At 45.5% G+C, this 56,570-nt stretch carries 57 protein-coding genes and 1 other RNA gene (2 of these 58 only partly in view); 32 read left to right on the forward strand and 26 right to left on the reverse strand.

The genetic code is table 11. The features are described 5' to 3' along the window. Positions 1-1,325: the 3' portion of a S8 family serine peptidase gene (locus J4N42_RS03235; protein ID WP_252029688.1), read on the forward strand. Its footprint begins 1,012 nt before the window's first position; the window shows 1,325 of its 2,337 coding nt (coding positions 1,013-2,337); the start codon falls outside the window, past its left edge; the stop codon is at positions 1,323-1,325. Positions 1,326-1,429: 104 nt separating this feature from the next. On the opposite strand, the gene J4N42_RS03240 is transcribed toward J4N42_RS03235, so the two are convergent. After that, a complete protein-coding gene (locus J4N42_RS03240; protein WP_252029689.1) occupies positions 1,430-2,188 on the reverse strand; it encodes a 1-acylglycerol-3-phosphate O-acyltransferase in 759 nt (252 codons plus the stop codon). 155 nt (positions 2,189-2,343) lie between these two features. Here J4N42_RS03240 and J4N42_RS03245 point away from each other — a divergent pair, with 155 nt between their 5' ends. After that, positions 2,344-3,054, forward strand: a complete 711-nt coding sequence (locus tag J4N42_RS03245) for a DUF429 domain-containing protein (RefSeq protein WP_252029690.1) — start codon at positions 2,344-2,346, stop codon at positions 3,052-3,054. A 92-nt stretch (positions 3,055-3,146) separates the two neighbouring features. After that, positions 3,147-3,956 carry a M15 family metallopeptidase gene (locus J4N42_RS03250; protein ID WP_252029691.1) on the forward strand — a complete coding sequence of 270 codons (810 nt, stop codon included), beginning with the start codon at positions 3,147-3,149 and terminating at the stop codon, positions 3,954-3,956. Positions 3,957-4,035: 79 nt separating this feature from the next. Here the strand turns inward: J4N42_RS03250 and J4N42_RS03255 are convergent, their stop codons facing one another. From J4N42_RS03255 to J4N42_RS03265, 3 genes are all read right to left on the reverse strand, one after another. Beyond that, a complete protein-coding gene (locus tag J4N42_RS03255; RefSeq protein WP_252029692.1) occupies positions 4,036-4,398 on the reverse strand; it encodes an antibiotic biosynthesis monooxygenase family protein in 363 nt (120 codons plus the stop codon). Between the two features lie 72 nt (positions 4,399-4,470). Further along, positions 4,471-5,133 carry a hypothetical protein gene (locus J4N42_RS03260; protein WP_252029693.1) on the reverse strand — a complete coding sequence of 221 codons (663 nt, stop codon included), beginning with the start codon at positions 5,131-5,133 and terminating at the stop codon, positions 4,471-4,473. A gap of 51 nt (positions 5,134-5,184) precedes the next feature. Further along, a complete protein-coding gene (locus J4N42_RS03265; RefSeq protein ID WP_252029694.1) occupies positions 5,185-5,616 on the reverse strand; it encodes a c-type cytochrome in 432 nt (143 codons plus the stop codon). Positions 5,617-5,762: 146 nt separating this feature from the next. Here J4N42_RS03265 and J4N42_RS03270 point away from each other — a divergent pair, with 146 nt between their 5' ends. Genes J4N42_RS03270 through J4N42_RS03280 form a run of 3 tightly spaced genes read left to right on the forward strand, consistent with a single transcriptional unit; the run spans position 5,763 to position 7,861 of the window. Then, a complete protein-coding gene (locus J4N42_RS03270) occupies positions 5,763-6,386 on the forward strand; it encodes a cytochrome b/b6 domain-containing protein (protein ID WP_252029695.1) in 624 nt (207 codons plus the stop codon). A 14-nt stretch (positions 6,387-6,400) separates the two neighbouring features. After that, on the forward strand, positions 6,401-6,829 hold the full coding sequence (locus J4N42_RS03275; RefSeq protein ID WP_252029696.1) for a MarR family winged helix-turn-helix transcriptional regulator: 429 nt from the start codon (positions 6,401-6,403) through the stop codon (positions 6,827-6,829). Between the two features lie 33 nt (positions 6,830-6,862). After that, positions 6,863-7,861 carry a succinylglutamate desuccinylase/aspartoacylase family protein gene (locus J4N42_RS03280; RefSeq protein ID WP_252029697.1) on the forward strand — a complete coding sequence of 333 codons (999 nt, stop codon included), beginning with the start codon at positions 6,863-6,865 and terminating at the stop codon, positions 7,859-7,861. 66 nt (positions 7,862-7,927) lie between these two features. Here the strand turns inward: J4N42_RS03280 and ssrA are convergent. After that, positions 7,928-8,294, reverse strand: a transfer-messenger RNA (tmRNA) gene (gene ssrA / locus J4N42_RS03285). Between the two features lie 67 nt (positions 8,295-8,361). Next, the gene (gene smpB, locus J4N42_RS03290) at positions 8,362-8,844 is read right to left on the reverse strand and encodes an SsrA-binding protein SmpB (protein ID WP_252029698.1); all 483 of its coding nucleotides are present in this window, start codon (positions 8,842-8,844) and stop codon (positions 8,362-8,364) included. Between the two features lie 118 nt (positions 8,845-8,962). On the opposite strand from smpB, the gene J4N42_RS03295 reads away from it, so the two are divergent. Both J4N42_RS03295 and J4N42_RS03300 read left to right on the forward strand, forming a co-directional pair. After that, entirely contained in the window at positions 8,963-9,406 is a 444-nt protein-coding gene (locus tag J4N42_RS03295) for an SRPBCC family protein (RefSeq protein WP_252029699.1), read from the forward strand. Then, a complete protein-coding gene (locus J4N42_RS03300) occupies positions 9,396-9,749 on the forward strand; it encodes an RnfH family protein (RefSeq protein WP_252029700.1) in 354 nt (117 codons plus the stop codon). The genes J4N42_RS03295 and J4N42_RS03300 overlap by 11 nt, the downstream gene beginning before the upstream one ends. A 56-nt stretch (positions 9,750-9,805) precedes the next feature. On the opposite strand, the gene J4N42_RS03305 is transcribed toward J4N42_RS03300, so the two are convergent. The 4 genes from J4N42_RS03305 to nadK all read right to left on the reverse strand — a co-directional run bounded on the left by J4N42_RS03305 (position 9,806) and on the right by nadK (position 14,584). Further along, a complete protein-coding gene (locus J4N42_RS03305) occupies positions 9,806-11,071 on the reverse strand; it encodes an erythromycin esterase family protein (protein WP_252029701.1) in 1,266 nt (421 codons plus the stop codon). A 194-nt stretch (positions 11,072-11,265) separates the two neighbouring features. Continuing rightward, complete coding sequence (gene bamE, locus J4N42_RS03310; protein WP_252029702.1) at positions 11,266-11,625, reverse strand: outer membrane protein assembly factor BamE; 360 nt, start codon at positions 11,623-11,625, stop codon at positions 11,266-11,268. Positions 11,626-11,806: 181 nt separating this feature from the next. After that, the gene (gene recN, locus J4N42_RS03315) at positions 11,807-13,471 is read right to left on the reverse strand and encodes a DNA repair protein RecN (RefSeq protein ID WP_252029703.1); all 1,665 of its coding nucleotides are present in this window, start codon (positions 13,469-13,471) and stop codon (positions 11,807-11,809) included. 228 nt (positions 13,472-13,699) lie between these two features. Then, positions 13,700-14,584 (reverse strand): NAD(+) kinase, encoded by an 885-nt coding sequence (gene nadK / locus J4N42_RS03320; protein WP_252029704.1) that lies wholly within the window; start codon positions 14,582-14,584, stop codon positions 13,700-13,702. 145 nt (positions 14,585-14,729) lie between these two features. Between nadK and grpE the strand changes: the two genes are divergently transcribed. From grpE to J4N42_RS03345, 5 genes are all read left to right on the forward strand, one after another. After that, positions 14,730-15,326, forward strand: coding sequence for a nucleotide exchange factor GrpE (gene grpE / locus J4N42_RS03325; RefSeq protein WP_252029705.1), 597 nt, complete (start codon positions 14,730-14,732; stop codon positions 15,324-15,326). Positions 15,327-15,639: 313 nt separating this feature from the next. Continuing rightward, a complete protein-coding gene (locus J4N42_RS03330) occupies positions 15,640-16,914 on the forward strand; it encodes a dicarboxylate/amino acid:cation symporter (RefSeq protein ID WP_252029706.1) in 1,275 nt (424 codons plus the stop codon). Between the two features lie 237 nt (positions 16,915-17,151). Continuing rightward, a complete protein-coding gene (gene dnaK / locus J4N42_RS03335) occupies positions 17,152-19,065 on the forward strand; it encodes a molecular chaperone DnaK (protein WP_252029707.1) in 1,914 nt (637 codons plus the stop codon). 507 nt (positions 19,066-19,572) lie between these two features. Next, complete coding sequence (dnaJ, locus tag J4N42_RS03340; protein ID WP_252029708.1) at positions 19,573-20,715, forward strand: molecular chaperone DnaJ; 1,143 nt, start codon at positions 19,573-19,575, stop codon at positions 20,713-20,715. Positions 20,716-20,918: 203 nt separating this feature from the next. Then, a complete protein-coding gene (locus J4N42_RS03345; RefSeq protein WP_252029709.1) occupies positions 20,919-21,305 on the forward strand; it encodes a hypothetical protein in 387 nt (128 codons plus the stop codon). A gap of 10 nt (positions 21,306-21,315) precedes the next feature. Here J4N42_RS03345 and J4N42_RS03350 read toward each other — a convergent pair whose 3' ends face one another. Continuing rightward, a complete protein-coding gene (locus tag J4N42_RS03350; protein ID WP_252029710.1) occupies positions 21,316-21,744 on the reverse strand; it encodes a type IV pilin protein in 429 nt (142 codons plus the stop codon). 78 nt (positions 21,745-21,822) lie between these two features. Here J4N42_RS03350 and J4N42_RS03355 point away from each other — a divergent pair, with 78 nt between their 5' ends. The 7 genes from J4N42_RS03355 (at position 21,823) to tadA (ending at position 29,147) form a co-directional block, all read left to right on the forward strand. Beyond that, positions 21,823-22,356, forward strand: coding sequence for a GspH/FimT family pseudopilin (locus J4N42_RS03355; RefSeq protein WP_252029711.1), 534 nt, complete (start codon positions 21,823-21,825; stop codon positions 22,354-22,356). Beyond that, complete coding sequence (locus J4N42_RS03360; RefSeq protein ID WP_252029712.1) at positions 22,334-22,975, forward strand: PilW family protein; 642 nt, start codon at positions 22,334-22,336, stop codon at positions 22,973-22,975. The genes J4N42_RS03355 and J4N42_RS03360 overlap by 23 nt, the downstream gene beginning before the upstream one ends. Further along, complete coding sequence (locus J4N42_RS03365) at positions 22,972-24,312, forward strand: hypothetical protein (protein ID WP_252029713.1); 1,341 nt, start codon at positions 22,972-22,974, stop codon at positions 24,310-24,312. Before J4N42_RS03360 ends, J4N42_RS03365 begins: the two co-directional genes overlap by 4 nt. After that, the gene (locus J4N42_RS03370; RefSeq protein WP_252029714.1) at positions 24,302-24,736 is read left to right on the forward strand and encodes a type IV pilus modification PilV family protein; all 435 of its coding nucleotides are present in this window, start codon (positions 24,302-24,304) and stop codon (positions 24,734-24,736) included. The genes J4N42_RS03365 and J4N42_RS03370 overlap by 11 nt, the downstream gene beginning before the upstream one ends. 281 nt (positions 24,737-25,017) lie before the next feature. After that, positions 25,018-26,577 (forward strand): AbgT family transporter, encoded by a 1,560-nt coding sequence (locus J4N42_RS03375; protein ID WP_252029715.1) that lies wholly within the window; start codon positions 25,018-25,020, stop codon positions 26,575-26,577. A gap of 333 nt (positions 26,578-26,910) precedes the next feature. Further along, complete coding sequence (locus J4N42_RS03380) at positions 26,911-28,467, forward strand: AbgT family transporter (RefSeq protein ID WP_252029716.1); 1,557 nt, start codon at positions 26,911-26,913, stop codon at positions 28,465-28,467. A gap of 164 nt (positions 28,468-28,631) precedes the next feature. Then, positions 28,632-29,147: a tRNA adenosine(34) deaminase TadA gene (gene tadA / locus J4N42_RS03385; protein WP_252030779.1), complete on the forward strand. Its 516-nt coding sequence runs from the start codon at positions 28,632-28,634 to the stop codon at positions 29,145-29,147. Between the two features lie 297 nt (positions 29,148-29,444). Here tadA and mltF read toward each other — a convergent pair whose 3' ends face one another. After that, a complete protein-coding gene (gene mltF, locus J4N42_RS03390; RefSeq protein ID WP_252029717.1) occupies positions 29,445-30,980 on the reverse strand; it encodes a membrane-bound lytic murein transglycosylase MltF in 1,536 nt (511 codons plus the stop codon). Between the two features lie 331 nt (positions 30,981-31,311). Between mltF and purL the strand changes: the two genes are divergently transcribed. Both purL and J4N42_RS03400 read left to right on the forward strand, forming a co-directional pair. Then, entirely contained in the window at positions 31,312-35,208 is a 3,897-nt protein-coding gene (purL, locus tag J4N42_RS03395; RefSeq protein ID WP_252029718.1) for a phosphoribosylformylglycinamidine synthase, read from the forward strand. A 165-nt stretch (positions 35,209-35,373) separates the two neighbouring features. Then, the gene (locus tag J4N42_RS03400; protein WP_252029719.1) at positions 35,374-35,721 is read left to right on the forward strand and encodes a DUF3622 domain-containing protein; all 348 of its coding nucleotides are present in this window, start codon (positions 35,374-35,376) and stop codon (positions 35,719-35,721) included. A gap of 110 nt (positions 35,722-35,831) precedes the next feature. Here the strand turns inward: J4N42_RS03400 and J4N42_RS03405 are convergent, their stop codons facing one another. The 5 genes from J4N42_RS03405 to tsaA all read right to left on the reverse strand — a co-directional run bounded on the left by J4N42_RS03405 (position 35,832) and on the right by tsaA (position 39,724). Continuing rightward, a complete protein-coding gene (locus J4N42_RS03405; RefSeq protein ID WP_252029720.1) occupies positions 35,832-36,023 on the reverse strand; it encodes a DUF4250 domain-containing protein in 192 nt (63 codons plus the stop codon). Further along, a complete protein-coding gene (locus tag J4N42_RS03410; RefSeq protein ID WP_039478024.1) occupies positions 36,023-36,229 on the reverse strand; it encodes a YaeP family protein in 207 nt (68 codons plus the stop codon). The genes J4N42_RS03405 and J4N42_RS03410 overlap by 1 nt, the downstream gene beginning before the upstream one ends. 105 nt (positions 36,230-36,334) lie before the next feature. Beyond that, positions 36,335-37,024, reverse strand: coding sequence for a tellurite resistance TerB family protein (locus tag J4N42_RS03415; protein WP_252029721.1), 690 nt, complete (start codon positions 37,022-37,024; stop codon positions 36,335-36,337). Positions 37,025-37,148: 124 nt separating this feature from the next. Next, positions 37,149-38,864, reverse strand: a complete 1,716-nt coding sequence (locus J4N42_RS03420; protein WP_252029722.1) for a proline--tRNA ligase — start codon at positions 38,862-38,864, stop codon at positions 37,149-37,151. Positions 38,865-39,016: 152 nt separating this feature from the next. Further along, positions 39,017-39,724: a tRNA (N6-threonylcarbamoyladenosine(37)-N6)-methyltransferase TrmO gene (tsaA, locus tag J4N42_RS03425; RefSeq protein WP_252029723.1), complete on the reverse strand. Its 708-nt coding sequence runs from the start codon at positions 39,722-39,724 to the stop codon at positions 39,017-39,019. Positions 39,725-39,842: 118 nt separating this feature from the next. Between tsaA and J4N42_RS03430 the strand changes: the two genes are divergently transcribed. From J4N42_RS03430 to J4N42_RS03440, 3 genes are all read left to right on the forward strand, one after another. Then, the gene (locus J4N42_RS03430) at positions 39,843-40,103 is read left to right on the forward strand and encodes a type B 50S ribosomal protein L31 (RefSeq protein WP_252029724.1); all 261 of its coding nucleotides are present in this window, start codon (positions 39,843-39,845) and stop codon (positions 40,101-40,103) included. Then, the gene (ykgO, locus tag J4N42_RS03435; protein ID WP_252029725.1) at positions 40,103-40,228 is read left to right on the forward strand and encodes a type B 50S ribosomal protein L36; all 126 of its coding nucleotides are present in this window, start codon (positions 40,103-40,105) and stop codon (positions 40,226-40,228) included. Before J4N42_RS03430 ends, ykgO begins: the two co-directional genes overlap by 1 nt. A 431-nt stretch (positions 40,229-40,659) precedes the next feature. Then, positions 40,660-42,246 carry an AbgT family transporter gene (locus J4N42_RS03440; RefSeq protein WP_252029726.1) on the forward strand — a complete coding sequence of 529 codons (1,587 nt, stop codon included), beginning with the start codon at positions 40,660-40,662 and terminating at the stop codon, positions 42,244-42,246. 80 nt (positions 42,247-42,326) lie between these two features. Here the strand turns inward: J4N42_RS03440 and J4N42_RS03445 are convergent, their stop codons facing one another. From J4N42_RS03445 to J4N42_RS03460, 4 genes are all read right to left on the reverse strand, one after another. Next, complete coding sequence (locus J4N42_RS03445) at positions 42,327-43,250, reverse strand: hypothetical protein (protein ID WP_252029727.1); 924 nt, start codon at positions 43,248-43,250, stop codon at positions 42,327-42,329. A gap of 9 nt (positions 43,251-43,259) precedes the next feature. Then, entirely contained in the window at positions 43,260-44,423 is a 1,164-nt protein-coding gene (locus tag J4N42_RS03450; RefSeq protein ID WP_252029728.1) for a BamA/TamA family outer membrane protein, read from the reverse strand. A gap of 168 nt (positions 44,424-44,591) precedes the next feature. Then, entirely contained in the window at positions 44,592-45,041 is a 450-nt protein-coding gene (locus J4N42_RS03455) for a YaiI/YqxD family protein (protein ID WP_252029729.1), read from the reverse strand. Beyond that, positions 45,041-45,334: a hypothetical protein gene (locus J4N42_RS03460; RefSeq protein WP_252029730.1), complete on the reverse strand. Its 294-nt coding sequence runs from the start codon at positions 45,332-45,334 to the stop codon at positions 45,041-45,043. The genes J4N42_RS03455 and J4N42_RS03460 overlap by 1 nt, the downstream gene beginning before the upstream one ends. A gap of 894 nt (positions 45,335-46,228) precedes the next feature. Here J4N42_RS03460 and J4N42_RS03465 point away from each other — a divergent pair. After that, complete coding sequence (locus J4N42_RS03465) at positions 46,229-46,714, forward strand: GNAT family N-acetyltransferase (protein WP_252030780.1); 486 nt, start codon at positions 46,229-46,231, stop codon at positions 46,712-46,714. Here J4N42_RS03465 and J4N42_RS03470 read toward each other — a convergent pair. Further along, positions 46,674-46,973 (reverse strand): DUF3301 domain-containing protein, encoded by a 300-nt coding sequence (locus tag J4N42_RS03470; protein ID WP_252029731.1) that lies wholly within the window; start codon positions 46,971-46,973, stop codon positions 46,674-46,676. The two genes, J4N42_RS03465 and J4N42_RS03470, sit on opposite strands and share 41 nt — an antisense overlap. An 11-nt stretch (positions 46,974-46,984) precedes the next feature. After that, positions 46,985-48,022, reverse strand: coding sequence for a DUF3549 family protein (locus J4N42_RS03475; RefSeq protein WP_252029732.1), 1,038 nt, complete (start codon positions 48,020-48,022; stop codon positions 46,985-46,987). A gap of 100 nt (positions 48,023-48,122) precedes the next feature. Between J4N42_RS03475 and J4N42_RS03480 the strand changes: the two genes are divergently transcribed. Then, complete coding sequence (locus J4N42_RS03480) at positions 48,123-48,437, forward strand: YqcC family protein (RefSeq protein WP_252029733.1); 315 nt, start codon at positions 48,123-48,125, stop codon at positions 48,435-48,437. After that, the gene (gene truC, locus J4N42_RS03485; protein WP_252029734.1) at positions 48,437-49,162 is read left to right on the forward strand and encodes a tRNA pseudouridine(65) synthase TruC; all 726 of its coding nucleotides are present in this window, start codon (positions 48,437-48,439) and stop codon (positions 49,160-49,162) included. The genes J4N42_RS03480 and truC overlap by 1 nt, the downstream gene beginning before the upstream one ends. A gap of 120 nt (positions 49,163-49,282) precedes the next feature. Here truC and dxs read toward each other — a convergent pair whose 3' ends face one another. The 3 genes from dxs to xseB are packed head-to-tail and all read right to left on the reverse strand — an operon-like array spanning position 49,283 to position 52,328. After that, on the reverse strand, positions 49,283-51,166 hold the full coding sequence (dxs, locus tag J4N42_RS03490) for a 1-deoxy-D-xylulose-5-phosphate synthase (RefSeq protein WP_252029735.1): 1,884 nt from the start codon (positions 51,164-51,166) through the stop codon (positions 49,283-49,285). Between the two features lie 21 nt (positions 51,167-51,187). Continuing rightward, the gene (gene ispA / locus J4N42_RS03495; RefSeq protein WP_252029736.1) at positions 51,188-52,072 is read right to left on the reverse strand and encodes a (2E,6E)-farnesyl diphosphate synthase; all 885 of its coding nucleotides are present in this window, start codon (positions 52,070-52,072) and stop codon (positions 51,188-51,190) included. A 13-nt stretch (positions 52,073-52,085) separates the two neighbouring features. After that, positions 52,086-52,328 (reverse strand): exodeoxyribonuclease VII small subunit, encoded by a 243-nt coding sequence (xseB, locus tag J4N42_RS03500; RefSeq protein WP_252029737.1) that lies wholly within the window; start codon positions 52,326-52,328, stop codon positions 52,086-52,088. Positions 52,329-52,727: 399 nt separating this feature from the next. Here xseB and pomA point away from each other — a divergent pair, with 399 nt between their 5' ends. From pomA to J4N42_RS03520, 4 genes are all read left to right on the forward strand, one after another. Next, positions 52,728-53,492 carry a flagellar motor protein PomA gene (gene pomA, locus J4N42_RS03505; RefSeq protein ID WP_252029738.1) on the forward strand — a complete coding sequence of 255 codons (765 nt, stop codon included), beginning with the start codon at positions 52,728-52,730 and terminating at the stop codon, positions 53,490-53,492. Positions 53,493-53,501: 9 nt separating this feature from the next. After that, a complete protein-coding gene (locus tag J4N42_RS03510) occupies positions 53,502-54,452 on the forward strand; it encodes a flagellar motor protein MotB (protein WP_252029739.1) in 951 nt (316 codons plus the stop codon). A gap of 173 nt (positions 54,453-54,625) precedes the next feature. Continuing rightward, positions 54,626-56,074, forward strand: a complete 1,449-nt coding sequence (gene thiI / locus J4N42_RS03515) for a tRNA uracil 4-sulfurtransferase ThiI (RefSeq protein ID WP_252029740.1) — start codon at positions 54,626-54,628, stop codon at positions 56,072-56,074. 442 nt (positions 56,075-56,516) lie between these two features. Continuing rightward, positions 56,517-56,570: the start of a transcriptional regulator GcvA gene (locus J4N42_RS03520; protein ID WP_252029741.1), read on the forward strand. It continues 855 nt past the right edge of the window; 54 of the gene's 909 nt are visible here — the first part of the coding sequence; the start codon lies at positions 56,517-56,519; the stop codon falls past the right edge of the window.

Genomic DNA, 56,570 nt, shown 5'->3' on the forward strand with positions numbered 1-56,570 from the left:
GTACCTCTTTTTCATCGCCACTGACTGCTGGTATTGCTGCGTTGATGGTCGCAGCGAATCCCAATTTAACGCCTAGCGATATTGAAAATGGTTTGTTTACTACTGCGGTTGATATTGGTGCTAGTGGAGACGACAACGTATTTGGCCATGGTTTAGCGGATGCCGCAGCGGCGGTTGCGTATGCCGTGAACGCTGGTGGTATGACACCGCCAAGTGCAGACATTGTAGTGAGTGCCAATTCGGTGCCATTTGGTACTCCGGTCGACTTTGATGGCAGCGGCTCTGTCGATACCGATGGCGGCAGCATCGTCTCTTATGATTGGGATCTCGGCGATGGCACGACGTCCAATCAAATCTCTATTGATGACTATGTTTATGGGCAAGCTGGTAGCTTTGAAGTCACTCTCACAGTGACTGATAACGATGGTCTTTCTGACAGCGCGTCCACTACCGTCCAAGTGACGACAGATATACCTAATGCAGTTATTGAAGTAGAGAACCCAGCAAGCAGTTATGGCGTCGGTGAAATGGTTTACTTCAATGGATTAGGCTCTAGTGACTCAGATGGTATTGCATCTTATGAGTGGGGTTTCGGTGATGGCTCTAGCAGTGCCGGAGTGAGCGCTTCCCATGCTTACTCTTCAGTAGGAGACTTTACTGTTGTACTTACAGTAACCGATAACGCCGGTGCTATGAACAGCAGCAATGTTCAAATTTCGGTCGTTGATCAATATGCATTGAATGCTCCAGTAGGGTTAAGTGCCTCGGTTGATGGGCTGAATGTCAGTTTATCTTGGCAAGATAATAATGCTAACGAGACACAGTATATGGTTGAGCGTGGTGTGAAATTCCGTGGCAGAGTGAACTTTGAGGTTATCGCCACACTACCTGCGAATTCAACATCATTCGAAGATTCTGTTCCTGACACAGGGGAATATCGCTATCGTGTGACTGCTAAAAATGCAGTGAATGAAGCGACTTCTGCTACTTTGAGAGTCAGTGTGACCACGGATTCTGGGGATCCAGATCCTGAACCTGGTTCATTAGCCGCACCAAGTAATTTAACCGCATCGAAAAGTGGTAATACAGTGACTCTAACTTGGTCGGATAACTCAGATAGTGAGAGTGGCTTTTACATTGAGCGTGGATTGAAGCGTAAAGGCAAAATCCAGTTTGCCTCTATTGGACAAGTTGGTATGAACGAAACAACGTTTGTGGACGATATGAGCGGCTTATCGAATGGTAACTATGGCTATCGTGTTCGTGCCTTTAATGACACTGAAACTTCGGGCTATAGCAATACGGTCGAGGTGCGTAAAAAGTAATGAAATATAACAATGGGGTAGCGCAAGGCTACCCCATTCTTTACTGTCGATTATCGTACAGTGATGCCATGTTTTCACTTTACTACGGTGTAAAGCTCGTGGCTTCAAGATCTTTGTACTTTGCGCTCTTGCCTTTTTGCTAGTTCTAACTCGGCCACCTCTTTGTCCAGTTGGGCAATTTTTTCTGCCATTAATGCATGGCAATGATCGGCAAGTTCACGTGCTTGGTTTAAGTTATAGCCAGAGACGTCAATAGGTTCGAGCATTTCTGTAATCACAATGCCATTGTCTTTGCGGCTTAAGTTGATCTTGTTGTGAGTTGTGCTCACGCACATTGGAGTAATAGGTACTCCTGCTGCAATGGCCATGCGAAAAGCGCCAGTTTTAAAGGGCAATAATCCTCTTCCTTTGCTACGAGTTCCTTCTGGGTAAGCCCAAATAGAAAGGTTACGCTGGTGAATGGCTTCAACCACTTGCTGGAGCGTATCGCGGGCTTTGGACTTGTCCTGTCTGTCGATAAGAATATTGCCCGTTATCCAGTAGAGTTGGCCAAAAAACGGCACCCACAAGAGCTCTTTTTTACCTAAAGATACCGTTCTTGGACGCAGCATTCCTGGTGACGTGACAAAGTCATACACGCTTTGGTGATTGGAAATGTAAACACTGTTTGCAGGAGTTGGTGCTTTGTCTAACCCCCGCTGAATAAGCTCAACGCCAATTAACTTGTGCAGCTGATTAAACCAACGGCAGAAAAAATAGACGTGTTTTGGATCTCTGGGGCTAAATAAGCAATATACCAGTGCAAACAGAGTGATGACGACCATGAACACAGCTGCGAGTAGCAACCTTATAACTTTAAGCACAATGTTCTCCTTTCCAACAGCATCAAGGCTTAGGGATATTCTCTGTAGATTCATAGTATTAGAGTTTTAGTTCTATTTAACTAAATTGCAACAAGAATTGGGAGGGAGGTAATATTCAGCTCGAGATTACGTTGAATGAAGTAGGTGAGATAAGAGTGAACGGTATAGGTATTGATGGATGTAAGGCGGGGTGGGTTGCCTGGTACGTCAAAGATGGTGTACCTAATTGCAAAATAGTTCCGTTCTTGAACGACGTATTGAATGTGTTGGAAAGTGGTACGGCTATGATTGATATCCCGATTGGTTTTAGTGACCCTAAAACGCCCGATAGGCTATGTGACAAGGCGGCTCGGAAATTCTTGTCACCCACACGTAGCGCTTCGGTTTTTCCAGTCCCTTGTCGTGAGGCTTGCTACGCTGAAACGTATGAACAAGCGTGTGAAATTAATTTTTCAGTATTGGGGAAAAAGATTTCAAAGCAGACTTGGTTTATTTTACCCAAAGTTCGAGAGGTGGAATCTGTACTTGCCTCAAACCCATCACTCACCATAAGAGAGTCTCATCCTGAAGTGGTGTTTGCTGCGCTTAATGGCGCCCCGTTAGAGTTTGGTAAGAAAACCAAAGAGGGACAAAGTGAGCGATTGGCTTTGATTCGGTTACTTGAGCCTAAATGGGGAGCTGTATTAGATAGTCAGCTTCAACAGACACCATCAAAACTGGCCAATAAAGACGATGTTATCGATGCGTTTGTGCTCATGTTAATCGCAGCTGAGGCTAGCGCTCTTTCTACTTTGCCATTATCACCAGATACCGACCCGAGCGGTCGCGTGCGAGAGATTGTCTATTTGGATAAGTGCTTGAGATAATAGAAGATAGTATTCTATACGAGTAGGTTAATTAGGCTGACTCGATATGGCACTCATTTACAGTTAGCTCAGACAACGTAAGGAAGTTTCACGTGAGAAAATGGTTACTAGGCTTAGCGGCTATTTCATTCGGTGCAGCCAGTTCTTCTCAAGTTGCACCGGTCTCTGAATGGCAGTGTGGCATGATGAAAAAGCAAGGTGTGTTGAATGAGGGGGCTCCCGTTGGTTGTGAGCGATTATCGAAAGTCGACTTCACGTTTGTTGATTTTAAGGGGGAAACAAAACAAGGCAGTATGATCGTCTTGGATTTGGTTGCTCCGTCAGTAGAGCGTATCTTCGCTGAATTGCACCAACGCAAGTTTCCTTTGCACTCCGCTCGATTAATGCGAGAGTTTAAAGGGGATGATAATGCTTCCATGGATGCCAATAACAGCAGTGCTTTCAATGCGCGGCCAATTACGGGCGGTTCGAGTTGGTCGAAACATGCTTATGGCGTGGCCGTAGACATTAACCCAGTTCAAAACCCTTTCTTGGAGTTTGATGACAACGGGAAAATTACGGTTAAGCCTGCTCAGTCAGCAACGAGTTACGTTAACCGCACGCGCTTTAGAGCGAGAAATGAAATAGAGCGTCAGGGAATGGCAGAAGATGTCGTAGAGATCTTTGCTCATCATGGCTTTCTAATTTGGGGCGGTGACTGGAATACCCCAATTGATACTCAGCACTTTGAAGTCGGCTCTAGAAAGTTCGTTAGTCAACTATTAGCACTCCCTAAGCCAGAAGCTGAAGCGGCATTTGAAAGTTACATTAAGAGCTACCGCAGTTGTTTTACTCAACGACAAAGCCAAGGCGGTGAAAAGGCGAGAGCATATTGCGCGTTTCAGACTGTTCACAGCATTTAGCGAAGAAATACAAAAAGCGGAGGGGGAAACCTCCGCTTGTTTATTACTTAGTTGCGGTAAAGCGAAACATACTTTTTATCTAGTCACGTATAACTTCATATAAATTAGGATCGGCTTCGACACCTTTAGGTTTTCCTATTCTTTTGGCTTTGAACTCCTTGCGCATTCCTCCTATCGCAGCTTGGAAGCTCTCGACACTTTCCCACTCAGCAACATTTATGAGCTGATAAGTCGCATCGGGTTTTAGAGAGCGATGTAGTTTAGTGGATACATAGCCAGGCTGTTCAATGAGAAAGTCTCTGGCCACTTCCCAGTAGGCAATCGTCTCTTCTACTTTGTTATTCGGCACACTAAAAGTATTGATTAAAATAACTTTTGCAGAAGCGAAGAAGCTAAAAAAACAAAGTGCTAGCGTAATCATGATGTTGGTTATTGCTTTCATTATTAATGTTCCCTAGTTGAATGGTATTGGCTTTACGAAATGGTATTTACTTCATCAGCAATATCAGCAGCATTATTGAATCTTTATCTTGTGGCCTAAGTGCTCGACTTGAATCGTGGCATAGCCAAGCATCACTGCTTCAAACTGTTTACTTAACTCTTGCGCGTGTTGAGCATCTTTGGCTAGGAAAGCGACAGAATAAATAGGGCGTACGATGCCATCTCTCAGTGACTGAGTATCAAGATATGAAGACGTCACTAAACCTGCTTGGTTTAAGCTGATAACACGTTGTAAGTCGATGCTAAGCACGCGATCCATTTCCAACGCTTCAATCCCTTCTTTCCACGTAATGGTGACACCATAGTTGTTATAGATAGGCGTGTTATCTAGCCATTTTGAGCCCATAGGTTGAATGTTCGCTATCTTGACGAGCTCTTTTTTATACAGCGGCAAGTTCTTCAATTTTTGTTCTACTTGTTCAGGGCTGTCTGCTTCGATTACAAAGCGCAGCATTTGTACAGATCGGTTATCGATCTGGCTGCGAGAGACAAACATGTCTTTGATCTCACCTTGTTCCACTAGTTTGCCAAAAGCGGCTTTTTGCTCTGGCATAGCGTCTAAGACTTCTTCTGCTTTGTCTGTGTTCCATTCGAGTAACACACCGTAGTCTGCAGCCAATGCAAAAGTTGAAGCAAAAAGTGACGTTATGAGTGCTGCGGTCGTTAAAGCTTTCATGTCGTATACCTCTATGTATTTTTAGATTAGTTAGTTGGCGTTTGTGAAGGGTTACCAGCGAGAGCGGTAGCTTCGGTGGCAGCTTTTACAGGTTTTTTGCGCGGAGTCTAAGCCAGACTCTGCAAGGGATGGGTTTTGTTGCTGACTAGCCTGATAAAGCTCTGCAAAACCTTGATCCATTTGCAGCAACAGTTGATTAAATTTCTCGGGTTTGCTCCACACGCTGTCTTTAGCCTTACTGCCTTGTTGGCTGCCAGCAGGAAAAAGGGTTAATAGGGCTTGGCTGTGATTGCTTAACTCTAAGCTTGTGGCTTGAAGCTTATCCCAATCGGTTTGTGACCCATCTAAGGTGCGATTCGCACTCTTAACTAATGTTTCTACTTGTTCAAAAGCATGCTGTCTTTGTTCAATTTGTTGCGAGTAGTCTTGCGCGTTCACCAGTAATGGGGTGGAGCACAGTAGGCTGATCATGACTTTGTTCATATTGGTCGTCTCTTTTTATTGTTTGATCGTTTTAGATCATTGCGTGTTGTTGGGTTTAATTTATACAGCAATAGTTGCAATTGCAACTATTGCTGTGTAAATTAATGCAAATGAAATGATCGAACAAATAAATCAAGAGGTATCAAATGAGAATATGGGATCTATCAACACGCCTATATCATTGGGTTCAAGCGGGACTTTTTGTGGCGCTAATGGCAAGTGGCTTTTCCGGTAATGGCCCGCACGTCCAGTTAGGGTTAGCTATTACAACCTTGATCATATGGCGGATAGTTTGGGGATTTGTGGGAAGCGAAACGAGCCGTTTTAGGCAGTTTTTACGCTCACCAAAGCGTGTATTCAACTACGTATTGGGTAGGGAGTCATCGCGGCCAGGCCATAACCCAGCGGGAGGATGGATGGTGCTAACCTTGCTCTGTGCATTACTTGTGCAATGTATTTCAGGTATGGCCTTAGCGGGGTTGATTGATAATTTACCGTATGCTGAAGTTTGGCTAACGGATTCAGTATTCTCTCTATTGGAAAGTGCGCACTTACTGTTGGCAAATCTTTTACCTGCGTTAGTGGCTCTACATGTTGGTGCAATTGTGTTCTACAAGTTGCGCTCCAAACCACTGACTTGGGCAATGGTAACCGGCAAACAAACCTTTCTGAATCAGGAAGGGAGTGTGTTGCTAGTCCCTCAATGGCGAGCTTTATTAGTGCTAGTTCTTGCAACATCAGTTACCATGGCAATAGTTGCATTCTCATAGTGAGTAAGTTGTAAATGAGTGAAAAGTTCGATAGACAACGTAGTTTTGGTTGGCTAATTAATGTTGTTGCCAACGATGCTGCCAAGAAGCTAGATACAGAACTAAAAAAACATGGCCTGACGATAGCTTTGTGGCCTCCCTTGATGTGCTTATGGGAAGAAGAGGGCGTAACTCAACGTGAGATTGCGCAGAAATCTAAGGTAGAAAACTCGACTACCACCCGAACACTCGACAAGCTCGAGAACCTTGGACTTGTTGAAAGACAAGCCGATCCTAATAGCCGCCGCTCTTTCCGTATCTACCTTACTGATGAAGGGCGTGCTCTGAGAGAGAAGCTCCTACCTATTCCTGTGGGAATCAATCAAGATATTCTTAGTACGCTAGAGGCAGAAGAGCGTGATGAGCTGATTCGTTTAATGCAAAAACTGGTCGCCCAAGTTTAACTCGTCAGAGGTTGTATCAGGATGGAGAGTAAAATGACCAAGTCACTCAACGAATGTATTGTGCCTATGTACCCAACTATTCAAGCGTTAGACGTCAATGCGCTTGAAGCGGGCGAACACAAATTTTGGTTTGCGGTGGCAACAGACGCGATTGGTCATCCACAAACATTACCCGTTAGAGTGTTTAAAGGAGCAAAGCCAGGAAAGCGTATTGTGATTACGGCTGGTGTACATGGCGATGAGCAAAATGGCATTTTAACAGCGCAAAAGCTTGCAAGAGAGCTAGAAGGCAAAACAATTTCCGGCTGCGTTACTATCGTTCCCGCAGTTAACCTATCGGGTATTGCCCGCCACAGTCGCGATTTTCATTCTGCTGCCCCAGACAGTTCTTCTGCGAACCTCAACCGAATTTTTCCAGGTAACCCAAGTGGCGATGATGCCAGTCGCTACGCATATAGCCTATGGGAGAATTTACTAAAGCCGAATGCTGATCTCGCAATTGATCTTCACTCTCAAACTAGCGGTAGCGCATACCCACTTTATGCGTTTGCTGATTATCGGCTTGATGATTCGATTCGGATGGCGAGGCTGATTAATCCAGATGTGATTCTTAACGACCCGGGCGATCCTGGAATTCTAGAAACGGTTTATAACCGTGCAGGCATTCCTTCCATCACTATTGAAGTGGGCGTTGGTCGTTACACCGATTTAGAGATGGTGGATAGAGCAACGCTGGGTGTTTTAAATGTACTGCGCTCTTACGAGATGCTTGAAGGAGAGGTACCGGCAACACAGGAGCAATGTGTTGAGGGAAAGACCATCACCAGCGTGAGGGCAGAACAAGGTGGCTTTGTGATTTGCCATGTTGAGTTATTGGATAGTGTCGAACAAGGCCAAAAACTTGCTACGCAATACAATAGCTTTGGTGATGAGATTCAAACCTACTACTCACCTTCAAGCGGGACGGTGATCAGCCATAATGTGGAATCGGTTCGAGCACCGGGCTCACTAGTGGTTCGATTGATAAAGTAAACCCGATTTATCAATATCATATTGAAATAAAAAAAGGCCACCCGAAGGTGGCCTTTTCCAAACGTTTGGTGGAGCTGGCGGGAGTTGAACCCGCGTCCAAAAACCATTCATCATTGGTACTACATGCTTAGTCGATCTTTAATTTCACCACCTACCTGCGAACCGACACGCTAGTAAATGGCTAACCTGAATTATAATTCGCCGTTCATCTCTCAGGTGGGAAAATCCGGGCTAGCGCGTTTGGGTTTGATCTCTCGTTGGTCCCCGTCTTACGTGCGGAAGCTAGGGCGAGAGAGCTCTGAGCAGGTTATTAAGCTGCTAGTGCGTAGTTTTCGTCGTTTGCGACTATTTTTTTGCGGCTTTTTACGTGGCCAACCGCCCCACGGCATGCACCTCAGACTGCAAAATTCCTGTCGAATCCTAAATCAGCCCCAAAGTGTTCTTCGCATAGTACCAGAAAAGCTTAACCTGTCTAGCGTTACGCGTTTAAGTGCTCACATTTAACGCAATGCGCTTTTCATTACGCGTGCTTTCTCGCGAGCCCAGTCTTTCTCTTTAAGATCAGTACGTTTGTCGTGAAGCTTTTTACCCTTCGCAACGCCAATCTTCATTTTTACCCAAGAACGAGACCAATACAGCGATAGCGCTGCAAGTGTCATCCCTTCGCGGTTGATTCGACCAAATAGGTTATCTAGCTCGCGGCGGCTCATTAAGAGCTTACGAACACGAGTAGGGTTAGCCACTACGTGTGTAGATGCTTGGTTCAAAGGAGTGATTGTCATGCCACTTACAAAGGCTTCACCATCACGCATGAAAACGTAGCTTTCTGCAATGTTAGCTTTACCTTGGCGAAGCGCCTTCACTTCCCAGCCTTGTAGCTCTAGCCCTGCTTCAATTTCATCGTCGATGAAATATTCGTGGCGAGCTTTTTTATTGAGCGCGATAGTATTGCTACCCGCTTTATTCTTTGATTTCTTTGCCATAGTCTCCGCATTATACGGCTTGGATTTCGGATAGGAAATGCTTTTATTTGCGCTATCAGAGAATAAAAGTAAAATTGCACCACGCTTAAGAACAAATTTTGGCGATAGAGGAATAACTATGAAGCAAGTCAGTCGCTCTGCGTTGGTCTCATTTAGTGCAGAGCAGATGTTCGATTTGGTTAATGATGTGGCTAAGTACCCAGAGTTTTTGCCGGGGTGCTCTGGCTCACGCGTGATTGAATCGTCGCAAGATGCCATGGTTGCTTCTGTTGATGTATCCAAAGCTGGGATCAGTAAAACCTTTACGACTTCAAATGAGTTAGTCGCAGGTTCAGCGATCATTATGAGTTTGGTCGATGGGCCATTTAAAACCTTAAAAGGGGGCTGGTACTTTACACCGCTTGATGACAAAGCATGTAAAGTAGAACTTAAACTGGAATTTGAGTTTTCTAGCAAAATGATCGAAATGGCTTTCGGTAAGATTTTTAATGAGCTAACTAGTAACATGGTCAATGCATTTACCAAACGCGCGAAACAGGTGTACGAGTGCTATGAGTATTGAGTCGGAAATGATTCATGTTGAGGTGGTGTATGCGTTGCCTCAAGAGCAGCGAGTATTTACGCTGGTAGTTAACAACTCTATGACGGTTGAAGAAATTATTCAGCAATCAGGTGTGATGAGTTTGTACCCGGAAATCGATCTGGCTAAGAATAAAGTCGGCGTGTTTAGTCGCAATGTGAAGCTTGATGCGACGGTGCGTGACAAAGATAGAATCGAAATCTATCGCCCGTTATTAGCCGACCCGAAAGAGATTCGGCGAAAACGTGCCGAACAGGCGAAAGCGGCAGGCAATGCGGATCCCGTAACTGGCGGGAAACCTAATACCTTACGTAAGACAAGCTAATGTATTTATACAAAAACACCTCCAATCGGAGGTGTTTTTGTTTGCGACTGTTGAGCTTATCTCGGTGAGTCTATGGTACTCGGTGTTTCTTCTTGGGTATAAATGAGTCCATCGGCAAGCTCTGTTGCCCGCAATAGTGATTGGCCTACAATACTATTTGGGCTGCTAAGAGACGCGAGGTTAGCCATCTCTATAAATGCGGTTTCTACGCCGTTTTGGGCGAGCAATTTCTCTACGCTATTAGGTACACTTGATGCGTAATAGGGAGTCGAGCGCAGCTCAAGCTCAGCGTACATTGGTGTAATGTAGCCGTGGTCAAATGAATGGAGCAAACTGTACACGTTGTCTTCACCTATCATCTCTTTTAAGTGAGCAAATGCACCGATCGAGTCATGCCAAGCTCCGATGTAGGAGCTGATGTGCACGTTGTGTCCCCAAGCAACGATATTCTTATTTGGGAACCATTCTGTTTTTAGCCAATACAAGTTATCTGCTTGCATGATTTCATCGTCATTGTATGAGTCAAACCAACGGCTGTTGATTTGTGCTTGCATGCTTTTGACTATTTGTAGCCAGAATGTCGCATAGTCGCGAAAACCTGAACGATCTTCGAGGGCAGGTAGGGCCTGCGACGCTTTCATCTGAGTGAGCGCTGAATTAAGGCTTTGCAATTGGGTTATGAGTAATTCTTTATTCGCTGTGTCTGGCTCTTCAAAGTACCAAGGGCACATCATGGCGTTCCCGTTAGCAATAAAGCTATCCCAATCTAACGAGACGAGCTGATTCGCTTCGGAAAAAGTTTTCATTTCAGGAAGCATAGTGTCGCATGCAGGATCGCTGCTGTGTCTACCGTCAAAAGCAACTAGGTACATTGGGTTGTCGGTAAAGGCTTGCTGCTCTACGTATTCGTATAAAGGGTAAATCTCTGGTGTTTCTGCATATAGGAACATAAAGGAGTAAAGTATTGCGTCACGTACATCGGTGACGTCTCCATCCATTAAGCGTTGCCACAAACGAAGCCCGTCGTACAGGCCGCTTTCCATCGCGAGAACCTGATAGCCTTCTTCTTGATGAAGGTACTTAGCGACCCTTGATTTTAACTTATAACCTTGAGCACCACCGTGTGTGGCTTCGCCTAAACCAATAATGCTTTTTCCCGAGACGGCAGTACCAATCGCTTCGAGATCGCTATTATCCGTTTCACCGAACTCCAAGCTGTTAATGTAAGAGGTGACAGAGACTTGCTCTGGTTCGTTGTCTCCGCCACAGCCGAATAGCAAAAGAGTACAAAGTAGGGTACTGGTTATAGATTGATTATTCATAAGCAACTTCCTTGATATGTATGTTGCTATGAAGATTAGGTTTATGGATGGGCCGTTCAAATAGGGGAAAAGCCTAATTGCGGTGGTGTTCAATGTGAGGGGGAGTACGAAGGGGAGTTTCTCGATTCACTGCGAATAAAAAAGCCTCCTAGGTGGAGGCTTTTTCATAAAAACTAGAGAGAACTCAAACTAACTTATTGAATTTGCTCAAAGAAGGTGTCGCTGGCTGGAAAGTCACCCGTAATATCTACGAGAGTGCCAGCTGCGTTGAAGTTCACAACGAGATTCTTTTGAATCGATGCTTTGTGGCCTTCAGTGTGGTGGTAGATGTAGTACCAAGTGTCAGGGTAGCCATTTTCAATCAGCATTGGAGAGCCCATTACATAACGCACTTGCTCTTTAGACATGCCGAACTTCAGCTTATCGACTGCTTCTTGTTCTACGTAGTTACCTTGATTGATGTCGATACGGTACACCAATTTTTCCAACAGGGAACAACCTGTCAGCATTGTCATTGCTAGTGGTACAGCGATTAGCCACTTTTTCAGTTGCATACTTAAAATTCTTAACTAATGGATCTCGAAACTGAGCTGATAATAAACAAGCTGGGAGCTAAAGTAAAAAGCTCCCTGCACTTTGAACTGTTTCAGACCATGAATTTTGAATTTGGTTGCAAACTCGACGCATTTTTTCGCCAAAAGGGAACTTATCCCTGCAAAAGCCTAAGCGGTAAGGCTAGGCGGCAATCAAAAGCTCTTTAGCGTTCGCTAGTGTGGAATCAGTGATTTGGCTACCACCGAGTAATCTTGCTAGCTCGGAAACGCGTTGCTGATCATCTAATTGGTGCATCTGAGTTTCTGTCTTTCCGGCTTTTGTCTGCTTGGCAACAAACAATTGCTGATGGCCGCAGCCTGCAACTTGCGGAAGGTGGGTAACACATAGAACTTGCGTTGACTCACCAAGTGTACGAAGCATTTTGCCTACCACTGCCGCTGTTGGACCACTGATACCCACATCCACCTCATCAAAGATCAGGCTTGGTGTATCCACTTTCTGTGCGGTAATGACTTGGATCGCTAAAGATATTCGAGATAGTTCACCACCAGAAGCCACTTTAGCAATTGGCTGCATTGGTTGACCTGGGTTGGTTGAGACTAAGAAAGTCACGCTGTCTAACCCTAGTGGTGATGGGTGAGTATTTTGATTGTCTACATCAATACAGAACTTGGCTTTTTCCATGCTCAGTTCGTGCATACTTTGGCTAATCAGTTTATTTAGCTCCTTGGCGTAGCGGCTACGAGACTTGTGCAGTTTCTCAGCGGTCACTAGGAAAGCTTGATACTTATCTTCGACTTCTTGTGCTAAGGCATCCAGTTTTTCATCTGAGCAGTCTAGTGCTTCGATCTGAGCTAACAAATCTTGGTGATGCTGATAGAGCTCCTCAGGCATGACATGATGCTTTCTCGCGATAGACATGACTTTGGAAAAGCGTTCTTCAACGAAGGCCATACGAGCGGGATCGACGTCTATGGCATCAAGGTAGTTACGTAGCTCACTATTGGTTTCTTCTATTTGGATAATTGCTTCCGCCAGCATATTCGGCAGTTCAGCGAGTTTCTCATCCAATTCAGCGAGTTGAATTAGGGAGTGATTGGCTGATTGCAAAATACCAAGTGCATTAACTTCTTCACCTTCGTAAATAAGCTCGATGGCTTGCTGGCAGGTAGAGGCAAGCTCTCCGCTATTCGACAATCGTTTGTGTTCTTGTTCGAGTTCTTCAAATTCATTCTCCCCAATCGACAGTTCGTTGAGTTCTTTGATTTGGTATTCCAGCAATTGTTTTTGTGCGAGGTTTTGTTGGCTGTTCTCTTTGAGTTGCTTGAGCGTGTTATCTGCTTGACGCCAAGCTTGATATGCATTTCGCGTATTTTTTAAAAGGTTGAGGTGGCCAGCATACTGGTCGAGCATTGCCATTTGGTGATCGCTTTTCATCAATTGATGATGGGCATGCTGACCATGAATGTTAATAAGCAGCTGACCAAGAGTTTTGAGCTGAGAAAGCGGAACGGGACTACCGTTTACGAATGCACGGGAGCGGCCTTCTTTTGTAATCGTACGTCTGAGAATACATTCGCTGCCGTCGAGTAAGTCGTTATCTTCTAACCAGCGAGTTGCATGGAGATTATTGTCCAACAGGAATGCAGCACTGACTTCGGTTTTTTCTTCACCTTGGCGTACCATGCCAGCTTCAGCTCTTCCGCCAAGGCAAAGCCCTAAGGCATCAATAGCAATAGATTTACCTGCACCGGTTTCACCGGTAATGGTCGTCATTCCTTTAGAAAGCTCTAACTGCAAAGACTTAACGATAGCAAAGTTATTAACACTTAAATGAGCCAGCATTTTGGTTACCTGTATAATTGAACAACACTGTATAAAGAAACAGTATATACTGTTTCTTTATACAGTAAAGTGAGCGGGTGATTTTTTTGTGAAGAGGATCAGAGCAGGGATTTACTGAGAGAGTGATAACGTCGCTGTGGTGGTGTTTTGTTTAACGTACTTTGAATTAATCCTATAAAAAGAAAGGGTTGACGTTTTTTGTCAACCCTTGCAAATGTATTTAATGGCTTAGAAAAGCTTACTCGACCATCCCAGTTTGTTTCGTAGCACATGGTAGTAGCTGTAGTCTTTTGGGTGGATGAGTTTTAAAACATTCGGACTTTGATAGATGAGGATTTCATCACCAGGTGAGACTGGCAGAGAAATTTGGCCATCACAACTCACTTCTTGAGTTCCTCGGTTATCTGGCGACACAACCAGTTTTATACGGCGTTTTCCGTCGACGACGAGTGGTCGGCTAGAAAGAGTATGTGGGAACATTGGTACTAAACTGATCGCGTTCAAACTAGGGGATAGGATAGGGCCACCACCGGATAATGAATAAGCGGTTGAGCCAGTTGGCGTCGAAACAATTAACCCGTCGGAACGTTGAGAGAACGCAAAGCTGTCGTCTATATAGACTTCGAATTCAATCATATGAGCCACTTGGCCCGGGTGAAGTACGGCTTCATTCAGGGCTGCATTGTGGCTTTTGATTTGGCCGTGGCGATGGATCTCGGCTTCGAGCAGAAAGCGTTCTTCCACCATGTATTCGCCATTGAGTACATCAAGTAATGCCGTTTGGAAGTTGTCTGGATTGAGGTCGGTTAAGAAGCCTAGGTTTCCTCGATTAACCCCAATTACGCAGATGTCGAAACGTGAGAGTACCCGTGCAGCACCTAGCATGTTTCCATCACCGCCGACAACAATGGCGAGATCAGCCTTTTTCCCTAACTCTATCAAGCTTGCAAAATGGTTCTCGGGTACGTCGTCGAGAATTTCACACAGTCTGTCATCGATATACACTTGGTAACCAAGAGATGTTAGCCAAAGATACAACTCTTTATGCGTTTGAATCGCTTGTTGATCTCGTGGTTTTCCGATAATCGCAATCACATCAAATGATTTTTTCATAGGTTTTCCAGGCGAATTAGGCTTGATTCAGGAATCTTCATCCCCATAATAAGGGCAAGTTACCCATTTATGCGAATTTTTGTGTATCTAATCCTTATAAACTTGAAGGAATTAGACACTGAGCAAGTTGAATTCAGGAGAAATCATGAGCAACGAAGAAAACAAAGTTACAGAAGAAGAACTTGATCAAATCATCGAAGAAGCAGAGAAAGTAGAAGCGGCTGCTCAAGAAGCAGAAGCAGAACTTGAAGAAGCTGGTGACGAGAAAGACGTTAAGATTGCTCAACTAGAAGCAGCACTATTGTCTAGCGAAGCGAAAGTTCAGGAGCAAAAAGATTCTGTATTACGTGCGAAAGCTGAAGTAGAAAACATGCGTCGTCGTACTGAAACTGAAATCGATAAAGCTCGTAAATATGCGTTGAACAAGTTTGCTGAAGAGCTTCTACCTGTTATCGACAACCTAGAGCGTGCAATTCAAGCTGCAGATGCTGAAAACGAAGTGGTTAAGCCTATTCTTGAAGGCGTTGAGCTAACGCACAAAACATTCGTTGATTCAGTGGCTAAGTTTGGCCTGAAAGAGATCAACCCTGAAGGTGAAGCGTTCAACCCTGAATTTCATCAGGCTATGTCGATCCAAGAAAGCCCAGATCACGAATCAAACACAGTTATGTTTGTGATGCAAAAAGGCTACGAATTGAATGGTCGTGTAATTCGCCCAGCAATGGTTATGGTTGCAAAATAACACACTGCAACAGAGTGAATTAAGAGAGGCTTTTGCCTCTCTTTTTTTTTGCTTTTTGTTTAAAACAATAGCAAATACAAAGGTAGGAGAGGGGGAGAGCAACTAAGTAATTGTTGTGATTGGTAAATGGTGTTTTATATCGTTAGATATATGATTGGCTAGAAATTGTTCTAACTTGTTTGGTGTGACATTTTTGTAAATAAAGACTTTTATTTGTAACTTTTGTGTGTATTATGCGCGGTTGTTAGCTGTTTAAAACAAATAAATAGCTTAATTATTACAAATATTCAACACAACAAACTGGAGACGAACGATGGATAAATCGCTCTCAAGTAAAATTTTTGTAGGCTTATTTGCTGGTCTGCTTATCGGTACTGCGATTCAGTACTTGTTTAATGGGGTAGCTATCTTTGATACGTACTTGCTAGGTGCAGCTGAAGGCGCTGGTGGTATGTTTGTTTCATTGATTAAACTTCTTGTTGTGCCACTTGTTTACGTATCTATCGTATGTGGCATCGTCGATCTAAAAGACATCACTGCTTTTGGTCGTTTAGGTGGTAAAACTTTTGCTCTATACATTATTAACACCATCATTGCGATCACTGCGGCATTGACTGTTGGCCTTATCTTCCAGCCAGGTGCAGATGCAAACCTAGCTGGCACTATTTCTGAAGCGGTTCAATTAACCACTACAGAAACACCAGATATTTTCTCTCTTGTTGTGAACATTGTACCTAGCAACCCTGTTCAGGCGTTTGCAAACGGTGACATGCTACAAATTATCTTCATGGCGATCCTGACTGGTCTTGCGATTCAAGCTTTGGATTCACGTGGTGGTCCGGCAATCCGCACGTTCAAAATGGCAAACGAGATTATGATGAAGCTTGTTGGCCTAGTAATGAGCCTTGCGCCATACGGTGTATTTGCTCTGATGATTCAACTAGGTGCAACACTAGACGCGAACACGCTAATGTCGGTTGCGGGCTATGTAGCACTCGTTGTTGCAATGCTGGTATTCTGGATTTTCTTCTTCTACCCAATGATGGTTGGTCTAACGACAGGTATTTCTCCAAAAACGTTCCTGCGTGCGACTCGTGAGCAAATCCTTTTCTCGCTATCAACAGCAAGCTCCAATGCAACAATTCCAGTAACAATGCGCACTCTAACTGAGAAGCTTAAAGTTTCTAAGTCAGTAGCAGGTTTTGGTGTACCACTAGGTGCAACCATGAACATGTCTGGTGTGTCTATCTACATTGCATTGGCAACTATTTTCGTAGCAAACGCATTTGGTCAACCAATCAACACGGCTGACGTATTCACGCTTGGTTTAACTATTCTTCTACTGTCTATCGGTGCTGGTGGTGTTCCAGGTGGTGGCGTGGTAATGGTTGGTGTTCTATTGCACCAACTAGGTCTTCCACCAGAAGGTCTTGCAATCATCGCAGCAGTAGACCGTATCAACGATATGTTCTGTACTTCTTCTAACGTAGTGGGCGATACCGCTGTAAACACTATCGTTGCGAAGTCAGAAGGCGAAGTGAACAAAGAGCAAGAAGTGGACGCTCAACCAGCGCAATCGAACGCTTAATTGTCAACTTATCGTATAAAAGCGAGGCCAAGTGCCTCGCTTTTTTATTTCTAGTCGCAATATTTTTCCATTTTTTTAGTTTTCTCCCTTGAAAAGCTGTTTGCCGCCCCTATCTATGGTGCATACAAGAAGCAAACATAATTATTTTTGTTTGTGTGAAAGGGTTGAAAGCCCACTATTCGTCCCCCACATAGGGGATATACAAAACGAAAATAGAATTTATTCGGAGATAGCCTGATGGGTAAAATCATTGGTATTGACTTAGGTACTACTAACTCTTGTGTTGCTGTTCTAGATGGCGACAAACCACGCGTAATCGAAAACGCGGAAGGTGAGCGTACAACAGCATCGGTAATTGCATACACAGATGGTGAGACGCTAGTTGGTCAACCAGCAAAACGTCAAGCAGTTACAAACCCAACTAACACGCTATTTGCTATTAAGCGTCTTATCGGTCGTCGTTTCGAAGACGAAGAAGTACAACGTGACATCGAAATCATGCCTTTCAACATCGTGAAAGCTGATAACGGTGATGCTTGGGTTGAAGCACAAGGCCAAAAAATGGCGGCTCCTCAGGTTTCTGCTGAAGTACTTAAGAAAATGAAGAAAACTGCAGAAGACTTCCTTGGTGAGGAAGTAACTGGCGCAGTTATCACTGTTCCTGCTTACTTTAACGATGCTCAGCGTCAAGCAACTAAAGATGCTGGCCGTATCGCAGGTCTAGAAGTTAAGCGTATCATCAACGAACCAACAGCGGCTGCTCTAGCTTACGGTCTAGACAAGCAAGGCGGCGATCGCACTATCGCGGTATACGACCTTGGTGGTGGTACATTCGATATCTCTATTATCGAAATCGATGAAGTTGAAGGTGAGAAGACGTTTGAAGTTCTAGCAACTAACGGTGACACTCACCTTGGTGGTGAAGACTTTGATAACCGCCTAATCAACTACTTAGTAGAAGAGTTTAAGAAAGAGCAAGGCATCGATCTTAAATCTGATCCACTAGCGATGCAGCGTGTTAAAGAAGCGGCTGAAAAAGCGAAGATTGAACTGTCTTCTGCACAGCAAACTGACGTAAACCTACCTTACGTAACGGCTGACGCAACTGGTCCTAAGCACATGAACGTTAAAGTAACTCGTGCGAAGCTAGAATCTCTAGTTGAAGACCTAGTTCAACGTTCTCTAGAGCCACTAAAAGTTGCTCTAGCTGATGCTGACCTATCTGTAAGCGACATCAACGACGTTATCCTAGTTGGTGGTCAGACTCGTATGCCAATGGTTCAAGCGAAAGTTGCTGAGTTCTTTGGTAAAGACGCTCGTAAAGACGTAAACCCTGACGAAGCAGTAGCAATGGGTGCTGCAGTTCAAGGTGGTGTACTTGCTGGTGATGTGAAAGACGTACTTCTACTAGACGTTACTCCTCTGTCTCTAGGTATCGAGACTATGGGCGGCGTAATGACTAAGCTAGTTGAGAAGAACACAACTATCCCAACGAAAGCGAACCAAGTATTCTCTACAGCTGAAGACAACCAAAACGCGGTAACAATCCACGTTCTTCAAGGTGAGCGTAAGCAAGCGACTTACAACAAGTCTCTTGGTCAGTTCAACCTAGAAGGTATTCAGCCTGCACCACGTGGTATGCCTCAAATCGAAGTAACTTTCGACCTTGATGCGGATGGTATCCTGCACGTATCTGCTAAAGACAAGCAGACAGGTAAAGAGCAGAAGATCACTATCCAAGCTTCAGGCGGTCTAAGCGACGATGAAATCGAGAAAATGGTACAAGAAGCAGAAGCTAACAAAGAAGCGGACAAGAAGTTCGAAGAGCTAGCTACTGCACGTAACCAAGCAGACCAAATGATCCACGGTACTCAGAAGCAAATCGAAGAAGCGGGTGACGCACTTCCAGCGGAAGAGAAAGAGAAGATCGAAGCAGCAATCAAAGAACTAGACGAAGCGAAGAAAGGCGACGACAAAGAAGCTATCGACGCGAAAGTTCAAGCTTTAATGGCTGCAGCTCAAAAGCTGATGGAAATCGCTCAACAACAAGCTCAAGCTCAGCAAGGTGCTGAAGCGGGTCAACAGCAAGCGCCAGAAGACGATGTTGTAGACGCTGAGTTTGAAGAAGTAAAAGAAGACGAGAAGAAGTAATTTCGTTTCAGGATAGCTAGGCTCCATTATCAGAAGTCTCGCTATCCGCTTAGAAATCTTTTGCAAGTTATAGTGCGGGCGTTTGAGGTGACTCTTACGCCCGCATGTTTGTAAACAATGTCTATCTAACTAAAAGTGTCTTTTTGGCGAGAAGTCATTAGGGCGTGTTGAACTTTCGAGCTGATTTTTGCAGCACTTTGTGGGAAATTTATACAAGGCAGAGGCTTTGATGTGTAGCTAGTTTACATGAGAAGCCGATAACGCAGTAGAAATGAACCACAAAGGCTGCCCGAAGGGTTCGGCTAAAATCGTTTTATGCTTTGTTGAAGACTATTTGCTTAGAATGACTAGGCTACACAATCTTCGCCACGCCTAAAATGATTTTATCTCGAACAAAATTTAACCACGAAAGATCAACACGCCCTATAATCCAGAGCCATTAGTTAGATCGATATAAACACCAAGCGACATTCGGTCGTTTGCAGTAAGAAATTGGTGACGAAAACAATGTCAAAACGTGATTTTTACGAAGTATTAGGCGTTAGCCGTGATGCATCTGAGCGCGATATTAAGAAAGCGTACAAACGCTTAGCGATGAAGTTTCACCCAGATCGTAATCAGGGTGATGAGTCTGCAGCGGAAAAGTTTAAAGAAGTAAAAGAAGCGTACGAAATTTTACTGGATCCTCAAAAGAAAGCGGCTTACGACCAATATGGTCATGCTGCTTTTGAACAAGGTGGCATGGGCGGCGGTGGCTTCGGCGGCGGTCAAGGCGACTTTGGTGATATCTTCGGTGATGTTTTCGGTGATATCTTTGGTGGTGGTCGCCGTGGTGGCGGTCAGGCGCGTGCACAACGCGGTGCCGATTTACGTTACAACATGGAACTGTCTCTAGAAGAAGCGGTTCGTGGAGTATCAAAAGAAATTGAAGTTCCTACGTTAGTTAACTGTGACGTGTGTGACGGTAGCGGAGCTAAGAAAGGCTCTTCTCCTGAAACCTGTGGTACTTGTCATGGCCACGGCCAAGTGCAAATGCGCCAAGGCTTCTTTGCTGTACAGCAAACCTGTCCTACCTGTCACGGTAAAGGCAAGATCATTAAAGACCCGTGTAACTCTTGTCATGGTCAAGGTCGTAAGCAGAAAACCAAGACACTTAACGTTAAGATCCCTGCTGGTGTGGATACTGGTGATCGTATTCGTCTATCTGGCGAAGGTGAAGCGGGAGAAATGGGCGCACCAGCGGGCGACCTATACGTACAAGTTCATGTGAAAGAGCACCACATCTTTGAACGTGATGGCAACAACTTATACTGTGAAGTTCCAGTAAGTTTCGCGATGGCTGCGCTTGGTGGCGAGGTTGAAGTACCGACCCTAGATGGTCGTGTTAGCCTTAAAGTTCCAACTGAAACCCAAACCGGCCGCATGTTCCGTATGCGCGGCAAAGGTGTGAAGGGCGTTCGTGGCGGTGGTGTTGGTGATTTGATCGTTAAACTTGTTGTAGAAACGCCAGTTAACTTAAGTTCGCGTCAGAAAGAACTTCTGAAAGAATTTGAAGAGTCTTGCGGTGGCGAAGCGGCAACTAAGCATAAGCCTAAATCAGAAGGTTTCTTCAATGGTGTGAAGAAATTCTTTGATGATTTAACTAGCTAGTATTTAGTCACGAAGAAATGAATTAAAAAAAGCCTGCAGCCGCAGGCTTTTTTACATTTCGTTACTGTAAGTAAGAGATACGTTAAGCCTGTCTACGCTTTACTCTTAAGCGTAAGAGTTATGCCAAATCATCTGCATGCTAACAGTCCCCTTAAACAATTGATTTAGCTTGCTTGTCTTTCAATAAATAATGAGGGAACAAGATGAAGAAATTAGCAGTGGCAGCAATTATCACCAGTGGCCTTTGGGCTGAGTCAATTAAAGCGGAAACCGGTGTAGGTGCTTTTGTAGGGAATCCATATTGGGGAGCAGAGCTTAAGCACAATGGATTGCGGATGAACGTCAGTTTGGATGAGCAATTTGGTTTGGCAATGAACAAAACATTCGCGGTAAACAACACACCATTGTATCTATTCATAGGCGGTCAATATGTTGATCGAGAGCGCCACTATATCGCGGTAACTCCGGGTATCGGCGCGGAATTTCGGGTAAAGCCAATGGGGTTCTATCTGGATCTAGCGCCTAGCGTGTATCTCGATGAACTTGAAGTTGAACTGGAGGCTAGAGCAGGATTACGAGTCTACTTTTGAGTTGTTGGCGTCACCAACATTCAGAGGGGAGCGCCTCACCGTCTGATGATAAAGACATTTGATGGTTGCTCGGTAGGCAGCTGTCGTTGGTTTGGCCTTTAGTGTTCTGTGCAGTCGCCACTATGGTGTAGGCGGCGGTGGCTGAGCTTGTTATTGAAAAGAGGTATCGCTCATTCGAACTTTCACAGACGGTGCAGCTACCACCACTTAACAGACTCCCCCAACTGTAACCAGTGCCATAGTTCTGCTCGAGCAGGAGCTGTAGTTTCACCATGTCAGCCTTGGCAAGGTTGCGATGAGCTTGCAAGCTGTGATTTTGGTAAGCCGGGTAAGCAATACTGGCTAAGATACCTATAATGACCACTGCCAGCATTACTTCGATCAGGGTCATACCTTTCGTATTACATCTCGCTGTTTTGCAAAGATCTTTTCGAATCATTTCCATTACTTCTGTGAATTCACCTCCGCTATTTTTAGTAGCTGTTAGCATTCGTGCAAGTTCATATTGGTCGACATCATGATTTACAGAAGAAATTGGGAAACGTCTCTCGGGTTTACGCTCTTAGAGCTTTTGATCACCATTGCTGTCATGGCGGCTATTTTATTGGCGGCTGCTCCTAGCTTTTCTAGCCTTACAACAGCGAGCCAAATGACCCGGCTAGCCGACGAGCTACTCGGTTTTATGAATCAGGCAAAATCCGAAGCGGTTTTCCGCAATCAAGACCTATGGGCTCATATCAATGTTGCAACCATTCCGGATGATTCAGGGACATGGTCGATAACTTTAACTGACTCCGATGCACCCGGATCGGGAACGGCATTACTGACTATGTCGGGAAAGCCCTTTACCAACATCGCTCTGGAGCCGGTTTATAGTTCAGAGCAAGTGAAGTTTGGTGGGGTGAGAGGCAAAGTAAAAGCGGGAAGCATGTACTTTTATCCCACCGAGCAAACAAGTAAAAAGCTTAAGCTGAGCACTTCTTATGGTGCATCTCGAATTCTAGTATGCGGTGTTGGAGGAGATGTCTATGGCTATCCAGAATGCGATTAGTCGCTCTTCAGGAGCATCGCTCATTGAGTTCATGGTGGCTTCATTGGTGGGTGTGATTGCAATTGGCTTAGTTGGCTCAGTATTTATTTCCGGCCAAAAAGCTGCACTGGAGCGGAGTAAGCATATTTTGTTACTGCAGAATATGAACGCGGCTATGCAGCAATTGAAAGAAGACGTGCAAAGGGCTGGCTACAATGGCAGTGAAAGTGGCGTCGCAATGTTATCTGGGGCTTCGCAAGTGGTTCATACCCAATCTTCCCCTGGAATGGTGGGGTATGTATATCGGGTGATAACGTCTGGAGCGGAGGACCTCAGACATGTTGTCTACCGTCACCAACCTGAGTCATCAGGGGCAGATCTACTTAGGTTATGTGAAAAACATCAGTCTGACGTACTGACTCCCGCTTCTGCTGCGGACTCGGGTTATGCGGGTGTCTGTTTTTCTATTTTTGATCCTAACCAAATCAACGTCGATGGTTTCTCTGTCGAGAATTCGTTGGTTGCCAGTGATTCTGCCAGTAGTGCATTTACGACAATTTCAATGAGCGCGTCCCTTATTGGCGATTCTTCTGTTTCTCACTCAATGGTGCTGAACGTACAGCAGAGGAATTGGCAATGAGAGCCCAAACCGGTATCGCCACTCTATTGGTGACCAGTGTGTTACTCACAGCGGCATTGCTGATTACGTTGGGTAGCTATAAGTCACTTTTTTATCAGATCAAGAGAGCACAAAACGAAGTCAAAGCTCGTCAACAACATTGGGTAGCGGAAGGTGCCTTAGAGTGCTTCTATACCAAAGCAATTCAAACTCAAACCATTCCACAGTCTTCGAACTTCTTTGAGTGCAATACCAATGGAACAGTAACGTTTGGTTTTCAAACGTTAACGGCAAATCAAACATTGGTCACCGCTTCTTATGGCTTTACCCAGATTCAGAAGATCCTAACTTACCCGGGTAAGGGCGCGTCCGGTGTTATGAAAGCAACCTCAAATCTCTATTTCGCAGGAGGGATGGCAATGCGGCCCGATCCGGGCACGAGCTTAGGCGACGATGAGTGGGGATGTACGATGTTACGTTATAGCAGCGACTTTAAAGTGTTTGGCACGATATCAAATCAAAACCTCAATGACGCACATCCACCCTATGCAGGCTTTCCATCGGGACAAAGTTGTCGTAATAGTAGCGGTGATAGCTACATCACTACGGCAATAGGAAACTACAATACGCCAGCCAATCTGCAGCAAGATTTCGTCAATGATACGAGTCAAAAACCGTTTGAAGATCTGTTTGCCACCCCTCGTGAGCAATGGTTTGAGGTGATGTCGTCAAAAGAGTTCATCAAGATATCTGACAGTATCCTAGTTAATGGGAGCGGTGAGTTGCTGTATGAGCAGTCCACATTGCCTGCGCCACAAATTGTTACTCACTGTGGGGATGAAATCGCGACTGCGATTGAATCTGGAGAGGATCTGATTTGGGTATATGGCAGCTGTCACCTTGATAGTGATGATCTTGCTAATATCGGTGAGGCTATTGACCCTGCGACAGGTATTTCCCCCATCGCTGGCGGAGTGATACTGGTCATCCACAATGGGCTGCTGTCTACGTCTGGAGCGCTCGATTTTAAAGGTATGCTGTATCACTTTGTGTCAGAGGATTCCGATGGTGAACCAGAGTTTGAGCCTACCGCATCTCTTTGGGAGTCTTTGGATGCCCCTCAAAAGCTTGTCCTTGATGGAGCTGTAGGACCGGTATCGGGTGTATCAGCCAGCAATACTGCGTATTTTCAGAGTGGCTCTTTTTATCCCATTGGTGGATATGTGATGGATGCTCCGGGGACGTATGCGGTTTACAACTCTTCAGTGAGCTTTAGTTACGACCAAGATGTTATTAATGTCCCTCTCTCTAAACTGAAAAAGCTCGAATGGAAGTCGGGAGGTTGGTATGTTCAATAAAGCATCACCAAGTGTTAAACAATGTGGCTATAGCTTGGTCGAAGTGATGATTGCATTTATCTTAATCGGTGTGGCATCACTGGCTTTATTAAAGCTGCAAGCGTATGTCGAACAAAAATCGGATTTTGCAACCCGCAGTATAGATGCTCTGAATATGGCTGAGCAAAAGTTGGAGTGGTTTCGTACTCGAGGTGCTTCATCAGCACTTTCTTCAATCGGTGTGGCGGACTATACAACTGACATTATAACCGGCAGTGATAATTTAGATCCTATCTACTCAGTGTCATGGACACTTGAAGAGGAAAGTTTGTCGGGGGCGTTGAAAACGGTCAGCGTGGAAGTCAGTTGGTCCGATAGAAAAGGGACTACGCAAAACATCCATTTAGACTCTATGATCTCTCTTTATAGCGAATTTAGCGACTAGATAGGCTTATAGTTGCTTATTTTTGATTATGTAATGGGTGAGAAGTGAGTGGCGCTGTATGTTTTACAGAGTGGTGTATTTATTGTTGAAAAAACGTATATCATCATGTCTTTTTTGTGTTGCACGTAGATTGCGTTTTTGCAAAATATGTCTCCATTTTTGAATTCTCCCTTAGAACCTTGTGCTTTTATTTGTGTCTTTTAATAGAATAAAGGTCGAAATATAGACCAGCATAATTATTCAAAAAGGTCTTGGGCACCAACATCAATTATGGAGTTACCATGAGTAACCAAGCTGCAAAACAAGCACCATCGCCGAAGCCGAGCGGTATGGATCGCTTTCTAAACTTTATTGAACGTGCAGGTAACAAAATTCCAGATCCTGCCATTCTATTTTTCTGGGCACTTGTCATTGTTTGGGTATCATCTGCACTTTTGTCGAACGTGACGTTCGATCTAATCAATCCTCGCACAGGTGATGCTCTAGAAGTAAACAACCTTTTAACTGGCGAAGCACTTGCTAGTTTCCTTGCAAACATGGTGACAACGTTCACTGGCTTTGCTCCATTAGGTATCGTATTGGTTGCGATGTTAGGTGTTGGTGTTGCGGACTCGTCTGGCTTCATCACTACAGGCCTTAAGAAGATGCTGAACTTCACACCAGCTAAGCTTCTAACGCCTATGCTAATCCTAGTGGCAATCGTATCGCACACTGCAGCGGACGCGGGCTACGTATTGGTTATTCCACTAGGTGGTATCATTTTCCACGCGGCGGGTCGTCACCCTCTAGCTGGTATCGCAGCGGCATTTGCTGGTGTATCTGGTGGTTTCTCTGCAAACTTCATCCCTTCAGGTATCGACCCTCTACTCGCTGGCTTCACGCAAACAGCGGCGCAAGTTCTTGATCCTGAGTACATCATTAACCCATTAGCAAACATCATGTTTACCGGCCTTTCTTCAGTAGTGGTTATTGCTATTGGTTGGTATGTGACAGAGAAAATCATCGAGCCTCGCCTAGCGAACACTCCAATTGATGACGATGCAGAAGAAGCACCAGACCTAGGTACGTTCACTGAAATCGAATCTAAAGCTTTCCGTTACGCGGGTTGGGCAATGGTAGTGGGTATTGCGGCTCTAGTATTTGCGGTAATGCCTGAAGATTCGGCGCTTCGTTCACCTGAAGGTGAAATCACGGCATTCTCTGCACCACTAATGCAGTCAATCGTACCGTTGATCTTTGTACTGTTTATCATCCCTGGTATCGTTTACGGCCGTGTTTCTGGCAAGTTCCAGAACAGCAACGACGTGATTAAATCGATGTCTGAGACGATGTCGACAATGGGCGCGTACATTGTAATGTCGTTCTTCTGTGCTCAGTTCCTAGCGGCATTTGGTCAGTCAAATATCGGTACTATGCTGGCGCTTTACGGTGCAGAAGGCCTGAAAGCGATGAACCTGCCTGGTCAAGCAACCATTGTGGGTATGATTTTACTTACTGCTAGCGTTAACTTACTGGTAGGCTCAGCATCAGCTAAGTGGGCTCTAATTGGCCCTATCCTAGTACCTATGCTAATGGCGGTAGGTATTTCTCCAGAGCTTTCGCAAGCTGCATACCGTGTAGGTGACTCTGTATCGAACATCATCTCACCACTAATGGTATTCTTCCCACTTGTGGTTGTTTACTGTCAGCGCTACGTTAAGTCGACAGGTATCGGTACGCTAGCGTCATTGATGATGCCATTCTCGATCGCAATGTTGATCGGTTGGACTGCGTTCCTACTCGCTTACTGGGCGCTAGGTATCCCACTAGGTATCCAAGCTCCGTACACTTACACAATGTAATTTGTCGTAACGTATCATTGATTAAAAAGCCTCGCTTATTAGCGAGGCTTTTTTATTGGTTGTGGAATATAAATCTGCTTAATGTGTTTATGGTGGATTAAATAATTATAAAAAATAAGTATCAATGGTTTTAAATTCTATTAATTGTTTTATATATAACATTACCCATGATTCGTCAGGGTGAGTATTGGAACTATCTATCGCTGAGCCTTTCTCTACTAGTGTTTAATGTTTATTTGGTACGTCGTTCTGGGTTTTACACCATATATTCTGTTTGCTAATGTGCCCGCCCATTCAATAAGTGTGACTTAGTTAAAGTTTAGGATGTAATTTATGAGTGACATTGCAGCGCCAGAGCCAAAAGCATCAGGTGTAATCGGGTTTATCGAACGAGCGGGTAAAAAGATCCCGGATCCGGTGATTATTTTCATGTTCTTGTTTGCTTTTTCATTAGTGCTAACCAGCCTGATGGATGGCGTGAGTTTCGAGACCATTGGAAAAGGTGGAGAGGCAGTTGAGTTCTCCGTAAAGAACATGCTTGCAACAGAAAACTTCCGCTGGATGTTTGAAAATGCATTGCTGCAGAACTGGCTAGCCTTTGGCCACGGCGTACTTGGTGTCATTCTGATTGTGATGCTCGGGGTTGGCATTGCTGAAAATTCTGGTTTATTGACCGCGGTGATCAAGAAAGTCGGCCTTAAAATCAGTGACCGCTTGCTTCCTCTTCTGGTGGTGTTCCTAGGTATTATGAGCTCAATTGCGGCAGATGCTGGTTACCTTGTACTCATCCCGTTAGCGGGTCTTTTATATGCTGGTTTAGGCAAGAATCCACTTATTGGTATGGCTGCTGCTTTTGCGGGCGTATCAGCAGGCTTTAGCGCCAACTTACTGCCTGCGACACCTGTCGATGTGGTACTGGGTGTAAATGCAAAGATCTTTGCTGAATCGCAGAATGTTCCTTTTGTTGGCCGAGATGGCGAAGCGCTAAACCCAGCGACGATGCATTACTTTTTTGTACTGGTTTCTACTTTCCTACTTGCTATCGTTGGTGCTTGGGTGACAACCCGCTTCATTACTCCTCGCTTAGAAAAAATGTCTTACCAGCTTCCAGAAGAAGTAAACTTTGATGAGTTTGAACTGAGCAAAGAGGAGCAGAAAGGCCTGCGCTGGGCTGGTGTTGGCCTGTTGGCATCACTAGCTGCCATTTACGGATTGGCAGTTGGTCCACTAGCAACCTATACAAATGATGCAGGTAAAGAGGTCACACCGTATCTGGATAATATTATTCTGCTGATTTCACTTATCTTTGCGGTTGTCGGTTTATGCTTTGGTGTGGCTACGGGTAAGTTCAAAAAGCTTCAAGATGTAGTGACAGCCATGGTTAAGCAGATGAACACGATGGGTTACGTGTTAGTGCTGACTTTCTTCTGTTACAACTTCCTTGCGCTTCTGAGTTACTCGGGGTTAGGCACATACGTAACTTACCTTGGTGCGACATTCCTACAATCTTTAGGTTTGCAGCAGTTCCCTGCACTGATGTTGCTCGGTTTCATTTTGACTACAGCAGTGATTAACTTGTTTGTCGGTGGTTTGACTTCGAAGTGGATGCTACTGGGTCCAATCTTCGTTCCTATGTTATATCAAGTAAACCCGAACATGACGCCGGATCTTGTTACTGCGGCTTATCGTGTTGCTGACTCATCGACCAATATCATTACTCCAATGATGAGCTATGCGGGTGTAGTACTGGCATTCATGCGTAAGTACAAACCAGAGCTGACTTTCGGCGATGTGATTGCGATTATGGTGCCTTACTCAGCGGCATTCTTGACCTTATGGTCGGCAGTGTTGATTGGTTTCTTCGCCTTTGGCTTACCGCTAGGTTTCTAACTAGAGACTGCTATGTACTAATAACGCCCAGCTTATGCTGGGCGTTTTGTTATCTCGGCTTGAAACGCTATAATTCTGTCTCTTTTACTTCTTCTGCGAGCTTTCCTGTGTCTACTGAATCTACCGAGTCTTCCACTCAGTTTACCGATCAAGATTACCACTTTATGCGAATGGCGATATCACTAGCCGAACGTGCAGAAGCTGAAGGGGAAGTGCCAGTAGGCGCTGTATTGGTTAAAGATGGAGAAGTGATAGCAGAAGGCTGGAACCAGTCTATTGGTCATCATGATGCGACGGCACATGCAGAAATGCAGGTGTTACGCCGTGCAGGGCAATCTCTAGAGAATTACCGTCTTTTGGATACCACGCTGTACGTGACATTAGAACCGTGTCCTATGTGCGCCGGAGCGCTTTTACATAGCCGGGTTAAGCGTGTGGTATTCGGAGCCCCAGATCTTAAAGCGGGAGCGGCGGGAACCGTTCTTAATCTGTTCGAACATCAAGCCGCTTATCACTATGCTGATGTGGAAAGTGGGCTACTAGAAGAAGAGTGCCGCACTCAGCTTCAGGCTTTCTTCAAGCGCCGCAGAAAAGAGATCAAGGCTCAGAAACAAGAACGTCGTATGAGTTTACAAGCAACGTCTGAAGATAAAGGGAAGTCGAGTAAGAAAGGTGGCTAAACCAGTTGCTGCATAAAAGCTCGGTTACGCCATATGACTTTCTTTTTGTTATTCGCCAACATTCGCTTGCGGCGATTAGCTGATACGGTTTGATTAATTCGTTTCGGTTGTCGGTTACGTTTTAGCATGGCTTGATGCCCTCAATGAAAGTGACAGCGAGTGTTTGTGTTTGCAAACCTCTATTCAGCCCTCTTTATAGAACGCAATTATTACCAATTTATGACGTTATGGCTGCGCGATGACAGACAAAAAAGCCGCACAAAGTCGTGCGGCTTGTAGGTTAACTCTTTAACGAAGCTATTGTTTTTCTTCTTCAGTTTGCTCTGTGGCCTCTGCACCAGAAACGGTATCATCGGTGCTATATAGGTCATTTTCAGGTACTTGAATCACGGTTAAATCATCAATACCACCCACTTCATTATCGCGATTTTGCTGCTCTACGTGACCGATAATGCTTTGGTAATAGCGTCTGATGTTCTCTACATAGTTTCGGGCTTCATCACCACGAGCAAATCCGTAACGAGTTTGGCTGTAGTATTTTTTCTGGCGTAGTAGTGGCAGACGATCTTTTACATCTGCCCACGCATCCGGATTACCACCTTGCCACTTGGTCAGTCGTCTGGCATCCATCATATGGCCATAGCCGACATTGTAGGAAGCAAGCGCAAACCAGATCTTCTCGTGTTCAGCAATGCTGTCAGGGACACGACCTACCATACGACGCAGGTATTCCACTCCGCCCCAAACAGACTGTTCAGGGTCAAGACGGTCGCTGACTCCTACACTCTTGGCTGTAGGTAGGGTAAGCATCATCATGCCTCGTACACCTGTTGGCGATTTTGCTTTCGGATTCCAGTGAGACTCCTGATAAGCCAATGCTGCCACTAAGCGCCAGTCAAATTCGTCTGAGTACTCTTGGAACAGCGGCGCCCATTTCGGCAACTTGCTATCTAGCGCGCGAATAAATGCTCGGGTATCCACATAATCAAAACTGTTTACATGGCCGATGTACTTTTCTTCCAACGCGGCAAGTTGATTCGACTGTTGTAGCCCACCAAAGAACTCAATCAACAGCGCATATAAACTCTCGTCATCAGAACGATTTAGGAACCAAGAGATTGGCTGATCTTCTGTTAGCTCGAATGCTAATGCGATGTCTGGGTAAATACGCTGCGAAAGTGAAATTTCGACAGAGTCGGCAACGGTAAATTGCAAATCGCCATTTGAGACTTGTTTTAAGAGTTCGTTAACGTCGGCATTGATATCAACTGAGTATTTGAATTCAGGGTGCTTTTGTTGGACTTCACTTAGGCTATTTTTGAAATGTGAGTCGTCTACGATAGTGAGCACTTTTTCTTGGCTGGATTCTTCAATCAGTGACGGTTGCCTTTCTAGTAGTTGCTCTAGATTACGAGGTCGCCATTGACCTTTCTTATAAACCACTTGTTGGCTGACATAGTAATAGACAGGTCCCGCACGGAAGTTCTTTAAGCGCTCTTCTGATTGGCTTAAACCCGCCGCGATAATATCAATCTCACCATTTTTAAGCGCAGGGTAAAGGCTAGACATGCGATAAGCAGGCTTCATTTCTAACTTCACGCCGAGCTCATTGGCAAACTCTCGTGCGAGCTCGTAGTCTAATCCCGCAGGACCATCTGGGCCGATGTAGTAAGAAAGCTGATTGTTGAGCGTACCAACGCGCAGTACACCGCGTTCACGAATTTGGTCTAGTTCGCTTTTCGGCTGCGATTCAATTTGGCAGCCAGCTAGCAGAGTCAGAGCTGTAAACAGTGTGGCTAAGCGTTTAAAAGATAACGGGTATTTGATTAACATTTAATTCTTCTCATACATCCAGTAAGGCTTTTATATCAAAGCGGGGCGAGCAGGCAAAGTGAGTAAACGAAAGAATTAGTGAACTGTGTACTATTTCATCAATTTGCCTGTATTTCAAAATTGACAAAAAAAATGACGCAAACGGTTGCGTTTGGTGTTACATCACAAAAACAATTGCTATATAATGCGCTCGCAAAGGAGAGGTGGAATCGGCATAGGTTCTTAAATCTTAGGGAATAGCTTCGAAGTAAAACAGTCTAACCCACTGAATTTATTCCAATATCACCTCAGGTCATGAGACCTTAACCAATTGCATAAGAGACCTAAGCACATGAGAATTTTTCGTGGCTCCCCAGCTCTATCTGAATTTCGTGTTAACAAGCTTCTAGAGCTTTGTCGTGAACTTGGCCTGCCTGTGACTGGCATTTACGCTGAGTTTGCTCACTTCGCTGAATTATCAGCAGACCTTGATGCGTCTGAAGTTGAGAAACTAGAAAAACTACTGACTTACGGTCCAACAATTGAAGAGCATAAGCCAGAAGGTCTACTTCTACTTGCGACTCCTCGCCCTGGTACCATTTCTCCTTGGTCTTCGAAATCGACCGACATCGCTAATAACTGTGGTTTAGGCAAAGTAGTTCGTCTAGAACGCGGCACGGCATACTACATCGAAACATCGGCAGAGCTTTCTGAGCTTCAACTGGTTGAGTTAAAGGCGATCCTTCACGATCGCATGATGGAAGTGGTTTTCACTGACTTCGAATCAGCAGCAGCACTTTTCCAAGTTGCAGAGCCAGCACCAGTCGCTGACGTTAACCTACTCAATGGCGGTCGTGCTGCGCTTGAAAACGCAAACGTTACCCTAGGCCTTGCGCTTGCCGATGACGAAATTGAGTACCTTTACGATGCGTTCGTAAACAAGCTAGATCGCAACCCAACTGACATCGAGCTAATGATGTTTGCACAGGCGAACTCTGAGCACTGTCGTCACAAGATCTTCAACGCAGACTGGACTATCGACGGCGTTAAGCAAGAGAAGTCTCTGTTCAAGATGATCAAGAACACATTCGAAACCACACCAGAAAACGTCCTGTCTGCATACAAAGATAACGCAGCAGTAATGGTGGGTTCGGATGTCGGTCGTTTCTTCCCGAACCCAGAGACTCGCCAGTACGGTTACAGCCAAGAGAAAGCGCACATCCTAATGAAGGTGGAAACGCACAACCACCCGACAGCTATCTCTCCATGGCCGGGCGCTTCTACTGGTTCTGGTGGTGAAATCCGTGATGAAGGCGCGACTGGTATCGGTGGTAAGCCAAAAGCAGGCCTTGTTGGTTTCACAACCTCTAACCTACGTATTCCTGGTTTTGAACAGCCATGGGAAACAGATTTCGGTAAGCCGGGTCGTATCGTTAACGCCCTAGACATCATGCTAGAAGGTCCACTAGGTGGCGCGGCGTTCAACAACGAATTTGGTCGTCCAAACCTACTTGGTTACTTCCGTACTTACGAAGAAAAAGTGAACTCTCACGCAGGTGAAGAAATTCGTGGTTACCACAAACCAATTATGATTGCTGGTGGTATGGGTAATATCCGTGACGAGCACGTGCAGAAGAAAGAAATTCCAGTAGGTGCAAGCCTAATCGTACTGGGTGGCCCTGCGATGAACATCGGTCTTGGTGGCGGTGCAGCTTCTTCAATGGCGTCTGGTCAATCAGCAGAAGACCTAGATTTTGCTTCAGTACAGCGTGAAAACCCAGAGATGGAACGTCGTTGTCAGGAAGTTATTGACCGTTGTTGGCAGCTTGGCGAAGAGAACCCAATCGCATTCATCCACGATGTGGGCGCGGGCGGTATCTCTAACGCACTTCCTGAGCTTGTAGACGATGGCGAGCGTGGCGGTATTTTCCAACTGCGTGACGTACCAAACGACGAACCAGGCATGAGCCCACTTGAGATCTGGTGTAACGAATCTCAAGAGCGTTACGTAATGGCAGTTGCTCCAGAGAACATGGAAGTATTCGACGCCATCTGTAAGCGTGAGCGTGCACCATACGCAGTAGTAGGTGTTGCAACAGAAGAGCGTGAATTGAAACTTGAAGATTCACACTTCGACAACACACCAATCGACATGCCTATGGATGTGCTTTTAGGTAAGACGCCTAAGATGCACCGTGACGCGAAGACACTGAAAGCGGACAACCCAGCTGTTAACCGTGATGGTATTGAACTAAATGAAGCGGCGGACCGCGTTCTACGTCTTCCAACCGTTGCAGAAAAAACATTCCTTATCACTATCGGTGACCGCACGGTGACTGGTCTTGTTGCGCGTGACCAAATGGTTGGCCCATGGCAGGTTCCAGTAGCAAACTGCGCAGTGACCGCAGCAAGCTACGACACTTACCACGGTGAAGCAATGTCGATGGGTGAGCGCACACCAGTTGCTCTACTGGACTTCGGTGCTTCAGCTCGTCTAGCGGTGGGTGAGGCAATCACTAACATCGCAGCGACAAACATCGGCGATATCAAACACATTAAACTGTCTGCAAACTGGATGTCTCCAGCCGGTCACCCAGGTGAAGATGCAGGTCTTTACGAAGCGGTGAAAGCGGTAGGTGAAGAGCTATGTCCAGCACTTGGCCTAACTATCCCAGTGGGTAAAGACTCAATGTCGATGAAGACCAAGTGGGAAGAGAACGGTGAGCAGAAAGAAGTTACTTCGCCACTATCTCTGATCATCACTGCGTTTGCTCGTGTTGAAGATGTACGTAAGACAATCACACCTCAGCTTCGTACCGACAAGGGTGACACGTCACTAGTTCTTATCGACCTAGGTAACGGTCAGAACCGTCTAGGTGCAACAGCACTAGCACAGGTTTACAAGCAGCTTGGTGATAAGCCAGCAGACGTAGACAACGCAGCGCAGCTAAAAGGTTTCTACGAAGGCGTTCAAGCACTTGTTGCGAACGACCAAGTAGTGGCTTACCACGATAAGGGTGACGGCGGTCTATTCGTTACTCTAGCTGAGATGGCATTTGCTGGTCACTGTGGTGTTAAAGCGGACATCGCTGACCTAGGTGACGACGCTCTAGCAGCACTATTTAACGAAGAGCTAGGTGCAGTACTTCAGGTTAAGAACGATGATCTAGATTCTGTACTTTCAACGCTAGCAGCAAACGGCCTTGAAGCATGTTCACATGTTATCGGTTCTGTTGAAGCGTCTGATGAGCTAGTGATTACTTCTGGTGAAACAGCAGTTCTTGAGCGTAACCGTACTGAATTACGCACTATCTGGGCTGAGACAACGCATAAGATGCAAGGTCTACGTGATAACCCAGCATGTGCTGACCAAGAGCACGAAGCGAAGAAAGACAACTCAGACCCAGGCCTGAACGTTAAGCTAAGCTTCGATGTGAACGAAGACATCGCAGCGCCATACATCGCGAAAGGTGTTAAGCCTAAGATGGCAATTCTACGTGAGCAGGGCGTTAACTCTCACGTTGAGATGGCAGCAGCGTTCGACCGTGCAGGCTTTGAAGCAACGGATATCCACATGAGCGACATCCTAACGGGTCAAGCAGTTCTTGAGGAATACAACGGCCTAGTGGCTTGTGGTGGCTTCTCTTACGGTGACGTTCTAGGTGCTGGTGAAGGTTGGGCGAAATCTATCCTGTTCAATGAGCAAGCTCGCAACCAGTTTGAAGGCTTCTTCCAGCGTGAAGATACGTTCTCTCTAGGTGTATGTAACGGCTGTCAGATGCTATCGAATCTGAAAGAGCTAATCCCAGGTGCAGACCTGTGGCCACGCTTCGTTCGCAACGAATCTGAGCGTTTTGAAGCTCGCTTCAGCCTAGTAGAAGTGCAGAAGTCTGACTCTGTATTCTTCGATGGTATGGAAGGTTCACGTATGCCAATCGCAGTATCACACGGTGAAGGCCGCGTAGAAGTACGTGATGCTGACCACCTAGCAGCGATTGAAGCATCAGGTACTGTTGCCGTTCGTTACGTGGATAACCACGGTAATGCGACTCAGCAATACCCGAACAACCCGAACGGTTCACCAAACGCAATCACAGGTCTTACGACTCAAGATGGCCGCGTAACTATCATGATGCCACACCCAGAGCGTGTATTCCGCACAGTCGCGAACTCATGGTCTCCAGAAGGTTGGGGTGAGAACGGCGCTTGGATGCGTATGTTCCAAAATGCACGTAAGAACGTAGGTTAATTTAACGACCTTAGTTTTCGCTTAGCAGCATAATAAAAGCGCAGATCGCAAGGTCTGCGCTTTTTATTTGTTGAAAAATCTATAGCCAACGGCTCTTTTTTACGCTCTAATACCGCGCTTGCCAAGGGATGGCTAAATCCCTCAACAATCCCTTAGGAAATGAATATGTCGAACAACAAAAAATTTGCTATTCGCGTTACTGAAAAACGTAACGGTTGGTGTGCAGAAATTACTCGCCAAGTAACCTCGCGTAAAACATCAGTATCGAAGCGTGAAACAGGCTTTGAAACTGAAGTTCAAGCTCAAGAGTGGGCAGAGAAAGAACTAGCTGGCTTCATTCAAAACCAAGCTGCGCGCAACGAACGTAAAGGCGAAGCTCGTAAAGTACGCGTTGAACGTGAAGAGCGTTTGGCGCAAGAAGCTGCTGAGAAAAAAGCACGTCGTGCTGAAGAAGCAAAGCTAGCCGCTGCGGCTGAATTCGCTGAAGAAGAAGACTCCGCGGACGAAGACTAACTCACTATTGAGTGTCATCTTCATGCCAAACAAAAAACCGCCTAATAAGGCGGTTTTTTACATCAGTTAAGCGACCAGAATGGGCTTCGCCCATCAGACTCCGTTGCTGATTAGCGAAACTGACCCGCTTCGGCCAAGAAGTCAAAACCAGCGGAAGCCAGTTTTGCTTCAAGCGCTGTTTTATCGATATCGAAATAAGCAACTAACTTATCGAGATCCCCTGCGAAATCATCACGCAATTTCATGTTGACGATGCTCATCAACATCACGGGATCCATGCTTTCAAATTTAGACAAATTCATTACTTATCCTCAAAGTCTGAAATCAGCAGATTCGCTGCCGCGAAAGCCGCTTTTTCACGGGCCTCTTTTGGTAGTGACTCATCTGCCGCAATGTCGTTGAGTGCTCTCACTGCACAACTGATTGCCTGTGGTACATAGGCTTGATCGCCACTGCCGATTTGAGCGTACAGTTCGCGGACTAGTTCACAACAGCCGTATACTTGCATGGTATTTCCCCTAAATGATAACTGATCTCAATATACACATTGAGCAAGAGAAAACAAAGTGAGAACCTTGTGCTAGCGCAAGAGCATGGTAGGTTTGGCGAGAAACTAACCTTGCACCTGTATTTCTAATTGCTGAACGACTTCTGGATTTAGGTTGAGCTGTTTACTCAGTTCCTGTAAGTAAGATTTTTCCATAAAGTTTTGTTCATCTGCGACCAACAGTGAAGCGAGGTAAACTTCGCTTGCTTGCTGTGGAGTGCGCGCTAATCGAGCGACATCAGCGGGGTCGAGAGGCTTGTTTAATTCTTGATGAATAAGCGCCTGCACGGAATCGTCCGCGCCCATTTCCGCAACCGCTTGGTCAATGCGCGCCATTTCTTGCTCATCGACGTGTCCATCGGCTTTGGCCGCTGCAATCATAGCTTTTAGAATCAATTGTTGGTGGTAATGATCACTTTCATCAAACTGGGCGTCAGAAGAAGCGGGTGGGGTACCGGGCTGCTTTGCTTGCCAATCGTTATAAACTTTATAGGCTAGCGCGCCTAGAGCCGCTGCACCGCCAACACCTGCGGCCGTCTTAGCGTACTTCTTGGTCTTTTTAGAGCCCATCAGCACGCCAATTAGTCCGCCTGCTGCAACGCCAGCTCCCAGTGTTTTTATGGTGCCTTTGTTGTCTTTAGAGGCGCTGCGCAAGCCTGAAGCATGCTGACTTAGCTTTTCAGAACCTTGTTTAACAATGTCAGACTTTAGAATATCGGATTTAAGTGCTTGGTTGAGCAAACTGCTTAAGTTCATATATACCTCCAATGAATTTAGTTCAGTGTAGGAGACGTTAGATGAACCCAAGATTAATGGCTGAAAACAAAAAGGGTTGGCAACGCCAACCCTTTATCTATTTTGCATCTGCTAAACGCTGTGATTAGCTTAGCTGTGCCTGGATGTGCTCAACGATTTCAGCCATCGCTACAGGTGTTTTCTCACCGCTGCGGCGGTTCTTGTACTCGAAGTTGCCTTCTTTCATCGAACGATCGCCAATCACGATAGTGTGAGGAACGCCGATAAGCTCCATGTCTGAGAACATAACACCTGGGCGTTCTTTACGGTCGTCGAATAGCACTTCGATACCCATTGCAGTCAGTTCAGCATACAGCTTCTCAGCTGCCTCCTTTACTTCTTCTGACTTATGCATGTTCATAGGAACGATAGCCACTTGGAAAGGTGCTAGAGCGTCTGGCCAGATGATGCCGTACTTGTCGTGGTTCTGCTCGATTGCAGAAGCAACCACACGTGATACACCGATACCGTAACAACCCATCTCTAGAATAACGTTCTTACCGTCTGGCCCAAGCACACCACAGTTCATTGCTTCAGAGTAAGCTTTACCTAGCTGGAAGATGTGACCAACTTCGATACCACGTTTAAGCTGAAGGGTACCTTTACCGCATGGGCTTAAGTCGCCTTCGATTACGTTACGTAGGTCTTCTACTTGAGCAAGCTCGACATCACGGCCCCAGTTGATACCAAAGTAGTGTTTACCGTCTACGTTTGCACCCGCGCCGAAGTCGCTCATTACCGCAACAGAGCGGTCAACGATGAACGGTAGTTCTAGGCCTACAGGGCCGAGTGAACCTGGACCTGCGCCGATCAGTGCGCGAATTTCTTCTTCGCTAGCCATCTCTAGTGGAGAAGCCACTTGTGGTAGGTTTTCAGCTTTAACTTCGTTCAGCTCATGATCACCACGGATGATCAATGCGACGATATCAGCTTCGATTTCTTCTGACGCTTTAACGAATAGAGTCTTAACGGTTTTCTCAATTGGTAGACCGTGTTGTTCGACTAACTCTGCGATGGTTTTCGCGTTTGGTGTATCAACAAGTTCCATCTCTTGAGTTGGTGCAGCCGCTTCTTTTGCAGGCGCTAGCGCTTCTGCTTTCTCGATGTTTGCTGCGTAATCTGATTCTGTTGAGAATGCGATTAGGTCTTCGCCGCTTTCAGCAAGCACGTGGAATTCTTGAGAACCACTACCACCGATAGCGCCAGAGTCAGCCAGCACAGGGCGGTATTCAAGACCCATGCGATCGAACGCTTTACAGTAAGCGTCGTGCATTGCGTCGTAAGACTTTTGTAGACCATCTTTATCGATGTCAAAGCTGTAAGCATCCATCATCGAGAATTCACGTGCGCGCATTACACCAAAGCGAGGGCGGCGTTCATCACGGAATTTAGTTTGGATTTGGTACAGGTTTAGCGGCAGCTGTTTGTAAGAGTTCACTTCGTTACGCACAAGGCTAGTGATCACTTCTTCAGCTGTTGGGCTAAGTACAAACGGACGTGTATGGCGATCAGTAAAGCGAAGTAGCTCAGGGCCCATTTTTTCGCTACGACCTGTCTCTTCCCATAGTTCAAACGGCTGAACAACGGGCATCAAAGTTTCGACTGCACCTGCATTGTCGATTTCTTGACGAACGATGTTTTCGACTTTACGCAGTACACGTAGACCGGTAGGTAGCCAGGTGTATAGACCTGAAGCCAGCTTACGGATCATACCTGCACGTAGCATGAGCTGGTGGCTCACTACTTCTGCGTCGTTTGGAGTCTCCTTCAGAGTAGAAAGAAGATAATTACTGGTACGCATTAAATTTATCCGTTTATTAAAGTTAGTTACTCAACCTTGATTTGGCAGAGTATAAAGGACCCGCGAGGGAATTTTATTAGCCGTATATAATAGCAGCCATTTTACTAAGTCAAAAGCATTGTGAAGCTGAGACCTATTGTTGAGTGCGCTTTTTACTCATCGTTGGTTAATTTGCATACATCAACCACGGTAACAAATGCGTTATTGGCTTTAAATTTCACGTCTAGATCAAACAGCCTAACTGAATAGAGCTTGTCGTCTTGGCTATTTTTGCGGTAAGCAGGCCTAGGATCTTGCGCCAACACTTCAGTGATCACTTTGTAAACTTGAGTTCTGTTTGGGTGACTATTGAGAATTTCTCTCGCACCGCAGTGAAAGGTCACACCTAACGTTTCTGGCGGGCTTTCAGCGTACCCACCACTGGAGTGTGGGAGTGAGTCGGTGTAAGGGATATAAGGTTTGATATCAACAATAGGCGTGCCATCGACGAGATCCACGCCACCAAGGTCAAGGTAAACCTGGTCACCTTTTTGTGTCACACCTTTTACTTCAACCGCTGACATGCCAATCCCATTTGGGCGAAAAGTAGCGCGTGATGCAAAAACACCAATACGTTGATTTCCTCCAAGCCTTGGTGGCCTGACGGTCGGTTTCCATCCTGCATTCAAATTTTGGTCGAATAAAAAGAGCAGCCATATGTGGTCGAACTGTTCAATACCGCGAACGGACTCTATACAGTTGGCAGTGCCTGTCAATCTTACTCGAGAGGTGGCAGACGGCACTAAGCTTGGTTGTCTAGGGACTGCAAACTTCTCTTTATAAGGAGATTCAATAAAGCCAATAGGGTCTATGGAATACATGGTAGTGACTCAACATTTCAAATTAGCTAGAAAATATCACAAAACTGCTTGCGTTTCTTTTTGAGAATGATTATTAATTGCAATGTTATATCATAACAAGTTAATTTGAGAGGAAAGAATGAAACAGGGAATTCATCCTGAATACCGCACCGTGGTTTTTCACGATACTAGCGTTGATGAGTACTTCTTAATTGGATCAACTCTACAGACTGAGCGCACGATTGAATGGAAGGATGGTAAAACTTACCCGTACTTTACGGTTGAAGTATCCTCACAATCACATCCGTTTTATACCGGTAAGCAACGTGTGATTCAGAAAGAAGGTCGAGTTGCTAATTTCAATCGCCGATTTGGTCAGTTTGAAGCTGGAGGCAAATAATGAAAGTCGTTAAATCTCTGCGTAGTGCAAAGGGTCGTCACCCGGATTGCCAAATCGTCAAACGCCGCGGAAGGCTCTACGTTATCTGTAAAACTAACCCTAGGTTCAAAGCCGTTCAGAAGTAATACGCGACATAAAAGATCTATGAAATATAAAAGCCAAGTTTATCGACTTGGCTTTTTTAATACGCAACCCAGAGAATACTTGGGTTTATGACCATTGCGTGACATCACAGTTTTAAAAATGACTAGGTCAAAAATTCTTAAGATCTATGAATTAAAACCGGTTCTATAGAAATAAGCGTTATATCAATAAAAATGGTTACAGGTGAGTCGCTTGAAAGTATTCATGGTGAGAATGTTTGGTGGTTTTTATGGCAAAAATTGTATTTTTTTAGTTATTAGTTCTTTTAAAGCTGTTAAATGGTGGTTAATTATTAGGTTTTATGACATTTTTTGTTACATGTTGGGCTTCTGTTTATGTTCTCAGTCAAGTAACCTGCGCTCGCTTCGCTATAGATGGCGACGGCATAGGAATAACTACAAGGAGGGAACTGATGAGTTCATCAGCTTCGATTAAAAACAATTCACCTAAGAAACCGATATTTACTCGTTTTCTAGATACAGTTGAATATTTGGGGAACCTTTTACCTCACCCAATCACTCTTTTTGCCATTTTCTGTCTTGCTATCCTCGTAATGTCTGGCGTTGCTGGCTATTTTGAGGTTGCGGTTGCAGATCCACGTCCAGAAGGCGCGGCGGGTCGTGCTGCGGACGGTATGATTCAAGTGGTAAGCCTGCTCAACGCCGATGGTTTAGAGCTTATTGTAACTAACCTAGTGACAAACTTTGTTGGCTTCGCACCGTTAGGTACCGTATTGGTTGCGATGCTTGGTGTTGCCATTGCAGAACATTCTGGACTACTTTCTGCTGCAATGCGTGGCCTAGTCATGGGCGCTTCTCAGCGCATGGTTACAGTGACTGTCGTATTCGCGGGTATCATTTCAAATACAGCATCTGAGCTTGGCTATGTGGTACTGATTCCACTGGCTGCGATGTTGTTCCACTCTTTAGGTCGCCACCCTCTTGCTGGTCTAGCGGCGGCATTTGCGGGTGTATCTGGTGGTTACTCTGCAAACCTTCTAATTGGTACGGTTGACCCACTGCTTTCAGGTATTACTGAAACTGCAGCTCAGATGATTGATCCAAACTACACTGTTGGCCCAGAAGTTAACTGGTACTTCATGTTTGTTTCAACCTTCTTCATTGCGATTACTGGTGCATTCGTTACCGAGAAAATCGTTGAGCCTAAACTGGGCAAATACAATGACGAAGAAGCAGCAGAAGACCTATCTCAAGACAAAATGGGCAGCCTAACTGTACAAGAGAAGAAAGGCCTTAAATTAGCGGGTATCGCGGTACTGGTTGTTTCAGCTCTTCTTGCTTGGACGGTTGTTCCAGCAGACGGCATCTTGCGTTCAGACGCAGGTACAGTTGCAGGCTCTCCATTCCTGAAAAGTATTGTAGCGTTTATCTTTGTGTTCTTCGCAGTACCAGGCTTCGTATACGGCCGTGTTGTAGGCACAATGAAAAACGATCGCGACGTGATTGATGCAATGTCGAAGTCGATGTCTTCAATGGGCATGTACATCGTATTAGTATTCTTTGCTGCTCAGTTCGTTGCTTTCTTCAAGTGGACTAACTTTGGTCAGGTATTCGCAGTTGCGGGTGCAGACTTCCTACAAAACATCGGTCTAACAGGCCCAATGTTGTTCTTCGCATTCATCCTAATGTGTGGCTTCATTAACCTAATGATAGGTTCTGCTTCAGCGCAGTGGGCGGTTACAGCGCCAATCTTCGTTCCAATGCTGATGCTTGTTGGTTACGCACCAGAAACGATTCAAGCGGCATACCGTATCGGTGATTCAACCACTAACATCATCACTCCAATGATGAGTTACTTCGGATTGATCCTTGCGGTAGCGACTCGTTACATGAAGAATCTAGGTATCGGTACGCTGATTGCGACCATGCTACCTTACTCAATCGTCTTCATTGTAGGCTGGAGCTTGTTGTTCTACCTATGGGTATTCGTATTCGGTCTACCAGTAGGCCCTGGTGCGGCAACGTACTACACGCCTTAATTGATTCGAACTCGAATCTAAAAAGCCTGCGCATTGCGCAGGCTTTTTTATTTCTTATCTACTTACTTGCTTCTCCTGGACTAATAGGAGTAGGTCATGATGATGTTGAAAATCTGCCTGCCTGGGCCACCCATGTATTCCAAGTTCAGCCCGTATGTTTTGGTGATATTCCAGTTCATACCAACTAAGGCTGAGTAATCTTCTGCACTTTCTTGTGACAATTGGTAAGAAAGTTCTTCAACGCCTAGCGCATTATCTTCTTTAGTTAAGCCTTCGCTGTGCATGTACGCACCACCGATATAGGGGAAAACGTTGCCCCAACTTTCAGTTTGGATCAGCTTACCCACTCGCGGGCTAAACAAAATGGTTTTGGTATTGGTACGTTCATCGTCGGTGCGAGATTGAGTCATGCTGGCGGGCAACACATATGTGAAGTCACCCAGTTGGCCAACGAAGTTCATCGAGAAGCCCCAGTTCGTACCTTCTACATCAGGGGTAAACTCTGGTGTGGTGATAAAGTCTTGTTGGCACAGCTTGGGCCTATTCTCACAAATATCGAATAGAGAAGTAGGGATGGTGGCGGTGAGTGCAGTGCCACCATCAAATCGCCCTACATGGACACCCATTTGTAAAAATGGAAACACCCATGCTGCAGCGCGGATTTGCATACTTTTACTTTCAATCTCAGGAGTACCAAACGACACTTGAGAAAGATCGAATCTGTCGCCTAAGTTTACATCTCCAACTTGGACGCCAAGGTCGTACATGTTGATGTCTTGCTTGGAGGAATTACCAATCAGGGAGATCGAAAACGGTAAGGGGAGTGAATAACCTAAATCGATGGCTTCTTGGGCGTGGAATGGCAGTGCGTGCTCCCACTTCTTATTGAGCTTTTCTTGGGTTTCGGCATCGGGGAAGTCGACGCGGGCACCTTCTTCTCCCCATGCAAATGTCGAGCTAGCAGCCAGTGCTGCGTATGCAGCAAGCTTAGTGAGTTTAGTCATCGTTACCCCCTAGAATGCTTCGTTGATCGACAAGTACAAGCCTTGAGCATCATTGGAACCAAAGCCAAGGTCGACGCGGACATTCATGCGGGGTTGGAGTTCGTAGCGGTAACCTACACCATAGCTGTAGATTTGCTCTTGATACAGCTCGCTGGTGTGCTCTGCTGTACTGGCAATTCCCGCCCATAAGGTAAAGCCGTGCTTGGTGTAATCACCATCACTTAAGAAAGATTGGCGGTACTCCATCGTGTGCTCAACACTGTGCATGTCGCGGTATCGCCCATAGTAGATCCCTCGCATCGAATCTTGACCACCAAATGTGGGCAGCTCGTAATACGGAACATCACCGGAGCTGAAGTTGGCTGTGTTGAGAAAAGCGAAGGTGGAGCCTTTCACCGGTGTCCAGTAGAAGCGATAGTCCGCTTCCATTTTTTCAAAATTGGAATCACTGCCAATGTTGTCTTGATAATTGGCATACTCAAGGCTAAAAAACTGGCCCTTTCGAGCATTGACAGCAACATCGCGAGTATCCCACTGCAACGCAATACCAAGCCCGAGAGCAAAAGGGTTCTCTTGGCCGTAAATGAAATCAGCATCCTGTGCGACAGTGCTAGACACCGACTCCTCGATTGCTTTTTTGTACTGCAATCGCAAGATAGGACCTAGGTAGATATTGTTGCCTAGGTGAGCACCAAGGTCGGCGTTATAGGTAATGAAGTCGTAGTCGACGAGATTCTGGTCATCTTTGCCGTTGTTTTTACCCGATTCATAGCCTGTGCCGAAGTAATACAGGCTCTGTTTGCCCATCGATAGCTGGCCGAAGTAGCGGAAACGATTTTGCTTGGAAAAGATTTTTTGTTTTGAGCGAATACCGAAACCAACACCACTGTCCATCTCGTTGGCAACCCCAACCAATGTAACCGATGAACGTTGAGTTGAATCTGGATCTTTTGGCGCAGCGTTGAAGGAATACAACCCACCAATGGCCAGCATAAAGCCAGTTTCAGGCATGTAAGCCGGACCACCCAGCAAGGAAAATAGACCATTGTCTTTTTCGGCCGGTGTGGTTGCCAGAACGGGATCTTCTTGAGCATGCGAGGCGGTAGAAAAACAGAAAAGCAGGGAGCATATCCATTGCAACGAGCCAAAAATCGTCGTTGTATTGCGTAGCATGGTGCACTCTTAGGTTCGCTAAAAGAGAGAAGTATCTATATCTGAGCTACGACTAGGTAATGAACTGTTTTTATATCTGGTATGCGTTAGGCGTATATTCTTTATCTAACAAAGGGTTAATCGCCATTATGAACATTGTTCAAAATGGCGAGAGTCGTAATAATTGGGTTATTTAGGTCTTTTCGCGAGGATTTTATCTAGGTGATTAGCAAACTCTCTACGCTCTGTTTGAGACAGTGCGCTAGGACCGCCAGTTTGAATACCACTTGATCGCATTGTATCCATAAAGTCGCGGATATTAAGTCGCGCTTTGATGGTGTCTTTCGTATAAAGCTCTCCGCGAGAGCTTAATGCCTGGCCCCCTTTGGTGATCACTTCATCGGCGAGCGGGATGTCAGAGGTAATCACTAGGTCGCCTGCTTCGGTGCGTTTTACGATCTCGTTATCAGCAATATCAAAGCCGCTCGGAACTTGCAGAGAATGGATATTGTCACGTTTGGGTACTGGGACTACATGGTTAGCAACAAAGGTACATTGTACGCCGGTACGTTCTGCTGCACGGACGATAGTTTCGCGGATCACTTTTGGACACGCGTCGGCATCTACCCATATTTTCATTAATCGTTTTTCTCTTCTAGTTGAGCTTCCAACGCAGCAACGCGCTGGGTGAGGGCGGCAATTTGCTGCTCGAGAGCGGCTATTTTGTCCTGGCCGTCATCAGTTTTCACTGCGACTTCGACTTTAGGTACACGGTTTGCTGCTTTCCAGCTCTTGATGGTAGTGATCAGTGCTGGCATAGGTACCGAGGTCGTTAAGCGAGATTTCACTAAGGCGACGGTGGGTTCTTTTCCTTGTGCGGCTAAACCTGCAAGGATGGTTTCTAGCTCTTTTGTTACGTCTTGAGTCAGCATGTTTAGCTCCTATATCTGCTTTAACGCTGATAATACGCGTTAAGGTCAAATTAAGCGAATATCAAAAGTGCCTTATAGGTGTGAGAGATCTCGCACAGCCGTTGTGCGACAAAAGCAGAATTTGCGCAAGAGATTAGTGTGGTGTTTGTCTAACTTTATGAAAAATAAGCATTAGATGAGTTGTTTATGAATTGTTAAGGGAAAAAATGTGATAGCACCGGATTGTTCTATTTCTGAAAAGGCGTAAATTAAACCCTGTCGGAAGGAACTGACACGGAACAGGAAAGGCCCAAGGATTTGGTCATCTTCAGGACGAAGATATGGTTGTTTAGGATAAATAGCCAAGTAAGGATGCCGGGACATTGTAAGGACGCAACAGTTAACAGGACGTTAGCTGCAAAGGAATGACAATGGACACCTCTAGGATGAGGAAGGACACCGCTTAAGGATAAGTGATGCGCGCTAACGGGGAATAGTTAGCTTTTAGGAAGAATAGGACACCGCTAGGACGGCGACGTACGGATAAAGCTGAAGGACTCAGCACTATTATGGATGATGCATGGAGCACACATTAGTAGCCGGACTGCTGCGAGTAAGACTATAGCCCCGATACGAAAGTGTCGGGGCTTTCTTTTTGGTGCATAGTCACTTCTCTAACTTTTTATAAAAACATCAATTACAACGACTAAAAAGTATCCTAGATCAATTACATACCAGTTGAGTTAGTTTAATTTTCGGCTTTCAATTATCAGCCTATGCCTATCAAAGAACGTATATGAAACGTCAGTAGGTGATACGGCTGTGATGCGGTTTCTTTGCGCGGATATTTTCGCGTGAAGAAGCATGTCTATGTGCTGCTATCAAGGATTGAGTGTGACTATAGTGACAAGAAGAATGCTTCTTCTTCCATACAATGAGTCGTTACAGTCAGAGTTTCTGATGTTGAACTGCTGCGCCAAAAATAGGGCCGAAATGAATGGTCCGCACTCTGTATCGTCCGCCAAACAACTATTTGATAAAGTCCTTAATGACCCTAATACCTACAGTATGGCTGTGCTAGATAGCCATACTCGAGAGTACATGGGGCATGTTTTTGTTTGCCAATTGGACACGGCGCCTGAATTAGGCTTTATCTTTGATAAGGCGTATTGGGGGCAAGGGTTTGCTTATGAAGCGCTGAAAGCATTCTTTCCGAAAGCGTGCCGAGAATTAAAGTTAAATAGGGTGATAGCTACTGCCAATACTCATCACGAAGCTTCGATTAAGTTATTAAGTAAACTTGGATTTAAGCATTCAGGCCAGCAAAAAGATTTGTACGGGCCTTATTATGAATTTGTATTTACATCCGATGTGGCGGTAGATGAAAGTTCATTGGCCTAAAGCCTACCATGATCAACTCACCTTGGTAGCAATCGTCTCCTAAGGCGGAAAATTCAAACTGATATGTTGTATGCCAACGCCAGCTTCCTGCTGGCGTTTTTAGTTTATGCTGCCCGAAAGCCACACTGATAAGTTGAAGATCAAGCTGATCGCATTTACGGCTGATTGCGGCTTTAGCCAGTTCCGATTGGCGGCGTTGTTGCCAGAAAAGAAAGCAGACAAAGCTGAGTCCCAGTATCGCCAGAAGATCTCCAAACATATGTGCTCCTGTTAGCCCTTAGCGGCTTGCTGAAGGTTAACCAAGGCTTTTGCCAGCTCTGGAGATGGATTTGAGTGCAGCAGTGGTAGCAGTACCATGCGCAGCTCAGGTAGCATAACCAAATCCGCAAATAGCTGATTGAAAAGCGATTGATTGCCCGTTTGAGCCAAACGCAGCAAGAATTGTTCTGCGGTATTTTCAAGCGCTAGCAAGTGCCAAGCTCGGCCTGCAATTCCGATCAATACTTCTTGATGGCTCAAGCGTGGGCTAGAAAGAATTTGCTGCACCAGTGGAAGCGAGAGTTTGTCTTCCGCACCCGCTAGAGCTCGAGCTAAAGCGGATAACAAGAACAGATCTGGCTCGTCAGACTGAATCTGTGACTCGGCGAGTTCGGCAATTCTGCCAGCAAGTTTTGCTGGTAAGTCAGTATGTTCTAATGCACCTAACAGGGCGTAAAGAGGTTCACTAGGAAGGTGTTTCAGCGCTTTACGTACATTTACACCATTTTGCTCGATGCTTAATCGAGCACACAGGTCAGTAATTCCTTGTAGGCCAACGGTTTGCCAGTTATCCCACCCTAGATCACCAGTGAAGTAATGCTGCGCATGCTCGTAATATTGGCTGGTCGGCAAGTCTAGTTGTGCACGGACTTGGCTGTGAAAAACCGCCATTTTGTCGTCTTTTGGTTTAAACGTATACGGGTTGTTAGACAGTTTTTCTTGTTGCTCTTCACTCATCTCTTTATTTAGCCTAGTGCCCATGGCTTCAATGACGTATTTGAGGAAGTTACCAATATCGGCTTGCTTGAGTAAGCCACGCTCGTCTAAGTCAAACTTGAGAAACCAGATCCAAGGCTGGTTGTCTTCGTTCCAATAAGCGATAGCTAAATGCGCTTTTCTTTGCAGTGGAAAAGGGTATGGATGTTGGCCTTTTTCAACATTCTCAAATAACGGGTTGTCGATGGTTTTAATGCGGCGGCCCAAATCGAAGATTTTGTACTGGCAGCCACTGTTTTGAAGAAGTTGAGTGAGAGTATGAATGGTATCCATGGAAAATTGTGTCCTAACTGCATTTGTCTAATAGATGGTATCCTATGGCCCAATTTCAAGGTCCTGCACCCAAATAACTTCAAGATACTTTGAGCAATTGATGACACAGACTGAATCAATATTAGCGTTACTCGACGCACTTCAAACTGAGTTGAGCCAACAAAATCTTTGGCAAACCGTTCCCCCAACTGATGAGGCGTTAGCCAGCGAACAGCCTTTCGCGATTGATACGCTCGCTCCGCACGAGTGGCTACAGTGGATTTTTATCGCCAAACTGCATTGGATGCATTCGCAGAATATGCCGTTGCCCAAAGGGTTTGAAGTCACACCTTACTTTGAACAAGTTTGGCAAGAGAAGCCTGAGTATCGTCAACTGTTGGTGATACTGAACAAGATTGATGAGGCGTGTGCCTGATGTTAGAGATAGTGTTTCAAGACGAGTACCTTGTCGCGGTCAATAAGCCCGCTGGAATGTTGGTGCACCGTAGCTGGTTAGATAAACACGAAACCCAGTTTGTGATGCAAACTTTGCGTGATCAAATTGGACAGCACGTTTTTCCGCTGCATCGATTGGATAGGCCTACATCCGGGGTGTTGGTGTTTGCTTTATCGAGTGAGATAGCCTCTAAAGTCATGCCTATGTTCGCCAATCATGAGATGGAGAAAACTTACCATGCAGTGGTTCGAGGCTGGATTGAGCAGGGTGATATTCTTGATTACCCATTGAAAGTGGAGCTCGATAAAATCGCTGATAAGTTTGCGAAAGAAGACAAAGAAGCTCAAGAGGCGATTACCGAGTATCAACCTTTAGCGAAAGTTGAAGTGCCTTATTCCACAGGACGGTTCCCAACCAGCCGCTACAGCTTGATTGAAATGAAACCGAAAACAGGGCGTAAACATCAACTTCGTCGCCATATGCATCACTTGAGCCACCCTATTATCGGTGACACCACCCACGGCGATGGTAAACACAATCGTCTGTTTCGAGAGCACTATGATGCGCATCGATTGATGTTACATGCCTCAGAACTTCGCTTTGCTCATCCATTCACTGGTGAAGCTTTGGTGCTAACCGCGAGTATGGATGAAGTGTGGCAGAATCTGTTTACCCAGTTTGGCTGGTCACTACCAAACACGTAGGTACCGTTTACGGCTACAAGAAACGAATAAAAAAACAAAAGCCCTCGAAAGAGGGCTTTTTAGATCGGGTTATGATTATCGCCAAATTTGCTTTGGAGGCTTATTTCGCCAGCCAGCGTCTTATTTCACGAGATAGTCACGAATCGATTGTTCAATTCCTTTGGAGTCTAAGCCAAGCTCTTCGTGCAGTTCTTGCTGAGAGCCTTGGGCTACAAAACGATCAGGTAAGCCAAGGTTCAGTACTGGCTTGAGGATCTTCTCGCTCATCATAAACTCGACAACCCCTGCGCCAGCGCCACCTGCAATGGCGTTTTCTTCCAAGGTAACAATCACATCATGACTTGCCGCTAGTTCTTTAATCAGTGATTCATCCAGAGGTTTGACAAAGCGCATATCGGCAACAGTAGCATTAAGCGCTTCGGCCGCTTCGAGTGCACTTGGCATAAAGGTACCAAAGTTAAGAATTGCGACTTTTTCACCTTCACCAGCAGTTTCACAGCTACGAACAATGCGGCCTTTACCAATTTCTAGTTCGGTAAATTGCTGTTCGATTTCTGTCCCCATACCATTACCACGTGGATAACGGACGGCACTTGGACCATTGTGTTTGTGGCCGGTGTACAGCATTTGACGACACTCATTCTCATCGCTCGGCGCCATAATGACCATATTTGGGATGCAACGCATGAAGCTTAGATCAAAAGCACCTTGGTGAGTTTGTCCATCTGCACCAACAAGCCCTGCACGGTCGATGGCAAACATAACCGGAAGGTTCATGATTGCTACGTCGTGAATCAGTTGGTCGTAACCACGCTGTAAGAAGGTTGAGTAGATCGCAACGATAGGGTTATTGCCCGCAATCGCCATACCTGTTGCTAGAGTCACAGCATGCTGCTCTGCAATCGCGACATCGAAGTACTGTTCTGGGAACTCTTTTGAGAAACGCACCATGCCAGATCCTTCACGCATCGCTGGCGTAATCGCCATCAGCTTAGGATCTTTCGCAGCCATGTCACATAGGAAGTCGCCAAAAATTTTCGAGAATGTCGGCTTGCCATTGCTGCTTTTCGGCAGTTTATTGTGGCTTGGGTCGAACTTCGGTACACCGTGGTAGCCGATAGGATCTTTCTCGGCAGGCTCATAACCTTTGCCTTTTTTGGTCATGATGTGCAGGAACTGAGGACCTTTTAAGCCGCGCATGTTCTTCAACGTTTTGATTAGCTCACTGACATCGTGTCCATCGATAGGGCCAATGTAGTTAAAGCCGAGCTCTTCGAATAGAGTGCCTGGAACGACCATGCCTTTTAGGTGTTCTTCAGTACGACGAACCAACTCTTTAATAGGTGGTACACCGGATAATACTTTCTTCCCACCTTCACGAATTGAGGTGTAGAGATTACCTGAAAGCACTTGAGCAAGGTGGTTGTTCAGCGCGCCAACATTTTCTGAAATGGACATTTCGTTATCGTTCAGAATGACCAACATGTCTGAGTGAACATCACCCGCGTGGTTCATTGCTTCAAATGCCATACCAGCGGTGATGGCACCATCACCAATTACGCTGACGACTTTACGGTCTTTACCTTCTTTTTCAGCGCTGATGGCCATGCCGAGCGCAGCACTGATCGACGTAGATGAATGGCCGACAGATAGCGTGTCGTATTCACTTTCTTCACGCCATGGGAAAGGGTGTAATCCATCTTTCTGGCGGATAGTCGGCATTTGGTCACGGCGGCCGGTAAGGATCTTGTGTGGGTAGGCTTGATGGCCCACATCCCAGATCAGTTGGTCAAACGGAGTGTTGTAGACGTAATGTAGCGCAACAGTCAGTTCAACGGTGCCAAGGCCAGAAGCCAAGTGGCCGCTTGACTGACTTACTGAGTTTAATAAATAGGTGCGTAATTCATCGCACAGCTTTGGTAGCGTTTCTTTTGGTAGGCTACGCAATTCGTCCGGCGTGTTTGCCAGAGCCAGTGTAGGATATTTTGAAATATCAAGAGTCATATAAATGCGCGCTTATAAATGTTAGTTCTTGCGCTCGATGACATATCGGGCGAACTCTTCGAGTAACTCTGTATTGTATGGGATAGATTCCAAAGCGTGTAGTGCTTCATTTAACAGAGTGTGAGCTTTGTTTATAGCACCCTCTAAGCCTAATAGGGCAGGGTAAGTGCTTTTATTGAGTTGTTGATCAGAACCTTGAGGCTTACCAAGCGTTTCGGTATCGCTAATAATGTCCAAAATATCGTCTTGAACCTGGAAAGCTAAACCGATGGCATCGGCGTATTTATCGAGCTGCGGCAGGACGTCGATACCTTTTTGTCCAGCAGCCAGTGCACCCAAACGAATCGCACATTTCATCAATGCGCCGGTTTTGTTGCGGTGAATTTCTTCTAGCTCAGCCAGCGAGACTTGACGGTTCTCAGCTTCTAAATCGAGAGATTGGCCCATGCACATGCCTTGAGCTCCAGAAGCGGCTGCAAGTGCTTGTACCATTTTGATTCGGTTGCTTTCAGCATCGGTGCTTAATTCGCCTTCAGCCAGAATAGTGAAGGCCAGCGTTTGCAATGCATCGCCGGTTAAAATGGCAGTGGCTTCATCAAACTCAACATGACAGGTAGGCTTGCCACGGCGTAGCTCATCGTCATCCATTGCTGGAAGATCATCATGAATTAACGAGTAGGCGTGAATGCACTCAACAGCGGATGCTGGAGTGTCTAGTTGCTCTGGTTTACAGCCGAGCATTTCACCTGTGATATAAACAAGAAATGGGCGAGCTCGCTTGCCACCTAGCAATAAGCCGTAACGCATCGCCTTAATCAGAGTTTGGTTCTGATGAGGGAGCTGGTTAAGCCAAGCATCAAGTTGCGAGTTGTTTCTTTGCTGATAAGAGGTTAGCGCCTCAATCATACGGATTCTTCACTTATTCTGGCTGAGGATTGAAATCACTAAGAGGAGCATTGTCGTCGTTTTGTAGCAAAATACTGACACGCTGTTCCGCGTCGTTAAGCTTGTTTTGACCACTACGAGCAAGGGCAATACCGCGCTCAAATTTTTTCAATGCATCATCTAAGGCAAGATCGCCGTTTTCCAGTTGGTCAACCAGAGTATCAAGTTCTTCAATTGTCGCTTCGAACGACATATTTTCAGGTTTCTTGCTCGCCATAATTTATCTACATTTAAAAGGATGGACGAAAGTTACCTTAGGGCGTGGAGATGGTCAAATTTAACCAAGTAAATTTGTCAGAAAAGTGCAGTTTAGCGGGTCCTTATGTTACTAAGCGTAAAGCTCGGCTGAGTGAAAGCCAAAATATTTGCTACCATGCGCCCGGAAATCAGTTTCTTATGCCGATTTAGGCCCATAATTGTATTGAATAGTTGATCTGTGTGGCGGAAAGTTTGGAAACTGATATCAATTAAATAGTTAAAGATCTTATGATCATGCCGATAACTACTTTATACCAATCTGGATTTTTGCTGCATCAGCAAGTTTTTATCTCATAGTTTCTAGGTCTAGATTGGTATAAATCACATAAACGCTGAGAAATAGCATGAGGAGTGCTTTGTGGATTTAGCAACGCTATTAGGCCTGATAGGCGGATTTGCCTTCGTTATCATGGCAATGGTTTTGGGTGGAAGCATCATGATGTTTATCGATGTGGTATCGATACTCATCGTGGTCGGTGGCTCAACCTTTGTCGTGTTAATGAAATTTACCATGGGACAATTCTTCGCGTCGTTTAAGATTGCAGCTAAGGCGTTTATGTTCAAAACCGAAGAGCCTGAAGACTTGATCGCCAAAGTGGTGGAAATGGCTGACGCTGCACGTAAAGGTGGTTTCCTAGCACTAGAAGAGATGGAGATAACCAATAGCTTCATGCAAAAAGGCATCGATTTGTTGGTCGATGGCCATGACGCTGACGTAGTACGTGCGGCAATGCAAAAAGATATCGCCTTGACTGATGAACGACATGAGTTTGGTACTGCAGTATTTCGCGCGTTTGGTGACGTAGCACCAGCAATGGGTATGATCGGTACCTTGGTTGGTCTGGTTGCGATGCTTTCTAACATGGATGACCCTAAAGCCATCGGTCCAGCGATGGCGGTTGCACTTCTTACCACACTGTATGGCGCTATCTTAGCAAACATGTTGTTCTTCCCAATCGCCGATAAGCTATCTTTGCGCCGTGAGCAAGAAACGCTGAATCGCCGTTTGGTTATGGATGGTGTTCTCGCCATTCAAGATGGTCAAAACCCACGAGTTATCGATAGCTACCTTAAAAACTACCTTAACGAAGGTAAGCGCGCTCTCGATATTGATAACGAGTAAGGCTGAGCTATGGAAGAAGAGAATTGTAAATGTCCACCTCCCGGCCTTCCGGCTTGGATGGGTACCTTTGCCGATTTGATGGCACTTTTGATGTGCTTCTTCGTTCTGCTGCTATCGTTCTCGGAAATGGATGTACTGAAATTTAAGCAGATTGCTGGCTCGATGAAATTCGCCTTTGGTGTACAAAACCGTTTAGAAGTGAAAGACATTCCTAAAGGGACTAGTATCATTGCTCAGGAGTTCCGTCCTGGTAGGCCAGAACCGACACCTATCGATGTCATCATGCAGCAAACTATTGATATTACGCAGCAAACCCTTGAGTTTCATGAGGGGGAGTCGGATCGAGCAGGTGGTACTCAGCGTGATAAAGGTAAGCAGACCGGTGGTAAGTCTCCAGAGTCGTCGACTAAGGACAATCAAAATAACGAATCAGAACAGCAGCAACAACAGCAATCGGAATCTACCTCTCAAGAGCTCGAGGTCGTCGAAGAAGCGGTGAAGAAAGCGCTGGAACGAGAGATTGCAGAAGGGGCGATTGAGGTTGAAAACTTAGGTCAGCAAATCGTTATCCGAATTCGAGAGAAAGGTGCATTCCCAGAAGGTTCGGCATTCTTACAGCCTAAGTTTAGGCCTTTAGTAAGGCAGATTGCGGAGTTGGTAAAAGACGTTCCTGGTATTGTACGTATCTCGGGGCATACTGATAATCAACGGCTAGATTCTGAGCTGTATCGTTCTAACTGGGACCTGTCGTCGCAACGTGCAGTTTCAGTCGCGCAAGAGATGGAAAAAGTTCGTGGTTTCTCTCATCAGCGTTTACGAGTTCGAGGTATGGCAGATACTGCGCCATTGGGTCCAAATGATACTGAGGCTCAACGTTCGCGCAACCGCCGAGTAGAGATCAGTATTATGCAAGGTGAGCCTTTGTATAGCGATGAAGTTCCGTCTATACCGCAGCAATAGCCCAGCAAGAAACTTATATTAGGCGAGCAGAAATGCTCGCCTTTTTTATAACTGTGACCTCGTGTATAATCTTGCGCCCTTAGCGCGCGTTATCCTTTAGTGGCAATACACATACTCTTAGCGACGACCCGCATAGTCTTAATGACAAAGCTTGTAACCTTGTGAAGTGAACTATGAAATTTATTGTTAAGCCCCATCCAGAAATTTTTGTAAAAAGTGAATCGGTGCGTAAGCGCTTCACAAGGATTTTAGAATGTAATATTCGAATCATTATTCAGCGTCGAACTGAATCGGTAGCGGTTTTCAACCGCCGTGACCACATCGAAGTGACTGCTGAAAGTGATCAGTACTATAACGAAGTACTTGAAATCCTAACCGAGACTCCGGGGATTCATCATGTGCTAGAAGTTCAGCAATCTGACTTCAAAGATATGCATGATATCTACGAGCAGGTACTGGACCTTAATCGTAGCAAGATCGAAAACAAAACCTTTGTGGTACGCGCCAAGCGCCGTGGCAAACATGAGTTTACTTCGATTGAACTAGAGCGCTACGTGGGTGGTGGTTTGAACCAAGCAGTTGAAAGCGCTCGCGTTAAACTAAGTAAGCCAGACGTAACAGTGAACATTGAAATTGCCAATGAAAAGCTGAATCAAGTCATTGCTCGCCATAAAGGTTTAGGCGGCTTCCCTCTAGGTACACAAGAAGATGTATTGAGCCTGATCTCCGGCGGTTTCGATTCTGGTGTATCAAGCTATCTACACATTAAGCGTGGTTCTAAAACCCATTACTGCTTCTTCAATCTAGGCGGTCCTGCACATGAGATTGGCGTAAAGCAAGTCTCGCACTACTTGTGGAACAAGTTTGGTTCATCCGCGAAAGTGAAATTCTTAGCTGTAGACTTTGAACCGGTTGTGGCAGAGATCCTAGAGAAAGTCGACGATGGTCAAATGGGCGTTATCCTCAAGCGTATGTTCATGCGTGCTGGTGGAATGCTGGCAGAGAAGTACGGCATTCAAGCGCTAGTAACGGGTGAAGCGTTAGGTCAGGTATCGAGCCAGACACTCACTAACCTACGCCATATTGACGGTGTAACGGACACTCTGATTCTTCGTCCTCTCATCAATTGGGACAAAGAAGATATCATTGACCTCGCTCGCGATATTGGTACAGAAGACTTTGCTAAAACTATGCCTGAATACTGTGGTGTCATCTCTAAGAAGCCAACAGTAAAAGCGGTGAAAGAAAAACTGGAAGCGGAAGAAGCGAAATTCGATTTCTCGATTCTGGAGCAAGTGGTTCGTGATGCGCGCATGATTGATATTCGTGATATCGAAAAAGAGAGCCAAGAAGCTGCACCAGAAGTTGAGCAGGTTAAAGCAGTAGAAGAGCATGCGATCGTACTTGATATCCGTAGTCCTGAAGAAGAAGACGATAACCCACTCGAAATAGAGGGTGTGGAAGTTAAACACCTTCCATTCTTCCGCCTTGGTACTCAGTTTGGTGACTTAGACCAGTCTAAAACCTACCTACTGTATTGTGACCGTGGTGTGATGAGCCGTTTGCAAGCGCTGTATCTGCAAGAGCAGGGCTTTAGCAATGTTAAGGTATACCGTCCTTAGTCAGTGTCCGTTTACAGCTTAGCTGTAACATATTACTGAAAATTAAAGCGCAACTCGTTGATTCGATTTGCGCTTTTTTAGTATTTAACGAAAGCGGCTGATTTTAAAAGTGGAGGGGTTACGTTTAGGCTAAAAAAAGCTTGAGGCATAAAAAAACACCGCCTAATAGGCGGTGCTAAAAAATTTGACAGACAGGTCAAAAATACAGGAAGTATTCGTTTTGTCTTTGGGATAACAGAGACAAAACTGGTAGAAATCTACCTAACTCGAAGTACGAGTTTGCAAACACAACATCGCAACCACTGAGCCAATTGATTCAACTGAATCAAGCCGTTCAGGCCAGCGTTGCGGGATGAAATATAGAATTTCTCTAGCCGCTAGGCAACGGACAATTTATAATGTTTCAGATTAAAAAAACTAATCCAATTTTTTGAGTGTGTCTATGTCTAGAAGATTGCCACCGTTGAATTCACTTAAAGTGTTCGAAGCTGCTGCT

The sequence above is a fragment of the Vibrio sp. SCSIO 43135 genome, assembly GCF_023716665.1.
In the GTDB taxonomy this organism is placed as follows: domain Bacteria; phylum Pseudomonadota; class Gammaproteobacteria; order Enterobacterales; family Vibrionaceae; genus Vibrio; species Vibrio paucivorans.

Excerpts from the sequence above, each read along its gene's own strand:
- J4N42_RS03255 (WP_252029692.1), bottom strand. The coding sequence starts at position 4,398 with ATGAAAGCAATAACCAACATCATGATTACGCTAGCACTTTGTTTTTTT.
- J4N42_RS03260 (WP_252029693.1), bottom strand. The coding sequence starts at position 5,133 with ATGAAAGCTTTAACGACCGCAGCACTCATAACGTCACTTTTTGCTTCA.
- J4N42_RS03265 (WP_252029694.1), bottom strand. The coding sequence starts at position 5,616 with ATGAACAAAGTCATGATCAGCCTACTGTGCTCCACCCCATTACTGGTG.
- J4N42_RS03270 (WP_252029695.1), top strand. The coding sequence starts at position 5,763 with ATGAGAATATGGGATCTATCAACACGCCTATATCATTGGGTTCAAGCG.
- J4N42_RS03275 (WP_252029696.1), top strand. The coding sequence starts at position 6,401 with ATGAGTGAAAAGTTCGATAGACAACGTAGTTTTGGTTGGCTAATTAAT.
- J4N42_RS03280 (WP_252029697.1), top strand. The coding sequence starts at position 6,863 with ATGACCAAGTCACTCAACGAATGTATTGTGCCTATGTACCCAACTATT.
- smpB (WP_252029698.1), bottom strand. The coding sequence starts at position 8,844 with ATGGCAAAGAAATCAAAGAATAAAGCGGGTAGCAATACTATCGCGCTC.
- J4N42_RS03295 (WP_252029699.1), top strand. The coding sequence starts at position 8,963 with ATGAAGCAAGTCAGTCGCTCTGCGTTGGTCTCATTTAGTGCAGAGCAG.
- J4N42_RS03300 (WP_252029700.1), top strand. The coding sequence starts at position 9,396 with ATGAGTATTGAGTCGGAAATGATTCATGTTGAGGTGGTGTATGCGTTG.
- J4N42_RS03305 (WP_252029701.1), bottom strand. The coding sequence starts at position 11,071 with ATGAATAATCAATCTATAACCAGTACCCTACTTTGTACTCTTTTGCTA.
- bamE (WP_252029702.1), bottom strand. The coding sequence starts at position 11,625 with ATGCAACTGAAAAAGTGGCTAATCGCTGTACCACTAGCAATGACAATG.
- recN (WP_252029703.1), bottom strand. The coding sequence starts at position 13,471 with ATGCTGGCTCATTTAAGTGTTAATAACTTTGCTATCGTTAAGTCTTTG.
- nadK (WP_252029704.1), bottom strand. The coding sequence starts at position 14,584 with ATGAAAAAATCATTTGATGTGATTGCGATTATCGGAAAACCACGAGAT.
- grpE (WP_252029705.1), top strand. The coding sequence starts at position 14,730 with ATGAGCAACGAAGAAAACAAAGTTACAGAAGAAGAACTTGATCAAATC.
- J4N42_RS03330 (WP_252029706.1), top strand. The coding sequence starts at position 15,640 with ATGGATAAATCGCTCTCAAGTAAAATTTTTGTAGGCTTATTTGCTGGT.
- dnaK (WP_252029707.1), top strand. The coding sequence starts at position 17,152 with ATGGGTAAAATCATTGGTATTGACTTAGGTACTACTAACTCTTGTGTT.
- dnaJ (WP_252029708.1), top strand. The coding sequence starts at position 19,573 with ATGTCAAAACGTGATTTTTACGAAGTATTAGGCGTTAGCCGTGATGCA.
- J4N42_RS03345 (WP_252029709.1), top strand. The coding sequence starts at position 20,919 with ATGAAGAAATTAGCAGTGGCAGCAATTATCACCAGTGGCCTTTGGGCT.
- J4N42_RS03350 (WP_252029710.1), bottom strand. The coding sequence starts at position 21,744 with ATGATTCGAAAAGATCTTTGCAAAACAGCGAGATGTAATACGAAAGGT.
- J4N42_RS03355 (WP_252029711.1), top strand. The coding sequence starts at position 21,823 with ATGATTTACAGAAGAAATTGGGAAACGTCTCTCGGGTTTACGCTCTTA.
- J4N42_RS03360 (WP_252029712.1), top strand. The coding sequence starts at position 22,334 with ATGGCTATCCAGAATGCGATTAGTCGCTCTTCAGGAGCATCGCTCATT.
- J4N42_RS03365 (WP_252029713.1), top strand. The coding sequence starts at position 22,972 with ATGAGAGCCCAAACCGGTATCGCCACTCTATTGGTGACCAGTGTGTTA.
- J4N42_RS03370 (WP_252029714.1), top strand. The coding sequence starts at position 24,302 with ATGTTCAATAAAGCATCACCAAGTGTTAAACAATGTGGCTATAGCTTG.
- J4N42_RS03375 (WP_252029715.1), top strand. The coding sequence starts at position 25,018 with ATGAGTAACCAAGCTGCAAAACAAGCACCATCGCCGAAGCCGAGCGGT.
- J4N42_RS03380 (WP_252029716.1), top strand. The coding sequence starts at position 26,911 with ATGAGTGACATTGCAGCGCCAGAGCCAAAAGCATCAGGTGTAATCGGG.
- tadA (WP_252030779.1), top strand. The coding sequence starts at position 28,632 with ATGCGAATGGCGATATCACTAGCCGAACGTGCAGAAGCTGAAGGGGAA.
- mltF (WP_252029717.1), bottom strand. The coding sequence starts at position 30,980 with ATGTTAATCAAATACCCGTTATCTTTTAAACGCTTAGCCACACTGTTT.
- purL (WP_252029718.1), top strand. The coding sequence starts at position 31,312 with ATGAGAATTTTTCGTGGCTCCCCAGCTCTATCTGAATTTCGTGTTAAC.
- J4N42_RS03400 (WP_252029719.1), top strand. The coding sequence starts at position 35,374 with ATGTCGAACAACAAAAAATTTGCTATTCGCGTTACTGAAAAACGTAAC.
- J4N42_RS03405 (WP_252029720.1), bottom strand. The coding sequence starts at position 36,023 with ATGAATTTGTCTAAATTTGAAAGCATGGATCCCGTGATGTTGATGAGC.
- J4N42_RS03410 (WP_039478024.1), bottom strand. The coding sequence starts at position 36,229 with ATGCAAGTATACGGCTGTTGTGAACTAGTCCGCGAACTGTACGCTCAA.
- J4N42_RS03415 (WP_252029721.1), bottom strand. The coding sequence starts at position 37,024 with ATGAACTTAAGCAGTTTGCTCAACCAAGCACTTAAATCCGATATTCTA.
- J4N42_RS03420 (WP_252029722.1), bottom strand. The coding sequence starts at position 38,864 with ATGCGTACCAGTAATTATCTTCTTTCTACTCTGAAGGAGACTCCAAAC.
- tsaA (WP_252029723.1), bottom strand. The coding sequence starts at position 39,724 with ATGTATTCCATAGACCCTATTGGCTTTATTGAATCTCCTTATAAAGAG.
- J4N42_RS03430 (WP_252029724.1), top strand. The coding sequence starts at position 39,843 with ATGAAACAGGGAATTCATCCTGAATACCGCACCGTGGTTTTTCACGAT.
- ykgO (WP_252029725.1), top strand. The coding sequence starts at position 40,103 with ATGAAAGTCGTTAAATCTCTGCGTAGTGCAAAGGGTCGTCACCCGGAT.
- J4N42_RS03440 (WP_252029726.1), top strand. The coding sequence starts at position 40,660 with ATGAGTTCATCAGCTTCGATTAAAAACAATTCACCTAAGAAACCGATA.
- J4N42_RS03445 (WP_252029727.1), bottom strand. The coding sequence starts at position 43,250 with ATGACTAAACTCACTAAGCTTGCTGCATACGCAGCACTGGCTGCTAGC.
- J4N42_RS03450 (WP_252029728.1), bottom strand. The coding sequence starts at position 44,423 with ATGCTACGCAATACAACGACGATTTTTGGCTCGTTGCAATGGATATGC.
- J4N42_RS03455 (WP_252029729.1), bottom strand. The coding sequence starts at position 45,041 with ATGAAAATATGGGTAGATGCCGACGCGTGTCCAAAAGTGATCCGCGAA.
- J4N42_RS03460 (WP_252029730.1), bottom strand. The coding sequence starts at position 45,334 with ATGCTGACTCAAGACGTAACAAAAGAGCTAGAAACCATCCTTGCAGGT.
- J4N42_RS03465 (WP_252030780.1), top strand. The coding sequence starts at position 46,229 with ATGCTTCTTCTTCCATACAATGAGTCGTTACAGTCAGAGTTTCTGATG.
- J4N42_RS03470 (WP_252029731.1), bottom strand. The coding sequence starts at position 46,973 with ATGTTTGGAGATCTTCTGGCGATACTGGGACTCAGCTTTGTCTGCTTT.
- J4N42_RS03475 (WP_252029732.1), bottom strand. The coding sequence starts at position 48,022 with ATGGATACCATTCATACTCTCACTCAACTTCTTCAAAACAGTGGCTGC.
- J4N42_RS03480 (WP_252029733.1), top strand. The coding sequence starts at position 48,123 with ATGACACAGACTGAATCAATATTAGCGTTACTCGACGCACTTCAAACT.
- truC (WP_252029734.1), top strand. The coding sequence starts at position 48,437 with ATGTTAGAGATAGTGTTTCAAGACGAGTACCTTGTCGCGGTCAATAAG.
- dxs (WP_252029735.1), bottom strand. The coding sequence starts at position 51,166 with ATGACTCTTGATATTTCAAAATATCCTACACTGGCTCTGGCAAACACG.
- ispA (WP_252029736.1), bottom strand. The coding sequence starts at position 52,072 with ATGATTGAGGCGCTAACCTCTTATCAGCAAAGAAACAACTCGCAACTT.
- xseB (WP_252029737.1), bottom strand. The coding sequence starts at position 52,328 with ATGGCGAGCAAGAAACCTGAAAATATGTCGTTCGAAGCGACAATTGAA.
- J4N42_RS03510 (WP_252029739.1), top strand. The coding sequence starts at position 53,502 with ATGGAAGAAGAGAATTGTAAATGTCCACCTCCCGGCCTTCCGGCTTGG.
- thiI (WP_252029740.1), top strand. The coding sequence starts at position 54,626 with ATGAAATTTATTGTTAAGCCCCATCCAGAAATTTTTGTAAAAAGTGAA.